This window comes from Micromonospora sp. NPDC005174 (assembly GCF_040608495.1).
Taxonomy (GTDB): domain Bacteria; phylum Actinomycetota; class Actinomycetes; order Mycobacteriales; family Micromonosporaceae; genus Micromonospora.
The window spans coordinates 1-57,053 of record NZ_JBEXIJ010000037.1 but is presented as its reverse complement, the minus strand read 5'-3'; the positions used below and the strand labels follow the sequence as shown (position 1 = coordinate 57,053).

The window sequence follows — 57,053 nt, the reverse complement described above, 5'->3', positions numbered from 1 at the left end:
ACGCGAGGGCGTCGCGCGGGCCATGGATGCCGGGGAACGCCGGCAACAAAGTGTTGTGGGTGTTCAGGTAGCGGTCGCCGAAGGCGGCGAGGAAATGCGGACCGACGAGCTTGAGGAAACCGGCGGAGATCACCAGGTCCGGTTGGTGCTTGGCGACGTGCGCGGTGAGCGCGCGGTCCCAGGCCTCCCGGCTGTCGTGGTCACGGACCCGCTCGACGAACGTCGGCACCCCGGCAGCCTCGGCCCGGTCCAGGCCCGCGATGTCGTCGCGGTCCGCGCCGACCGCCACCACCTGGGCGCCGTACGCGGGGTCGGCAGCGGCGTCCAGCAGGGCCTGGAGGTTGCTCCCGGAGCCGGAGATGAGGACGACGATGCGGGCGGCGGACGCGGGCTCGGTCACCGCAACACCCTATCGGGCAGGTCAGGAAGGCCCTTCGGCCGGGCGGCGCGCCGAATCCGTGACAGTGCTGGCGAGCATCGACCCGGTACGCTGCCGGTCGCCCGGGCTGGACACCGTGCCGGTCCGTACACCCCTGTCAGCGATCCGGCACGCCGACCGTGCCGTTGGAATGAGGAGCACCCCCATGCACCCCGGCGCCCACCCCCAGCAGCAGCCGCCGATCAACAACAACATGACGATGTCGATCGTCGCCATCTTCCTGTTCTGGCCCCTCGCCATCCCGGCGATCATCAACGCGTCGAAGGTCAACCCGCTCCTGCAGCAGGGTGACTATGCCGGTGCCCAGGCCGCCGCGGCGGAGTCGCGCAAGTGGTCGAAGTGGGCCCTCATCGTCGGCATCGCGTGGCTTGTCATCGTGCTGCTGTGCTGTGCATTGGGTGGTCTGGGCGCGATCATGAGTGGGAACAGCAGCAGCAACTGACGGAACCAGTCCAAGGAGTTCTCTCGAATGCAGCCCGGTAATCCCGGTCAGGACCCGTACGGCCAGCAGCCCAACGACCCGACCGCACCCCAGCCGCCGCACGACCCGTACGCCCCGCCGCCGGCCGCCCCGTACGGCCAGCAGCCCACCTCGGGCCAGCCGTACGGCCAGCAGCCGCAGGACCCGTACGGCGCACCCCAGGCCCCGTACGGGCAGCAGCCGCAGGCGCCGTACGGCCAGCAGCAGCCCTACGGCGCTCCGACGTACCCGAACGCCGGGTACCCGCAGGCCCAGGGGCAGAACAACACCCTCGGCCTGGTGTCGATGATCCTCGGCATCGCGTCGATCCCGCTGGTCTGCTGCCTCTACCTGGGCATCCCGGTGGGCATCGCGGGCGTGGTGACCGGTTACCTCGCCAAGCAGAAGGTCGCCCAGGGCCAGGCCAGCAACGCCGGTCAGGCCAAGGCCGGTCTGATCTGCGGCGCGGTCGGCGTCGGCCTGGGCATCCTGCTGTTCATCGTGGGCATCATCGGAAACGTGAACCTGCCGACCGAGCCCTGATCGGCAACCCACCCTGTCGGGGCGCTCCGGATTCCTCCGGGGCGCCCCGCCCCGTCCGCACCCCCGCCCCGCCCCTGCCCCCCTGCCCCCCTGCCCGCGCTTCCGGGCGGTTGATCATGAAGTTATCGCCCCTCGCCACGGCGTGTCGTGACAACAACTTCATGATCAACCAGGGCGGGGGTGGGGTGGGGTGGGGGGTTAGGGGGTGGGGCGTGGTGGGGGTGGTGCTCCGGGGGTGCGGGCCAGCACGCGGGTTGCGGCGGCACCAAGTAGCGCGCCGACCGCGACGACGCCGGTCGCCACCGCGCCAACCTGCCAGGCCACCGGCCCGAGCTGGGCCAGCCGGCCCCCGCCGAGCGGCCCGCCGGAGGCCGCGGCGGCGACGCCGAGCAGCACGCCGGCCACCGGGCCCGCCAGCGCCGCCGGCACCAACAACTCCGCCCAGCGCCGGGGGGCGCGCTCCGGCCCGGCGACGCGGGCCAGCCGGCGGGCGAGCAGCCAGCCGGCGACCATCCCGGCCAGCACCGGCACCGCGAGCAGCAGGGCACCGAGGCCGTCCACCGGGCCACGCGGCAGGCCGGCGAGCAGGGGTACGGCCGGCAGCGCGCCGACGGACACCTCACTGGTACGCACAGCCGTGTCGACGCCGACCGCGAAACCCGGCCCGAGCAGATAACTGGTCGACCAGACGGCCGCGTTCGGCGCGTACGCCATGCTGACCAGGGTTATCCCGGCCTGCCCGGCCACCCCCGTCCGGTACGCGCCGATCATGTCCGCCGCGTCGCCACCGCCGGTGGCCACGGCCAGGCCGGCCGCGCCGGCGCCCGCGCCGAGCAGCAGGAGCGCGGCCACCAGACCGGTGCGTACGCCGTCGCGCAGCGGGCCGGGTATCCGGGTGACGAGCAGTCGGGTGACGGCGGTGATCCGGATCGCGCCGACCAGCGCGCCGAGCGTGCCGAAGATCGCGAACGTGACCGCCGCGCGCACCGGGGACACCTGTGGCCCGTACGCGCGGATCAGCACGGCGGCGAGGGCGCCGAGCAGCGCGTACGCCAGACCGACCGATCCGGCCGCGACGAGCGCTCGGCGCGGTGAACGGCTGTCGCGGGCGCCGATCGCGCGGCTCACGTGCACACCGGCCCGGGTCAGTCGCCAGAGCGCGAGCACGGTCAACGCCAGCGGGGCGAGCCCGAACGAGCCGGCTTCGGTGTGCAGCGGCACGCCGTGCCCCACCAGCCAACCGGCCAGCGCGGTACGCAGGGTGCCGCCCAGCGTGGTCGAGTCCGCACCGAGCTGGACCAGGCCGAGAACGATCGCCACCGGCAGGTAGGAGGTGAGCGCGGCCCCGCCGGCGGCCACCCCGGCGGCGACGGGCAACGGCGCCCGTCCACGCGGCGACGCACCGGGGCGGGGCGCGGGCACCCGTCGGCGCGGCGCGGCGCGGTCGACCGGCCGGTCGTCGGCGCGTACGCCGCCGGTACGGCTGGGACGGTCAGGGGTGACGGGGGACATCCGCTCTACTCTGGCACGTCGCGCGGACGGTGGCAGTCCGATAACCCGCCCCGGAGGGCGGCGAGTTGGGCGAACCGGGTTCCGGACGCCCCGGTCGGGTCTAGCCTCGGCCCAGAGGGGGGTGGCCGTCGCAACCCTCGGGTCACACCCACCGGTCGCGACCCGGGGCCGTCCGCCGCCCATGACCGCCCGGAGGCATTCGTGACGACCGCATACCCGCCGCCCCCACCACCGCCTGCCAGGGGCCGGGACCGCACCACGCTCTGGGGCGTGCTGGGCATCGTCCTCGGCCTGATCTGTTGCGGCATCCTCGGCATCATCTTCGGCTACCTGTCACTGCGCGACGCGCGGCGCAACGGTCAGTCGCCGGTTCTCGGCTACCTCGCCATCGCGTTCGGCGTGATCAACATCATCGGTGGGTCGATCCTGCGCCTCACCGGCAACTACCCCTTCTGGAACAACGACTGAGCCGAGCGACCGTACGACGAAGGCCGACCGTACGACGAAGGGGCCGACCGGTTCCGGTCGACCCCTTCGCTGTTGCCCTGCCGGCTCAGTTGCCGGACATGATCTCCCGCATCAGCTTCGCGGTCTCGGTCGGCGTCTTGCCGACCTTGACGCCGACGGCTTCGAGCGCCGCCTGCTTCGCCTCGGCGGTGCCGGCCGAGCCGGAGATGATCGCGCCCGCGTGGCCCATGGTCTTGCCGGGGGGCGCGGTGAAGCCGGCGATGTAGCCCACCACCGGCTTGGTGACGTTGGCCTTGATGAACTCGGCGGCCCGCTCCTCGGCGTCGCCGCCGATCTCACCGATCATCACGATGGCGTCGGTCTCCGGGTCGGCCTCGAACGCCTTGAGGGCGTCGATGTGCGTGGTACCGATGATCGGGTCGCCACCGATGCCGACGCAGGTGGAGAAGCCGATGTCGCGCAGCTCGTACATCATCTGGTAGGTCAGCGTGCCGCTCTTGCTGACCAGGCCGATCCGGCCGGAGCCGGTGATGTCGGCCGGGATGATGCCGGCGTTGGAGGCGCCCGGCGAGGCGATGCCCGGGCAGTTCGGCCCGATGATGCGGGTCTGCTCGCCCTGCGCGAGGTTGTACGCCCAGAACGCGGCCGTGTCGTGCACCGGCACGCCCTCGGTGATCACCACGGCCAGCGGAATCGCGGCGTCGATCGCCTCGACCACGGCGGCCTTGGTGAACTGCGGCGGTACGAAGATGACGGTGACGTCGGCCCCGGTCTCGGCCATGGCGTCCGCCACGGACGCGAAGACCGGCAGCTCGGTGCCGTCGAAGTCGACCTTCTGGCCCGCCTTGCGCGGGTTGACGCCGCCCACCACGTTGGTGCCGGCGGCGAGCATCCGCCGGGTGTGCTTGGAGCCCTCGGAGCCGGTCATCCCCTGGACGATGACCTTCGAGTCCTTGGTCAGCCAGATAGCCATGATCAGACCCCCGCAGCTGCCAGCTCGGCGGCCCGCTCGGCCGCACCGTCCATGGTGTCCACCCGCTGTACGAGCGGGTTGTTCGCGCCGTCCAGGATCGCCCGGCCGGCCTCGGCGTTGTTGCCGTCGAGACGGACGACGAGCGGCTTGGTGACCTGCTCGCCGCGCTGCTCGAGCAGGGCCAGCGCCTGGATGATGCCGTTGGCGACCTCGTCGCAGGCGGTGATGCCGCCGAAGACGTTGACGAAGACGCTCTTCACGGCCGGGTCGGAGAGCACGATCTCCAGCCCGTTCGCCATCACCGCGGCGCTCGCGCCGCCGCCGATGTCGAGGAAGTTGGCCGGCTTGACGTTGCCGTGCCGCTCACCGGCGTACGCGACGACGTCGAGGGTCGACATGACCAGACCCGCGCCGTTGCCGATGATGCCGACCTCGCCGTCGAGCTTGACGTAGTTGAGGTCCTTGGCCTTGGCCGCCTGCTCCAGCGGGTCCACCGAGCCCTGGTCGACCAGGGCCTCGTGGTCCGGGTGCCGGAACGCGGCGTTCTCGTCCAGGGTGATCTTGGCGTCGAGCAGCAGCAGCCGCCCGTCGCCGTTCTTGGCGAGCGGGTTCACCTCGACCAGGGTGGCGTCCTCGGCGACGAACGCCTGCCACAGGCCGACGGCCACCTCGACGACCTGGTCGGCGACCTCGGCCGGGAAGCCGGCCGCGGTGACGATCTCCCGGGCCTTGGCCTCGTCGACACCGGTGTTCGCGTCGATCGGCGCCTTCACCACGCGGTCCGGGGTCTCGGCGGCGACCTGCTCGATGTCCATACCGCCGGCCACGCTGGCGATGCAGAGGAAGGTGCGGTTCGCCCGGTCGAGCAGGTACGAGAAGTAGTACTCCTCGGCCACGTCCGCCGTCACGGTGATCATGACCTTGTGGACGGTGTGGCCCTTGATGTCCATGCCGAGGATGTCGGTGGCCCGTGCCACCGCCTCATCCGGGCCCTCGGCAAGCTTCACGCCACCGGCCTTACCTCGGCCGCCGACCTTCACCTGCGCCTTGACGACCACTCGACCGCCGAGGCGTTCGGCGATCGCGCGGGCCTCTTCCGGGGTCGTGGCGACGCCGCCGGCAAGCACGGGCAAGCCGTGCCGCTCGAACAGGTCCCGCCCCTGGTACTCGTACAGGTCCACGATTGCGCGTCCCGTCCCGTCTCCGCGGCGCGCCGTCGCGCCGCCACCAGCGTTCAGAAAACAGTTTGACGCCTGTCATCTGTTGAAACAGGCCATTGGCGGCAGCCTAGCGAGGTGGGCACCGCCGGCAACCGAGCGGGTGCGCGGTGTGCGGTAATGCACAACTCCGTGTCGAGCGGGGCGGATTCCGGCCGCGTCGCGCGCGCCGTCAATCGTCCGGAGGATGTTGCCGGGGGTCCGTAACCCGCCCGTCGGGGCGTCGTTGAGTCAGGTGTCGGCGCGCTGAGCAGCGCAAAGACGGGATACGGCCGATGCCCTGTCGGTCGAGGGGTGGCGGCGGGGCATCGTGCATAGAGGGGCCGGACGTGTGAGGGGTGCGTCCGGCCCCTCCCCCGTGCCCAGATTCCGGCGCTCCCGGGCACGACTGCCGTCCGGAGCGGCCGCCCTCAGGCGACCGGCTGCGCCACGTTCTCGCGGACCCACTCGACGATCGCCTGGGTGGTGGCGCCCGGCGTGAAGATCTTCGCGACGCCCAGCTTCGCCAACTCCGGGATGTCGTCGTTCGGGATGATGCCGCCACCGAAGACGACGATGTCCCTGGCGTCGCGCTCGCCGAGCAGCTCCAGCACCCGGCGGAAGAGCGTCATGTGCGCGCCGGAGAGCACGGAGAGACCGACAGCGTCGGCGTCCTCCTGGATGGCCGTCTCCACGATCTGCTCGGGCGTCTGGTGCAGGCCGGTGTAGACGACCTCCATCCCGGCGTCCCGCAGGGCGCGGGCGACGACCTTCGCGCCGCGGTCGTGGCCGTCCAGACCTGGCTTCGCGACGACGACCCGAATTCGAGAGCTCATCAGCGCACACCTTTCACCGGCTCCACGGCCTTCACCTGAACGAACGGTAACCCGCCCGAGCGGGGTCGGGAAATCCGGGCCGGAAACACGTACGACATCCCGGCGGTCACGGACGCGACCCATGGCAGCCACCACCGGGCCGGCCGTGTCGTCAAGCCGGACGAGTCCGCCGGATCGGTCACGCTCGGCGACGAACGGGTGGTTACGGGGGCACCGTTCGACGGCGGAATGCATGACAATCACGGACGCAAACGGACAGATCGACACGCCAATTCGGCGGTCTGGCTTGTGACTCGCCTGGTGGTTGGCTAACGTGTCCACGGTTGTCATCAGGTCCATGGACGGGTGACGACGCGGTCGGCAGACGTTCAACTGAGCTTCACGGACGCTTACCGGCCGCCTCGGAACCCCGACAACGGAGGGTGTGCGTGCGCCAGCGCCTGTCGTCTGAGCCCGATCGATATCGCGGTCGCCGCCGCGTCCCCACGCCCCCGCGTAGCCGCTACGCGGCAGTCGTCACCACCGCCTTCGTCGGCGCAGGCATCGTCGCGCTGGGCGCCTCGGCCCTGCCGGACGCCAAGGACGTCAGCCCCTCGGTACTCGACGAGCTCAAGCAGGCGTCGATCACGAGCCAGGACGCCGCGGCCCGTGCCGACAACGCCGACCGCGCCTCCCGGGACAGCCGCACGAAGGACGCGGCCGAGCCCGAGGTCTGGATGCTGCCGCTGCAGGGCTACGACTTCAACTCCCCGTACGGAATGCGGTGGGGCAAGCTGCACACCGGTGTCGACCTGGTCGTCCCCGAGGGCACGCCGTACGTGGCGGTCCACGACGGCCTGGTCACCAAGGCCGGCTGGTTCGGCGGCTACGGCTACACGGTGATCGTGCAGCACGCCGACGGCAGCGAGGCCATCTACGGCCACTCCTCCGCGGTCAGCGTCAAGGAGGGCCAGCAGGTCAAGGCGGGCGACCAACTCGGCCTCGTGGGCCAGACCGGTCACGCGTACGGCACGCACCTGCACCTCGAGCTGCATGTCAAGGGCGCGCCGATCGACCCCGTTCCGTACCTGCAGGAGCGCGGAGTGGACATCAAGCTGCAAGTAGAGGCAATCTACAGCGAGGTAGCCGCGTCCTGACGCTGCGTACTGACCGTTGGCCGCCCGGATCTGTCGATCCGGGCGGTTTTGCTTGCGCCGACCCCCGGCGATGTCTCCTGGGTCACAGCAGCGACTGTGGCCCAGCACACAGGCCGACATGATCGCTTTTGCGGGCAGAACGGTCCAGACAGGTGCGTAACGGTCCGGATTGCCCGGAGCTGGCGAGCGGGTCGTCCGGTCCCGGCGGTCACCCCGAGAGGCCCGGCACCAGTATTTCGAGGTCAAGTGCCCCTCGACTGTGAAGGCCCGCCGTGCAGGAAGACAGCCCCGTCCAGAACGAGAACACCCCCGACACCACCGACGAGCAGCCTCGGCGCGCCCGCCGGCGGAACCGCCTCATCGTGCTCGGCGCGGCCGGTCTGGTCGCCCTCGGGCTGGGCGGCGTCGCCGTCGCCACCACCGGACCCGACCGGCCCGCGCCCACCACCGTCTCGCTCGACGCGCAGTCCCGGGCCGAGGCCGCCAGTCGGGCCGACCGCTCGGCCCGCGAGTCGAGCCCGCCGGCCTCCCCGTCCGCCAGCCCGACCGTAAGCCCGTCGACGCCCAGCGCCAGCCCGTCGCCGACGAAGACCGCCACCGCCAAGCCAAAACCGAAGCCGAAGCCGAAGAAGACCGTCAAGCCGACGGCCGCCTGGGTCGACCCGATGCCGGGCGCGTCGGTCACCTCCTGCTTCGGCCAGCGCTGGGGCACCCTGCACGCCGGTATCGACCTGGCCCTGCCCTCCGGCACTCCGATCCGCGCCGCGGCGGCCGGTACGGTCACCCAGGCCGGCGACGCCGCCGACGGGTACGGGAACTCCGTCTTCATCGACCACGGCAACGGCTACCTGACCCACTACGCCCACCAGAGCCGCATCGCGGTCACCGTCGGGCAGAAGGTCAAGGCGGGCCAGGTGATCGGGTACGAGGGCGCGACGGGCGACGTCACAGGCCCGCACCTGCACTTCGAGGTGCACCAGGGCATGTGGAACCAGATCGACCCCGCCCCGTTCATGCGTACCCGAGGCGTAGACCTGGGCTGCTAACCCCCACCCCACCCCCACCCGCGCCGATCTTGCACTTTCTGCGGCGACATAAAGGGCAGGAGCCCCCATGTCGACAACCGAAAGTGCAAGATCGACGCGGTCGGTGGGGTGGGGTGGGGTGGGGTGGGTTAGAGCTTGTCTACTGGGGCGTGGCGTAGCACCAGCCACATGGTCTGGTCGCCGAAGTCGATCTGTGCGCGGGCACCCGGGCCGTGGCCCTCGACGGCGAGCACCCGGCCCAGGCCGTAGCGCTGGTGGTTGACCCGATCGCCGGCCGCGACCTTCGGCCCCTGCGGCAACTCGCTGGCCGTGGTCAGGCGACTGCCGTCCACGCCGAGCCGCTGGGCGAGCTGGGCCGCCTTCGGCGTACCCCCGGTGAAGGTGCCGCGCCCGCCGGGCGCGCGGTCCGCGCGGCCACCGACGCCGCCTCCCCCGCCGGCCCACGAGGTGTACGACCCCTCGGTGCGCTCCCAGCGCACCAGCTCCGGCGGCAGCTCCTCCAGGAAGCGCGACGGCGGGTTGTAGGACGGCTGCCCCCACGCGGAGCGGGTGACCGCCCGGGACAGGTAGAGGCGCTGCCGGGCACGGGTGATCCCCACGTACGCCAGTCGGCGCTCCTCCTCCAACTCGCGGGTGTCGCCGAGCGAGCGCAGGTGCGGGAAGACGCCGTCCTCGAGCCCGGTCAGGAAGACCACCGGGAATTCCAGGCCCTTGGCGGTGTGCAATGTCATCAGGGTGACGACACCCTGGTGGTCGGGGTCGTCGGAGGGGATCTGGTCGGCGTCGGCCACCAGCGCGACCTGCTCCAGGAACCCGGCCAGGGTGGCCCGGTCCCCGTCCTCGCCCAGGGCCTCGATCCGCTCGGTGTATTCCCGGGCAACGCTGACCAGCTCCTGGAGGTTGTCGACCCGACCGGCGTCCTGCGGGTCGAGGCTCTCCTCCAGCTCGGTGAGGTAGCCCGAGCGGGTCAGCAGGGCCTCCAGCACCTCCTCCGGGGTGCCGGTCTCGGCCAGTTCCCGCGCGCCGTCGAGCAGCGCCACGAAGTCGCCGATGCCGTTCGCCGCCCGGGTGGAGATGCCGGGCGCCTCCCGGGCCCGGCGCAGCGCCGCGCCGAAGGAGATCCGGTCGCGGCTGGACAGCGCCTCGACGCAGGCCTCCGCGCGGTCGCCGATCCCCCGGCGCGGGGTGTTCAGCACCCGCCGCAGGCTCACGGTGTCGTCGTCGTTGACCACCGAGCGCAGGTACGCCAGAGCGTCGCGGACCTCCTTGCGCTCGTAGAAGCGCACCCCGCCGACCACCTTGTACGGCAGGCCGGCGCGGATGAACACCTCCTCGAAGACGCGGGACTGGGCGTTGGTGCGGTAGAACACCGCGACGTCACCGGGTCGGGTCTCGTCGGCGTCGACCAGCCGGTCGATCTCCCGGCCCACCCAGTCCGCCTCGGAGTGCTCGGTGTCCGCCACGTAGCCGACGATCCGCTCGCCGTCGCCGGCCTCGCTCCACAGCCGCTTCGGCTTGCGGGAGGTGTTACGGTCGATCACCGCGTTGGCCGCGTTGAGGATGGTCTGCGTGGAGCGGTAGTTCTGTTCCAGCAGGATCGTCCGCGCGTCGGTGAAGTCCCGCTCGAACTCCAGGATGTTGCGGATCGTCGCGCCCCGGAACGCGTAGATCGACTGGTCGGCGTCACCGACCACGCACAGCTCGGCCGGGTCCAGCCCGTCGGTGCCGGAGACCAGCTCCTTGATCAGGACGTACTGGGCGTGGTTGGTGTCCTGGTACTCGTCCACCAGCACGTGCCGGAACCGCCGCCGGTAGCTCTCCGCCACGTGCGGGTGGGACTGGAGCAGGTGCACCGTCGTCATGATCAGGTCATCGAAGTCCAGCGCGTGCGCCTCGCGCAGCCGGCGCTGGTAGAGCGTGTACGCCTCGGCGAGCGCCCGCTCGTTCGGCCCACTGGCCCGCGCGGCGAACTGCTCCGGGTCGACCAGCTCGTTCTTGAGGTTGGAGACCTGGGCGGCCAGCCCACGGGCCGGGTAGCGCTTCGGGTCGAGATCCAGCTCACGGGTGACCAACTGCATCAGCCGGCGCGAGTCGTCCGCGTCGTAGATCGAGAACGTCGACTTGAGGCCGGCGTGCTCGTGCTCGGCGCGCAGGATGCGGACGCACGCCGAGTGGAACGTCGACACCCACATCAGGCGGGCTCGCGGGCCGACCAGCGCGGCCACGCGCTCCTTCATCTCGCCGGCCGCCTTGTTGGTGAACGTGATGGCGATGATCTCGCCGGGGTGGACGTCCCGTGCGGCGAGCAGGTACGCGATCCGGTGGGTGAGCACCCGGGTCTTGCCGGATCCCGCGCCGGCGACGATCAGCAACGGGGAGCCGGCGTGGCTGACCGCGTCGCGCTGCGGCCCGTTCAACCCGTCGAGGAGCTGCCGCGGATCGAGGCGCGCGAAGGCCGACCCGGGGCGGTTCGGACGGGCCGGCGCGGACTCCGGCGCGGGCGGGGACGCGGGGATGTCGAAGAGAGGATGCATCGCCCGACAAGTCTATGCCGCCAGTAGGACACTTCCCGACCGGTGCTGACCCGCCCGTCGCGTCGCCTGCGACCGGGACACGACTCGAGGATCAGCGGCGAATCCTTGCGGAGCGGAGACCGACGTGGGCATACTCGACGGCGTGATCGCTGCGCGCTACTACTTTTACTACGGCACCGGGAGTCCGGCTGCCGTAGGTCGCGCCTGATCGATCAGACCTGCGAAAAGCCCCGGGCTCCTGGAGTCCGGGGCTTTTTCGTCCCGGGTTGCGGGCAGGGGGCACCACAGCGCGAGAGGTACCCGATGATGACAGACGTGGTGGAGCAGAACGGTGGCCCGGCGCAGCCGGACCCGACACAGCCCTCGGCCGACGGCGGCGTGTCGGGGGCGGCGCCTCCGGTGGAAACCGGCGACCCGACCGATGCGCGCACCGGCACCGTGGAGCCGAACGCCGCCGCCCGGATCGTGCAGATCAGGGAGCGGATCGACGAGATCGACCACGCGTTGATCACGCTCTGGCAGGAGCGGGCCGCGCTGTCGCGGGAGGTCGGCGCGACGCGGATGGCCTCTGGCGGCACACGCCTGGTGCTCTCCCGGGAGCGGGACATCCTGGAACGATTCCGGCTCGCCCTCGGCGCCGACGGCACCCAACTGGCGCTCCTGCTGCTGCGAGCGGGCCGCGGCCCGCTCTGAGGGAACTTCCGGTGGGCCACCGGCACTTCCGGGGCCCACCGGCCACGCCAGCGGGCGACAGGACGCCACCAGGCGGCGTCGGTCCGCTCAGCCGGCCCGGACAGACAGAACCGCCTGCCGTCGTCGTGGTGACGTCGGCAGGCGGTTCCGGTGACTCACGCCTCGTGGGTGGCGACGATCTCGCGTCGCTCCGCGAAGTGGCAGGCGCTCGGGTGATCCGAGTCGCGCCGGATCTCCAGCAGCGGGACCTGCTGGGCGCAGACCTCCTGCGCCTTCCAGCAGCGGGTCCGGAACCGGCAGCCCGAGGGCGGGCTGATCGGCGACGGCACGTCACCCGTGAGCCGGATGATCGTCTTGTTGTTCCGCTGGGTCGGGTCCGGCACCGGCACCGCCGAGAGCAGCGCCTGGGTGTACGGGTGGGTCGGCCGCTCGTAGATCTCGTCCTCGGTGCCGATCTCGACGATCTTGCCGAGGTACATCACCGCTACGCGGTCCGACAGGTGGCGGACCACCGACAGGTCGTGGGCGATGAAGACGTACGACAGGCCCAGCTCACCCTGCAGCTTCTCCAGCAGGTTCATCACCTGGGCCTGGATGGAGACGTCCAGCGCCGAGACGGGCTCGTCACAGACGATCACCTCGGGCCGCAGCGCGAGCGCCCGGGCGATGCCGATGCGCTGACGCTGACCGCCGGAGAACTGGTGCGGGTACCGGTTGATGTGCTCCGGGTTCAGCCCGACCAGGTCGAGCAGCTCGCGGACCTTGGCCCGACGGCTGCCCCGGGGCGCCACCTCCGAGTGGATGTCGAACGGCTCACCGATCAGGTCGCCGACCGTCATCCGCGGGTTCAGCGACGTGTACGGGTCCTGCATGACCAGCTGGATCTGCCGACGCAGCCGACGCAGCGCCCCACCGGAGAGCTTGGAGATGTCCTGGCCCTTGTAGACCACGCTGCCGGCGGTCGGCTTCTCCAGGTTCATGAGAACCCGGGCGAGGGTCGACTTGCCGCAGCCGGACTCGCCGACGACACCGAGCGTCTCGCCGGCCCGCAGACCGAACGAGACCCCGTCGACCGCCTTGACCTGACCGACGGTCTTCTTGAACACCACACCCTGGGTGACGGGGTAGTGCTTGACCAGGTCGCGGACCTCGAGGATGTTCTCAGACACGGTTCACCAGCTCCTCGGCGAAGTGGCAGGCGCTGGCCCGGGCGTGGCCCACCTGAAGCAGCGGGGGGACCTTCTCCCGGCACACCGGCTGAGCCATGGGGCAGCGCGGGTTGAACGGGCAGCCCGGCGGGATGTTCATCAGGTTCGGCGGGAGGCCCTTGATCGTCCGGAGCTGCTGCCCCTTCTCGTCGAGCCGCGGGATCGAGTCGATCAGACCCATCGTGTACGGGTGCGCCGGCTTGGCGTACAGGTCGTACACGTCGGCTTCCTCGACGATGCGGCCCGCGTACATGACGGCGATCCGGTCCGCGACGTCGGCGACCACACCGAGGTCGTGGGTGATCAGGATCATGCCCATCTGCCGCTCACGCTGGAGCTCCGCGAGCAGGTCCATGATCTGGGCCTGCACGGTCACGTCGAGCGCGGTCGTCGGCTCGTCGGCGATCAGCACCTCGGGGTCGAGCGCCAGCGACATCGCGATCATCGCGCGCTGCCGCATACCGCCGGAGAACTGGTGCGGATAGTTGTTGAACCGGCTCTTGGCGTTCGGGATCTTGACCTGGTCGAGCATCTCGATCGCGCGCTTCTTGGCGTCCGCGCGACCCATGCCCCGCCGAACCCGGAACTGTTCGGCGATCTGGAACCCCACGGTGAAGACGGGGTTCAGGGCGGAGAGGGCGTCCTGGAAGATCATCGCGATGCCCTCGCCGCGGATGCGGCGGCGCTCTTCGGCGGACATACGGAGCATGTCCTTGCCGTGGAAGCGGACCTGGCCACCGCTGACGAAGCCGGGGGGCGTGTCGAGGATGCCCATGATGGTCTGCGCCGTGACGCTCTTGCCGGAGCCGGACTCGCCGAGCACGGCGAGGGTCTCCCCCGCGTCGACGTGGTACGTGACCCCGTTGATGACCTTTGCGACGCCGTCCCGGGTACGGAACTCCACCCGCAGGTCGTCGACCTCGAGCAGCCGGCCGGAGGGACGCCCGGACCCGCCGGATCCCGGCGCGGACTGCTCGGACACGAGAATGTCGGACACTGGATCTCCCCTAGCGGAGTTTCGGATCGAGGGCCTCGCGAACCGCCTCACCGAGCATCACGAAGCTCAGCACTGCGGCGACGAGGAAGGCTGCGGGGAAGAACACCAGCCCCGGCGCGACCCGGATGAAATCCTTGCCCTCGCTGATCATGATGCCCCAGGACACCACCGGCGACTTCAGGCCGACACCCAGGAACGACAGGGTGGCCTCGGCGCCGATGAACGAGCCGACCATGATCGTGCCGTAGACCAGCAGCGGGGCCAGGCAGTTCGGCAGCAGGTGCTTGAGGATGATCCGACCGCTGCCGGCACCCAGCGCGCGGGCCGCGACGATGTAGTCGGCCTCTCTGGTGGCGAGCACCGAGGAGCGCATCAACCGCATCACGACCGGCCAGCTCAGCACGATCAGCGAGACGGTCACCAGGCCCATGATCTCGGCCTTGCTGTTGGTGCTGCCCGAGCCGTTGAACGTGGTGAGGATGACGATCGCGCCGAGCACGAACGGAACCCCGAAGAACACGTCGGCGATCCGGCTGAGCAGGGTGTCGACCCAGCCACCGAGGTAGCCGGCGATGATGCCCATGGTGCCGCCGACGAGCAGGGTGCCGAGCACGGAGAGCACGGCGACCACGACGGAGGCGCGTGCGCCGTAGATGACCCGGGCGTAGACGTCCCGACCCTGCAGGTCGTACCCGAACCAGGCGTCCCCGGACGCCTTGTTGAGGCTGCGCGAGAGCGATCCGTTGACCGCGTCGCCCGGGGCGAACAGCGACGGGAACGCCGCCATCAACAGGAAGATGACGATGAACGTGGCCGAGATCCAGAACAGGGGCTTGCGGCGCAGGTCGCGCCAGGCGTCGCCGAGCAGGCCACGCGGCTTCTCGTTGCCCTGCGGGCCGGGGGCGGCGGGGGTGTCGGTCACCTGCGGGGACGGGGTGCTGACGATCGATGCGGTGCTTGGGTCACTCATAACGGATCCTCGGGTCCAGGGCGGCGTAGAGCAGATCGACCAACAGGTTCATCACCAGATAGACGACCACCAGTACGACCACGATGCCAACCACGGTAGCGCTTTCCTTGGTGACGATCGCGCGGTAGACCTCGCGGCCGATTCCGTTGATGCCGAAGATTCCCTCGGTGACGATCGCGCCGCCCATCAGGGCGCCAAGGTCGGTGCCGAGCAGGGTGACCACCGGAATGAGCGAGTTACGCAGCAGGTGCACACCGACGACCCGGCGCATCGGGAGGCCCTTGGCGATGGCCGTGCGCACGTAGTCGGCACGGCGGTTCTCCGCGATGCTCGTGCGGGCCACCCGGGCGATGTACGCCACCGACGCGCTACCGAGCACGAAGCCCGGGACGATCAGTTCGGACAACCGCATCTCGGACGAGACGGTCGGCTTGACGATGTGCCACTGCACACCCAGCAGCCACTGCAGCACGAAGCCGACGACGAACACCGGCAGCGCGAGCAGGAAGAGAGTGGAGACCAGGACCAGGTTGTCCAGGAAACCGTTGCGGCGCAGACCGGTCAGGATGCCGGCGCCGAGGCCGATGACGGCCTCGATGGCGAGCGCGACCAGGGCCAGCTTCAGCGTGTTCGGGTACGCCGTGGCGATGATGTCGCCGATGTCGCGCTGCGAGAATGTCTGCCCGAAGTCGCCCTGGAGGAGGTTCTTCATGTAGTTGCCGTACTGCACGAAGACGTTCTGGTCCAGGTGGTACTTCTCGGTCATGTACGCGACGTACTGATCTGGGCACCGGCGCTCGCCGCACTTGCCGGCGAACGGGTCGCCCGGGACGGACCAGACGAGCCAGTAGATCAGGAAGGTCGAGCCGATGAAGACGGGCACGAGTTGGAGCAGCCGTCTCAACAGATAACGGCCCATGGGGTGGTCCTCCAGACAGGGGGCGCGTCGGACGGCCGACACGGTGGTGACAACGTGGCGAGTGGAGTGTTGTAGCACCCACTCGCGGAACGGCCCCGGGTCGGGCTCACCGGATGTGGCGAGCCCGACCCGGGGTCAGACCGTACGGATCAGAGCTCGACCGAGGTGATGTCGAGTTCGCCGACGTTGTTCAGCTCGAGCTTCTTGATCTTCTCCGAGTGGCCGGACTGCTGGCCGTAGAAGTAGATCGGGATGCTCGGGACGTCCTGGTCGACAACCTCGACGGCCTTGGCGAACGCCTCGTGCGAGGCCTCCAGGCTCGGCGCGGCGCTGGCCTGCTTGGCCAGGGTGTCGACCTGCGGGTTGCTGTAGAGGCCGTCGTTGGAGGAGCCACCCTTGACGTAGAGCGGGTTGACCCAGTTCTCGACGTCCGGGTAGTCCTGCTGCCAGGCGGCACGGTACGGGCCGGTCATCTTGTGGGCGTTGATGTTCTGCCGGAAGACCGCGAAGGTCGGGATGCCCTCGGCGCGAGCGTTGATGCCGAGGTTGGTCTTGACCTGCTGCGCAACGGCGTCCATCCAGTCCTTGTGGCTGGAGTCGGCGTTGTAGTAGAAGACCATCTCACCGGTGAAGCCGCCGGCCTCGGTCAGCAGCTGCTTGGCCGTGGTCGGGTCGAACTTGCAGGCGGTGCAGTTGCCCGGCTTGGCGCCCGGGGTCAGCGGGTTCGCCCAGCTGTCGGCCGGCTTGCGGGTACCGAAGAAGATCTTGTCCGAGATCTCCTGCCGGTTGATCGACAGCGACACCGCGCGACGCAGCTTGGCGTTCTGGAAGCGCTTGTCGTAGATCGGGAACGCGATGAACGCGGTCGACGGGGTGACCGTGTTCAGGCCCCGGTCGCCGAGGTCCGTCTTCCACTTGTCACCGGCGAGCGCCGAGGTGGGGACAACCTCCATGAAGTCGAGGTTGTTGGCCAGCAGGTCGGCGTACGCGGCCGTCTCGTCCTGGTACAGCTTGACGTCGACGTCCTTGATCTTCATCTTGTCACGCAGGGCGTAGTCGTCGAACCGCGTGAGCTTGATGAGGACGTTGTCCTGCCACGAGACGAACTTCACCGGGCCGTTGCCGATCGGCTTCTTGCCGAACTCCTCGGGCTTCATGGTGAAGAACGCGTCCGGCAGCGGCATGAAGGCGCTGTAGCCGAGCTTGGTCGGGAAGACCGCGGTCGGGGCGGCGAGGGTGACCTCGAAGGTCTGGTCGTCGACGACCTTCAGGCCGGAGAGCTCCTTGGCCGTCGGGGTCGGGGCCTTCTGCGGGCCGTCCGCGCCGTCCGGGTCCTCGGTGTAGGTCTTGTCGAAGCCCGCGATGTCCGCGAAGAAGGAGCCGTTCTGCGCGCCGTTCGGCGAGTACGCGGCCCAGTTCCAGGCGTCGACGAAGTTCTTCGCCTTCACCTCGGTACCGTCGTGGAACTTGGTACCCTTCTTGATCTTGATCGTGAAGACCTTGGAGTCCTTGGTGTCGATGGACTCGGCCAGCGCGTTGCGCGGGGCCCCACCGTCATTCGGGTACTCGACCAGGCCGGTGAACAGCCAGTCGATGACCTTGCCACCGCCGGTCTCCGTGGTGTTCGACGGAACCAGCGGGTTCTCCGGCTGGACGCCGTGGATGACGATGGCGCCATCCTTGCTGGCGGCAGCGTCGCCGTCACCGTCACCGCTCGAGCAACCGCTCGCGACAAGCGCGGCAGCCGCGCTGAGCGCGATCGCGCTCGTCGCCCGCTTCGAGACTCTCATTCCGAGGGGCCTCCTCTTTCTAACCTGGTTCCGTCGTGGGTTTCACGCACGTTTGGGGGTGACACCGCCCGGCTACCCCGGGGCAGAGGTCGCCGGGACCACAGGGAAGTTGGGGACACCCCTGATGTTCCGATCCGCCGGGCTCCCCACCCGACGGGGCACGACCCTACGCAGGCGTCGCGACCACGAACCCGCCGGGAAACAGCGGAGATCATGGTCGTCGGCCGTACGGAGTGCCACACACCAAGGGTGAGGTGCTGCCACTGTGACACCCACTGGCCTCTTCCGTGAAGGTGCCGTTATCAAGCCGTTAGTTGCCCGCCATGATGTCGATACTTGAAAAATGATCATAAAACGGTCGCGCGGAGACTCGACACCTCGGCGTACATGACCTGCTGGGAGACCTGAGCAGCGCTCAGATCCGGTTTCTGCGCGCCACCCCAAGACCAAGATCGCCCGTCCCGTAGCCGGTCGTGCGCTCACCGTTCTTTGCCCGTCCGGACGATGTCCGCGTCCGCTGCACGGGCACCAGCACCGGCTGGGTGGACGAGGGTGTCGCGGACGGCTCTCTGATCATCGTGGTGCCGCGACGACATCGGCCCCGGCACCGCGCGAGCGGTACCGGGGCCGATGGTGTGGCGGGGATGGATCAGGCGGTGAAGCGGACCTTGCGGCGACGCACCACCAGGACGGTCACCGCGCCCGCGGCGAGCAGCAGCAGACCGGCGGTCGCCGCCGCCGCGATCGGCGAACCGGTCAGCGGCAGACCGCCACCGTTGCTCGCCGGCGAAGTGGACGGGGCCGGGCTGGCCGGCTGCGCCGACTCCGACGGGGTGGCTTCCGGGGTGGACGGCGACGGCGACGCGCTCGGGGTCGCCGACGGGGTGGCCGGCGGGGTGGCCGGCGGCGTCGTGGGGACGGCGGTGAAGCTGGCCGAGACCCGCGTGGTGATGGTGGCGCCGGTGCTGCCACCGAGGATCAGCTTCTGCGCCTTCTTGGCACCGGTGAACAGGAACACCCGGCCGAAGGAGACCGAGTCCTGGGCGGTCAGGGTCACGTCGACCGTGCCGGCGGCCTCGGCGGCCAGCCAGAACTGCCCGCCGTTGGTGGTCGTGGTGACCGGCTTGCCCTCGGCGTCGACGGCGGTGCCGCCGGTGGTGGCGACGGTGATGACGCCCGCCGGGCCCCGCACCGTGAACGGGCCGGCCTTGCCGCCGACCGTCGCGGTGGCGCTGGCCGGGCTGACGGACAGCTCGGCACGCGGCTCCGGCTGGTCGGTGGCGTTGTTGACGAGGTAGTCACGAACCTTCGTGATCACCTCGTACTGGTTGGGGGGCTGCAGGCCCTTCTCCCAGGCGCCCAGCTCGATGCCGTCGCTGAAGTGCCAGATCGCGGTCTGGGTGCCGAAGTAGAGCAGGTTGTCGAGCTGCTTCTTGCCGATCTTGGTGGTCACGCCCGCGGCGGCGAGGAGCTTGGTGGAGTCGGCGTTCGGGTAGCCGTGGGTGAGCACCCACTGCACCTTGCCGAGGTTCTTCACCTCGGACTCGTCCCAGGTGCCCTCCTCGTACTTGCCGTCGAGCTTCACGCTCGTGCGGTAGTCGATGCAGAACGCCGGCACCAGCTTGCCGTCGATCTTCAGGGCGAGCGCAGCCGTGGGGCGCGTCGTGCCGTCGAGCTTCAGGACGACCTCGCTGCCGTCGACCATCTTGGCCACACCGGTGGCCGGAGCGGCGGCGGCGGCACCCGCCACGCCGAGCGCCAGGGCGCCGCCGGCGACGGCCGCCAGGGCGACCCGCGCCCAGTGTCGTCCTCGTTGTCCGAACATCAGAAGTGGTACCTCTTCCCCATGGGTGACCCGCCATCGCGGGCACGCTCGTGAGCCGCCGTCTCCGCGGGATGCGAGACCCACGCGCGGAAACGGGACCGGGGCAGTATGGAACCACGGTTGATCTTTTGTCAGCCCCGCCCCGTAACATCCGTGGCATCTGCCCGAAATGCCGGCACAGAGGAATTGATCACACGAGCCGGCGGTCCGCCGCCCAGCGGGAGAGTTCGTACCGGTTGGACATCTGGAGCTTGCGCAGCACGTTCGACACGTGCGTCTCCACCGTCTTGATGGAGATGAACAGCTCCTTGGCGATCTCCTTGTACGCGTACCCCCGGGCGAGCAGGCGCAACACCTCCCGCTCACGGTTGGTGAGCTGGTCCAGCTCCGGGTCGGCCACCGGCGCGTCCGGTCGGGCCGCGAACGCGTCCAGCACGAACCCGGCCAGCCGAGGGCTGAACACGGCGTCGCCGTCGGCGACCCGACGGATCGCCGCGGCCAACTCGTCGGGAGAGATGGTCTTGGTGACGTACCCCCGGGCGCCGGCCCGGATCAGCCCGATCACGTCCTCGGCCGCGTCGGAGACGCTCAGGGCCAGGAACTTGACCTGCGGATGAGTGCGCCGCATCGCCTCCAGCACCGCGCGGCCACCGCCGTCGGGCATGTGGACGTCGAGCAGCACCACGTCCGGCCCGGTGACGGCGATCCGGGTGACCGCCTCGGCCACGGTGCTCGCCTCGCCCACCACCTCGACGTGGGCGCCCAGCTCGGCACGTACCCCGGCCCGGAACATCGCGTGGTCGTCCACGAGGAAGACCCGCAGGCGTTCGGGGCGGCTGGCCGCCTGGTCGGGCTGTTCCGTCGGCTGCTCGGCCATGGTCATTTGTTCCTCTCCGCCGCGGACGAGTCCCGGGAGATCGGCAGGATCAACCGGACCTCGGTCCCCTCCCCCGGGCCGGACCGGATTTCGGCCCGTCCGCCGTGCCGCTTCATCCGTCCGATGATCGAACCGCGTACGCCGTGCCGGTGGTCCTCCACCGTATCCGGGTCGAAGCCCTTCCCTCGGTCCCGGACGAACACGCTGACCTGATCGGGCTCCACCTCGGCGTAGAGCGACACGGTCTGCACACCGGCGTGCCGTGCCGCATTCACCAGCGCCTCCCGCGCCGCGGCGACCAGCGCGCCGACCTTCTCGTCGGTCTCGCGGTCCCCCACCACCACCGCCTCCACCGTGATCGCGAAGGTGTCCTCGACCTCGGCGGCGGCCTGCTCGAGGGCTGCGGCGAAACGTTCGTTCGGCGAGGCCGTGGGCTTGTAGAGCCAGTTGCGCAACGAGCGCTCCTGCCCCCGCGCCAACCGCTGCACCGTCTTGACGTCGCCGGCGTTGCGCTGGATCAGCGCCAGTGTGTGCAGCACCTGGTCGTGCACCATCGCGGCCAGTTCGGCCCGCTCCTGTTCCCGGATGCGGCCCTCGCGCTCCGCGCGGAGCTGGTTGTACGTCCGCCAGAGCACCGGTGCCGCGACCACTCCGACCCCGGCCAACCCGACCAGCGCGAAGATCACCCCGTTGATCACCGCGTCGAAGTTCTGTGCCGGCGAGTAGACCGCCGCGACACCGATGATGCCGACCGCGACCAGCACCCCGCCCCCGATGAACCGGAGTACGAAGGCCCGCCGGTCGCTCTCCTCGACGACCGCCCCGAGCCACGGGACCGGCATCGCCTCGCCCCAGCGCCGCCGCCGCTCGGGCGCCGACTGGTGCCAGATCACGCCCGCGCCGACCGCGATGATGGCCACCAGCCAGCCGGCGGTGCCCGCCGCGCCCACCGAGTCGAAGACCATCACCTGGATCAGCAGGACACCGAGCCCGATCCCGACGAACGGCAGGAGCTGGGCCACATCCCGCCGGGGCGGCACGGCGGTGTCACCGGGCCGCAGCGGCACCACCGCCCAGAACGCCGCGTACAGCAGCAGTCCGAGCCCACTCAGCCCGAGCAGCACCATGAACGCGACTCGCACGCGCAGCACCGAGATGCCGAGGTGGTCGGCGATGCCGGCGGCGACGCCGGCGGCCATCCGATGCTCGGGGGCCCGGTACAGGCGCGGAGGTGGGGTCACGATGCTGATCGCAGGCTCCCTGGTCACGGTGGTGGGCTGGGCGCGGGGCGGTACATCCGATCGTCACACGCTGCGGCGTCCGACGACCACGGGGACGCCCCCGACATTCCGGCCCCCCGGATCTCAGGGTGGCGTCAGGGTCGGGTCCTGAGGTCGTTCGGGCGAGGTGGGCAGCAGGATCGAGACATGACCGAGGAAGCTGCCCCGCCGCCCCGCCCCGGGTCGGCACAGCCGGGCGGTTCAGTACCGCCCGCACCGCCCACGACGCCCGCCGGCTGGACCGAGCCCACCACGTTCGGCCCGCCGACCGCGCCGCCGCCGGGCGCCACGTCCGGCGCGTACGAGCCGCCGAGCGCGGGCTACGCGCCCGGTGCCGGCTTCGCCGCCGGCACGGGCTACGCACCAGGCGGGGGTACGACCGGCACGGGCCACGGCCCCGGCGCGGGTACGCCTCCGGGGCCCGGCGCGCCGCTGGGCGGTGCCGGCTTCACCTCGCGGTACGGGCTGGTCCGGCCCCGCGACGGCCGTTACCTGGCCGGGGTCTGCGCGGCGATCGGGCGGGCCACCAACACCGATCCGGTGCTGTGGCGGGTGCTCCTCGCGGTGCTCGGGTTCTTCGGCGGTATCGGCATCCTGGTGTACGTCGCCGCCTGGCTGATCATCCCGAACGAGGGCGACACGGCGTCCCCGGTGGAGTCGATGCTGGGGCGGGGCCGCTCCAGCATGTCCCCGGTGACCGTGATCATCCTGGGCATCCTCGTGGCCGCGAGCTTCGGCTACATCGTCACCGACGCCTTCCGGGCGGTGCTGCTCGGCGCGGCCATCCTGATCGGCGGCGCGTTGCTGCTCAACCGGGACAACCGTGGGCCACAGCCCCCGGGCGGGCCGGTGCCGCCCTCCCCGGCTGGCACGCCACCCGGCCCGGTCCCCCCGGTCGCCTGGCCGGCTCCGACGTACGGCACGGTTCCACCCGCCGGTCCGCTGGCGACCGCGCCGCTGTCGGGTGGCGCGCCGTCGTACAGCGGCCCGCCGGAGAGCGCGTACGCGTCAGTCCAGGGCGGCCAGCCGGCCACCATGGCGCAACCGACCGTCGGCGCGGAGCCGGTGTCCCAGCCGGCGATGGTGTTCGGGGCAGGCCCGGTGTCCGCACAGCCGGCCGGCGTCACGACCGGACCGCAGGGCACCGGCTGGCCGGCGCCCGAGCAGGGCTGGCCGGGCAGCGGCGCGCCCACCCTCGCTACGCCCACCAGCGGCTGGCCTTCGGCACCGGTGACCGCCGTGCCAGCGGCCGGCCCTGTCAGCCAGCCGGGGACGACGACACCGGGCGGGTACCGCCCTCCGTTCGCGCCACACGGCCCGTACGCCACGCCAGCGCCGCCCGCGTACCCCCCGCCCAAGCCACCGAAGCCGCCGAAGCGGCCCCGGGAGCGTTCGCCGCTCGGCGCGGTGACCTTCTCGCTGATCTTCCTGGCGCTCGGCGTGGTCGCCCTGCTCGACCTGCTGGACGTCTTCGACGTCAGCGCCTCGGCGTACTTCGCGGCCGCGCTGGCCACCATCGGGCTGGGGCTGCTGGTCGGCACCTGGTTCGGCCGTGCACGCTGGTTGATCGCGCTGGGCCTGGTGACGGCCGCCGCACTGGGCACGGCGACGGTTGCCGAGTCCTACGACCGGATCAGGGGCGTCGACGGCGCGGTCACCTGGGCGCCCACCGACTACCGCGACCTCGCCGACCGGTACGAGAACAGCTTCGGTGACGCCGTCCTCGACCTGCGGGGCATCGACTTCACGAAGCGGGACACCCAGGTGACAGTGGCGATCAACTTCGGTCAGGCAACTGTCGTCGTACCGCCCAACGTGGACGTCACCACGGTGGCCGACGTCAACGCCGGCGACGCCACTGTCTTCGGCAACCGCTCCGGCGGGATCGACGGCAAGCTGCGGGAGTCCACCGACCTGGGCGCGGACGGCCCCGGCGGCGGAAAGCTGCGCCTGTACATCCACGTCAATGCCGGCAACCTGGAGGTGACCCGGTGAAGGCTCACCGTACGGACCTGCTCTCGTTCGCATTCGGGCTGCTGTTCCTGGCCCTGTCGGCCTGGTGGCTGCTCGCTCAACTGCTCGGGCTCGCGCTGCCGCCGGTCGGCTGGTTCCTGGCCGGCGCGCTGATCCTGATCGGAGTGTTCGGTCTGGTCGGCGCGTTGCGTTCGGGCCGCTCAGGCCGCCCGGAGCCGAACGAGATCGCCGAGCCGGGTACGACGGACGCCGCCACGGTCACGCACGAGCCGGTCAGCGTCACACCCGAGCCCGGCACGGCCGAGCGCGGCACGCCGCAGACCGCCGCATTCGAGCCGGTCACGTTCGAGCCGGCCACGTTCGAACCCACGCCCGACGCGACGCCCACGGCCGAGCTGCGGACCCCGGAGCCGCCCACGGCGGACGTGGTACACCCCGCCTGGCTGGCTCACGCCCCGGCAGAGCCGGAGACCCCGCCGGACACGGCCGAGCCCGCCGAGCCGGCCCAGGTCGACCACCCGGTCACCCAGGCCGACGCGAAGCGGGCAACCGGTCCGGCGGTCGGCGACGCTCCGGCCGGTGACGACGATCCGACGGTCGGCGGGCATCCGGCCAGTGACGACGCTCCGGGGGTCGGCGACGAGCGGACGGGGCGGCGCGAGAGTTCCTGAGCCGGCTGTCGGCCCGCGTCGCCCTCGGCGAGGGTTCGGCGGTGCGGTCGGCGCGGGCAGGCGCATATGCTGGCTGGTGGAGATCTCGCCTCCGCCGGCCGGCCCGTTCCGCCATGGCGCCCCCGCCGCGATTCCCGTCTCTACCCCGTCAGGAGCCCGCCCGTCATGACGCAGTCCCCCGCCGTGCGTACCACCGGCCGGTCCGGTCCGGTCCGCATCGGCGAGCGCGCCGCCCGTACGCTCGTCGCCGAGCTGGCCCGGATGAACGACCCGAAGGTCGCCCTGCTGGTCGGCGCCAGCCCGGAGTCCGCGGTGCTGGCCGCGGCGATCGAGGCGTTGCTCCCCGGCGACCGGCTCACCGTGACACCCGCCGAGTCCTCCACCGCCGCCGCGCTCCGCGAGCACGTCACCGCCCAGGGCCGGTGGGTCGCCGACCGGGTACGCGTGGTCGACTCGCTCGGCGACGCCGAGGCCGCCGCGGTGGTCATCGCCGGCGAGGCGTTCACCGGCACCGCCGAGGAGGCCCGTAGCGGCATTCAAGGCCTGTCGAAGTACCTCACCGACGGCGCGGTGCTGAGCGTCGCCACCACCGCCACGCCGGGCCGGACCACCGGCGCTGCCGGCGAGCTGGCCCGCCAGGACGCCCTGTACGGCGTCGGCGGGGACCTGGTGCTGCGCAACTCGCCGCCGGTACGGGTCTACCGGTTGCGGTTCACGCCGGCCAGCCCGGCTGCGGCCGACCGGCTGGCCCCGGCGTACCGGCCGTCGAGCGTGCCCCTGACCAGAGGCATGCACATCGACTCGAACGGTGTGGCTGCGGCCGGCATCACGTTGGGTCTGGCGGCGCTGGCCCGGGTGGCGCGTCCGTCGTCCAAGCTGTGGCTGCTGCCGGCGCTGGCGGCCGGCCCCGTCGCCGCGTTCTTCCGTGATCCTCAGCGGGACGTGCCGGAGGACCCGAACGCCGTGGTGGCCAGCGCGGACGGAAAGGTCCTGTCGGTGCAGCGGCTGTACGACGAGCGCTTCGGCGACGGCGAATGGCTGCGCGTGGCGGTCTTCCTGTCGGTGCTGGACGTGCACGTCAACCGTGCTCCGGTCGCCGGCAAGGTGGTCGACTACTTCGTCGCCGACGGTGGCTTCGTCAACGCCATGAAGCCGGACGCCGAGCACAACGTCGCCGCGTACACCGTTCTGGACACCAGCCGCGGCACGGTGGTGGTCGCGCAGCGGACCGGCCTGATCGCCCGCCGCATCGTGCAGCGCGCGCCGATCGGTGCGCTGCTGGCCAGGGGCGAGCGTTTCGGGCTCATCCGGTTCGGCTCGCGGACCGACGTCTACCTGCCGGCCGACGCCGCGGAGCCGCTGGTGGGGCCGGGCGACAAGGTGATCGGCGGTTCCACGGTCATCGCCCGCTGGCGCTGAGACCGGGATGCGAAAACGGGGCGCCGCTGTCCGCGGCGCCCCGTTTCGTGTGTCTGATCAGGCGGTACGACGCTGGCGCAGCCAGAGCACCGGCCCGCTCACCAGGTAGCCGACCACGATCAGGGCGAACGTGAGCCGGATGTCGACGAGCGCGCCGACCACCGGGGCGAGCCAGAGCCACGGCGGCAGCTTCACCAGGCGCGCCAGCTTGGCGTACGGGAAGCTGGACACCATCGCGAAGGCGAGCAGTGCCACACCGGCCACCAGCACGAGACCGGGCACGGGCAGGCCGATCGCCACGGTGAGGGCGAGCACGGCGGCGGCCATGGTGGTCGGGACGCCGCAGAAGAAGCGACCGTCCTTCGGCGAGACGTTGAAGCGGGCCAGCCGGATCGCCGCACACGCCGCGACCAGTGCACACGCCACCGCAGCCGCGGCCGTCGACACGGAGCCGGCGAGCGAGGCGTAGACCACCACGGGTGCGGCGAGACCGAACGAGCACATGTCGGCCAGCGAGTCCATCTGGGCGCCGAACGGGCTGGCGACGCCCAGTCGACGCGCCAACGCACCGTCGAGCCCGTCGAAGATGACGCAGGCGATCAGGCAGAGGGCGGCGATGCGCACCTCACCCTGCATCGCGAGGAAGATCGCCAGCATGCCGAGCATCAGGCTCGACAGGGTGCAGGCGTTGACGACGGCGAACTTCATCCGGCGGGCCATCGTGCGCTCGCCGGGGAGCAGGGGGATCGATCCGGCGGTGGCCTCGTCGGTGTGCGCCATCGGCAGCGCCGGGCTGACCGGCATGACCGCCTCGAGCTCGGCGCGAGTGACAGCCCCCGGCCGGCTGAGCCGGTCCAGGCCGTAGCGACGGCGCTGGCGGTCGGCGTACCGGTGCTCGGTCAGTGTCAGGTCGGTGGCCCGAGGGTCACCGTCACGGCGACCCACCCGGACCAGCAGCACCTGGCGGGCGAACGTGCTGCTGCGGCGCAACCGGCCCGCCCAGCGACGCCCTGCGGGGCGCGGACTGTCAGTCGTACGACGCCGGCGCCATGGGGCTCTCGGCACGTTTCCTCCATCACCGGATCGGCTTACCGCCGTAGGGCGGGTGTCCGGCTGTCTCGTGCCGGACCGTGCGTGGCCCGGCAGCCGTTTTGCGGAGTACACCATCGCATAGGGGAACATGGCTTGGCGATAGCTGCCGGCGGTACTTATCTGGTGCAAACCGCGCGAACCGCCTTGTTATTCCCATCCCGGGCTTCATCGCCCGTTTCCTCCACCATTCCCGTCTCTGACTCTACCGGAGGGTAGCCAACTCGGCTCGCTGAGCCGAGTGCTATGAACCCAGCTGTCCGATTGCCGAGGCAGCGATACCGGTCAGCGGCAGGTCAGCGGTATCGGCGGCGGTGAACCAGCCGGCCCGCGCGGTCGAGCCACCGGCGGACTCCGTCACCACCGCGTCGGTGGGTACGTCCACCAGCACCCGATAGATCACCCGGACGCCGTGCCAGTCCAGCGGACGACCCTCCGGGCCGAGCGCGGCCGGGTTGTGCAGGTTGTCCACGCCGAGCAACTCCACCACGCGGCCCACCTGACCACCCTCCTCGACGAGTTCCCGGAGCAGCCCGACGGTCGGCTGCTCGCCGTGGTCGGTGCCGCCGCCGGGCAGGTGCCACTTGCCGGCCCCGGGGTAGCCGTCGGCGATCTGGGTCAGCAGGATCCGCCCCGCCGGGTCGGTGACCAGCCCGTACGCCCCGAAGCGCAACCGCCGGTCCGGATGCGACGCCGGGAGTGGCTCGACGGACGGATACGCGTCGGCCGGGAGTGGGACGACCGGCAGGCCGAGCAGTTCGGCGCTGAACGGCGTCAACGGCAGCTCGGTGGCGGCCTCGGGGCTGACCCAGCGACCCTCGACCGTGCCCCCGCCGGTGACCTCGGGCACATCGCCGCGCACGGTCATCTCGAAGAGCAACCGGTCGGTGTGCATCGACACACCGTCACCCGCGTCGGCGTCCACGTCCGCGACGACGGATCGCAACCGGTCCACCGAGACGGTCAGCCCGGTCTGCTCGGAGACCGTACGTACCACGGCCCGCTCAGGGTGCTCCGCATGCGCGACGAGCCCTCCAGGCAGCGACCAGACCCGCTCACCACCACCCCGAACGACCAAGAACCGCCCCAGCTGCTCGAAGAACCCATAAACAGCAACCCGCCGCACCAAAACCCCCACACCCACTCCCCCGCTCCCCCGCCGCCCGGCCCGCCGGCCCGCCCCGCCGGCCCAGCCCGCCGGCCCAGCCCGGTGATCATGAAGTTATTGCCGTCCATCTCGGCGTGTCCTGACAATAACTTCATGATCACCGCGGTGCAGGGGGGATGCGGTGGAGGGGGGAGAGGGGGGAGAGGGGGGAGAGGGGGGAGGGAGGGGGGTCAGGTTAGTTGGGCTGCTTGGACTGCTTCTGCTGTCACCTCGGTGAGGTGGTCTGTGGGGAGGGCGCCCAGTTCTTCGCGGGCGAACCAGCGGGCCTCGCAGGTGGAGCCACCCACGTCGGCGATGGTCAGCGGGTTGGGCTGGTCGACCACCACCCGGTAGAAGGCGCGTACGCCGTGCCAGTCGATGGGGTAACCCTCCGGGCCCAGCGAGGCGGCGTCACGGTGGCTCGCGACACCCAGCAGCTCGACGAGGCGGCCCGCCTGGCCGGTCTCCTCGACCAGTTCCCGGATGAGCGCCGCGCCGGGCTGCTCGCCGTAGTCGGTGCCGCCGCCGGGCAGGTGCCAGCAGCCGGCGCCCGGGTAGCCGTCGGAGATCCGGGTGAGCAGCACCCGGCCGGCCGGGTCGGTGCACACCGCGTACGCGGCGAAGCGCTGGGCGCGGTGCAGCCCGTCCGGGCCGGGGACCGCGTAGAAGGAGGGGAACTCGGGAGCCTCGTCGGGCACCACGTCGGCCGAGGAGGCGGGCAGACCGAGGGCGCGCGCGGTGAACGAGCGCAGCGGCAACTGCCGCGCCTCGTCCAGGGTGTACCAGCGAGCGAGGTCGGTGGGGCGCTCGCCGGCCCGGTCGGCGAGGGTGCCGCCGCGCACCGTCACGCGGTAGATCAGCCGGTCGGTGTGGATGGTGATGCCGCGCTCGGGCAGGGCCCGCATGTCGGCGAGCACGTCCGCCAGGCCGCGGACGGCGACCGAGAGCCCCGTCTCGGCAGCGGTCTCGCGGACGACTGTGTGGTTGGGGTCCTCGCCGTGGTCGACCGCCCCGCCGGGCAGGGACCACGTGCCGGGGGTGCCGGAGCGCTCCGATGCGCGGACCAGCAACACTCGGCCGTCTGAATCAGCACAAACTGCGTATGCCGCGATCCTGCGAAGCGGCTCCAGCATGGTGGTCACGGGTCCAAATTCTCCCCGGGCCGCGTTACCGGAACGGAAAAGAGTCGGATTCCTGACTCCCGGCTTCCCGCTCAGGGATCGATCAGGGTAGGCATCCGGGCGGTCACCGAGGGCAGAGCGGGCCCCGGCGCGGACCGTGGAGACATGACACCTACCGCCGCTTCCCACGCCCCGTACAAGCAGCTCCGGCGACCCATCACCGACCGTATGGTGGCGGGGGTCGCCAGCGGCCTCGGCCGCTACTTCGACGTCGATCCCACACTGGTCCGCGTGACCTTCGCCGTCACCGGCCTGCTCACCGGCGGACTCGCCCTGCTCGCGTACCCGATCATGTGGTTCCTGATGCCCGAGGAGCCCACCGGCGCGCCCGCCTGGCCGCACCCGGCGGGCGCCGCGCCCACCGCCGGGTCCGCGCCCGGCGGTCCACAGCCGGGGTACGCCCCGACGCCGCCCTACCCGCCGACGACCCCGCCGGCGGCGTGAGGACGGCTCACTCCCACTCGATGGTGCCCGGCGGCTTGCTGGTCACGTCCAGCACCACCCGGTTGACCTCGGCGACCTCGTTGGTGATCCGGGTGGAGATCCGCGCAACCACCTCGTAGGGCAACCGCGACCAGTCGGCGGTCATCGCGTCCTCGCTGGAGACCGGACGCAGCACCACGGGATGCCCGTAGCTGCGCCCGTCACCCTGCACGCCGACGCTGCGCACGTCGGCGAGCAGCACCACGGGGAACTGCCAGACGCCCCGGTCCAGGCCGGCGGCCGTCAGCTCCTCGCGGGCGATCAGGTCGGCCTGACGCAGCAGGTCGAGGCGGTCCCGGTCGACGGCGCCGATGATCCGGATGGCCAGACCGGGACCGGGGAACGGGTGCCGCCAGACCATCGCCTCGGGCAGGCCGAGCTGGAGGCCGAGCGCGCGGACCTCGTCCTTGAAGAGCGTGCGCAGCGGCTCGACGAGCGCGAACTTCAGGTCCTCCGGCAGGCCGCCGACGTTGTGGTGGCTCTTGATGTTGGCGGTGCCGGTGCCGCCGCCGGACTCGACCACGTCCGGGTAGAGGGTGCCCTGGACGAGGAACTCCACGTCACCGTGCGAGGCGATCTCGCGGGCGGCGGCCTCGAAGACCCGGATGAACTCCCGACCGATGATCTTGCGCTTCTGCTCGGGATCGGTCACCCCGGCCAGCGCGCCGAGGAACCGCTCCGCCGCGTCGACCACCTTCAGCTTGATGCCCGTGGCGGCGACGTAGTCCTTCTCGACCTGCTCGGCCTCACCGGCGCGCAGCAGGCCGTGGTCGACGAAGACGCAGGTGAGCTGGTCACCGACCGCACGGTGCACCAGCGCGGCGGCGACCGCCGAGTCCACCCCGCCGGAGAGGCCGCAGATGACCTCCTTGTCGCCGACCTGCGCCCGGATCAGGGCGACCTGCTCGTCGATGATGTTCTCGGGCGTCCAGGTCGGCTCGATGCCGGCGATGTCGTAGAGGAAGCGGGTCAGCATCTCCTGGCCGTGCGCGGTGTGCCCGACCTCCGGGTGGAACTGGACGCCGGCCCGACGGCCGGCCACGTCCTCGAAGGCCGCCACGGGAGCGCCCGCCGACTCGGCGGTCACCGTGAAGCCCTCGGGCGCCTCGGTGACGCAGTCACCGTGGCTCATCCAGACCGGCAGGTCCGCCGGCAGGTCACGCAGCAGCACGCCCGGCTCGGTGAGGCGGGGACGCAGCGGCGTGCCGCCGTACTCGCGGTTGCCCGTCCGCGCGACGGTGCCACCGAGCGCCTGGGCCATCGCCTGGAAGCCGTAGCAGATGCCGAAGACCGGCACGTCGGACGTGAACAGGCCGGCGTCGATCTGCGGGGCGTCCGGCGCGTACACGCTGGCCGGACCGCCGGAGAGGATGATCGCGGCCGGGTTCTTCGCCAGCATCTCGGCGACCGGCATCGAGTGCGGCACGATCTCGGAGTAGACCTTCGCCTCGCGGACCCGGCGCGCGATGAGCTGGGCGTACTGGGCTCCGAAGTCCACCACGAGGACAGGGCGAGGCAGGCTCATGTGCACAAAGCCTACCGACAGTCACCCCCGACCCGAGCCGCGCCCCACGCACTCGGCGCGGCGGCGGCACCGTTGGTGGTATGCCCTGATATGTCCGGCAGGGCGTCGCCGGCGTTCCGCATCTCGATACGGTGCGCGACGATCCCCAAGCAAATCGGACGGAGGCGTGCCGATGACCGAGGTGACCGTCCGGGACTTCCGCCCCACGGACGGCGAGGCGCTGTCGGCCCTGGTCGTCCGCTGCCTGCGGGAGGTGAACAGCCGCGACTACCCGGCCGAGCTGATCGACCGGATGTGCGACCACTTCACCGCCGACCGGTTCCGCGAACTCAGTGCCGAGCGGCGGATCTACGTCGCCGAACACCACGGACGCCCGGTCGGCACGGTGTCCCGCGACGGCAACAAGGTCTACACCATGTTCGTCGACCCGGACGCGCACGGCCGCGGCATCGGCCGCCGGTTGATGCGGCACGTCGAGGAACTGGCCCGGGCCGAGGGGCACACGTTCATGGAGACGGGCGCCAGCCACACCGGGCACGGGTTCTACCACCGGATCGGTTACACCGACGTGCGGGTCAGCGACACCGTCTTCGGCGTCAACCACATCCTCCGCCGGCCCCTGTCAGGGGCGTAGCGCGGCCGGGGCGTCCGCGGGTACCGCCGGCTTGTCCGGGGGTACGGGGGCTACCCGGCGGTACGGGGTGCCCAGGGATGGGCGGGGGTCCTGGGCACCCTTGTTGGGCCAGAAGGACATCGCCCGTTCGGCCTGTGCGGTGATCGTCAGGGACGGGTTCACGCCCAGGTTCGCCGACACGGCCGCGCCGTCGACCACGTGCAGCCCCGGATGGCCGTACACCCGGTGCCAGGGGTCGACCACGCCGTCGGCCGGAGTGGCGCCGATCACCGCCCCGCCCAGGATGTGCGCGGTGACCGGGATGTCGAACGGCTCGGTGAGCGAGCCGCCGGGCGTACCGCCGATCTCCTCGGCGAGCAGCCGGGTGGCGGTGTTGCCGGCCGGGATCCACGTCGGGCTCGGCATGCCGTGACCCGGCCCGGCGACCAACCGCCGACCCCACAGGCCGCGCCGCCAGCGGGTGGTCAGCGAGTTGTCCACCGACTGCATCACCAGGGCGATCACCGTCCGCTCCGACCAGCCACGCACCGACAGCATCCGGGCGGCCAGCCGCGGCTGCCGGACGATGCTGCCCAGCCACCGCCGGACCCGGTGCGGACCCCCGTCGACAAGCAACGACTGGAGCAGACCCATCGCGTTGGAGCCGCGGCCGTAGCGGACCGGCTCGATGTGGGTCTGCGGGTCGGGGTGGAACGAGCTGGTGATCGCCACGCCCTCGGTGAAGTCGGTCCGCTGCTGCCGGGCCCGCTGCCGGGGCATCGACGCGCCGAGGATCGCCTCCGAGTTGGTCCGGGTCAGCGCGCCCAGCCGATCCGACAGGCGCGGCAGCGCACCGGTGGCCTTCATCTCGTGCAGCAGCCGCTGGGTGCCCAGCGCGCCGGCCGCGAAGACCACCTGGTCGGCGTGGATCACCTGCCGCCGTCGGCGCAACCACGCGCCGGTGCGCTCGGTGTGCACCTCGTATCCACCGCCGGTGGCCGGACGGACGGCCGTCACCGTGGTCAGCGGGTGCACGGTGGCACCCAGCCGCTCGGCGAGCCAGAGGTAGTTCTTGGCCAACGTGTTCTTGGCCCCGTGTCGGCACCCGGTCATGCACGAGCCACAGTGCAGGCAACCGGTGCGCTCCGGGCCGACACCGCCGAAGTAGGGGTCGGCGACGCGCTGGCCCGGACGGCCGATGTGCACACCGACCGGGGTGGCGCGGAAGGTGTGCCCCACCCCCATCCGGTCGGCCACCGCCCGCATGGCGCGGTCCGCGCCCGTCTGGATCGGGTACGTGGTGACGCCGAGCATCCGTTTCGCCTGGTCGTAGTGGCGGGCCAACTCGTCACGCCAGTCGGTGACGTCGCGCCACTGCGGATCGGTGTAGAAGGCGTCCAGCGGCTCGTAGAGGGTGTTCGCGTAGACCAGCGACCCGCCGCCCACTCCGGCCCCGGAGAGCACCAGCACGCCGCCGGACCGGCCGGCGGTCCCGCGGAGCAGGGTGAGCCGCTGGATGCCGTAGCAGCCCAACTTCGGTGCCCAGAGGAACCGGCGCAGGCGCCACGAGGTCTGCGGGAACTCGTCGTCGGCGAAACGGCGGCCGGCCTCGACGACACCGACCGAGTAGCCCTTCTCCGCGAGCCGCAGCGCGGTGACACCACCGCCGAAGCCGGACCCGATGACGACCACGTCGTACCGCATGGACGCATCATTACCCGCCAGTAGCGCTCGCGCCAGCGCCCGTTTTCGCGCGATCATGCACCGGCCGACCGACCCGGCGCCTCCCGGCCGCAACCTGGAGCACCCGTCGGAGCGTTGTTCCGGATACGGGTGGAAGGAAGCACACGATGATTCTGGGGTCGATGGAGCCGCGCCGACGCTGGCTGCTGCTCGGGTTGGCGGCACTCGCCGTCGTCGCGTTGATCGTGGGTGGAGCGACGGTGATCACGCGGCTGAGCGGCGACGACAAGCCCGCCGGCACCCCGCTGGCCGGCTCGCCGAGCCCGTCGTCGGCCGCCCCGGCCACCCCCAGCCCGAGCGGCCCGCCCCCGGGCGCGAACATCAAGGGCCCGTTGACACTGCTGCTGGTCGGCGTGGACACCCGGGTCAGCGTGCCGGGCTGGGAGCCGCACTCCGACGCCGTCCTGGTGCTGCACGTGCCGAAGGGGCTGGATCGGGCGTACCTCTTCTCCCTGCCCCGCGACCTGCTGGTGGACATCCCGGCGTTTTCCAAGGCCGGCTACAAGGGCGGCAAGACCAAGCTCACCCACTCGATGAGCTTCGGCAGCCGGGTGCCCGGCAAGCCCAAGCAGCCGAGCACCGCCCAGGGGTACGAGCTGCTGCGCAGCACGGTGAGCGGGTACACCGGGCTGCGGATCGACGCGGGCGCGGTGCTCACCTTCGGCGGGTTCGACAAGCTGGTGAACGCCCTCGGCGGGGTGGACATCTACGTCGACCAGCGGGTGGCGTCCCTGCACCGCAAGCCGGACGGCAAGTACCGGGACAGCGCGCCCGGCGGCTACACCGGGCCGCAGAAGGTCTACGAGAAGGGCGAGCAGCACCTCAACGGGTGGCAGGCGCTGGACTACGCCCGGCAGCGCTACATCACCGGCGGCGACTACGCCCGCCAGCGCCACCAGCAGCAGCTCGTCAAAGCCCTGACCCGCAAGATCCTCGACGAGGGCCTGGCCCGACAGCCCGAGCGCGTCGACCAGGTGGTCGCCGCCCTGGGCGACACCCTGGTGTACGTGGGTGGTGACCGGATCGTCGACCTGGCGTACGCCCTCAGCGGGGTGCCGGAGAACCAGTTCACCCTGGTCGGCCTGCCCGGTTCCGGCGTCGGCAAGGGCAGCGCCTACCGCGGCGAACAGCTCACCGGCGAGGGGCGGGCCTTCATCACCGAACTCCGCGCCGGCCGCGCGGAGGCGTATCTGAAGGCCCACCCCAACCTGGTGGTCAAGAAGTAACCCGGCTCAGAGCTTCTTGGGTTGGGCGGGCTTCTTGGTGCCGTACAGCCACGCGTCGAAGAGGGCGTCGAGCTGCTTGCCGGAGATGCGCTCGGCGAGGGCCACGAACTCGGCCGTGGTGGCGGTGCCGTTGCGCTTCTCCGCCGCCCAGGTCTTGACGATCTCGAAGAACGCCTTGTCGCCGACGGCCACCCGCAGCGCGTGCAGGGTCATCCCGCCACGCTGGTAGACCGACTCGCTGAACAGGTCCTTCACGCCCGGCTTGCCGGGCGGGGTCTTCCACACCGTGGGGGGCACCTGCTGGTACCGGACGTCGAACGCCTGCTTGGCGGTGTACTCCTTGGTGTGCTCCGCCCAGAGCCACTCCGCGTACGTCGCGAAGCCCTCGTTGAGCCAGATGTCCTCCCACTTGGCCAACGCCACGCTGTCGCCGAACCACTGGTGGGCAAGCTCGTGGGCGACCACCTCGGTGTTCTCGCCCCGCCGGAAGAAGCCGGCCGAGTAGACCGGGCGGCTCTGCGTCTCCAGTGCGTACCCGATCCGGCTGTCCGAGACCACCACGCCGCCGTACGCGTCGAACGGATACGGCCCGAACACGGTCTCCAGGTAGTCGGCCACCGTGACGGTCTTCGCGATCGACGCGTCGGACGCGCCCTTGGCCACCTTGGTGGTGACCGCGCTGTAGACCGGCTTGCCCTTGTGCTGACCGGTGGTGATCCGGAACTTGCCGATCACCACGTTGCTCAGGTAGCTGGCCATCGGCGACTTCTCCGACCACTTCCAGGTGGTCCAGCCGTCAGTGGTGCTGTTGCCGGCCGGCACGCCGTTGCTGACGGCGGTGACGCCCTGCGGGACGGTGATCTCGAACTCGTACGCGGCCTTGTCCGACGGGTGGTCGTTGACCGGGAACCAGGTGCTCGCCGACTCGGGCTGGCCCAACGCGATCGCGCCGTCGGCGGTGTGCAGGAACCCGCCATCGCCCAGCAGCTCGTTCTTCAGCGGCTTCGGCACCCCCTCGTACGCGATGTCGACCACGAAACCGTTGCCCGTGATGAGCCCGGCCGCCGGCTTGATCACCAGCTCGTTCTTGTCCCGGGTGTAGGTGGCCGGGGTGGCGTCCACGGTGACCGTCTTGACGGTCAGGCCGGCCAGGTCGAGGTTGAACGTCGACAGGTCCGCCGTCGCGGTGGCCTGGACGGTGGTCGTACCCGTCAACCGGTCCTTCGCCGGGTCGTAGCGCACCTTCACGGTGTACTGCCCGACGTCGTACCCGCCGTTGCCGTAGCTCGGGAAGTACGTGTCGCCGACCCCGGCGGCTCCGGCGGTGAAGGCCCGCGACGGCGTCGGGGACGCGCTCGGCGACGGCGCCGCCGCCTCCGGTGTGGACGAGTCGCATCCGGACAGCACGAGCGCCCCGGTCACCAACAGACCGGCGCCCACGCGCAGCCGGTGTCGCCTACCCCGCATCACGAACCTCCCCGTAAGCCCGGCGTGGATGGCCTCGCCACCCCCGCGCGACCGGCGCTCCTGCCCGATCGCAGGCGGCAGCCTATCGATTGATGATCACGGGGTCGTCACGGCAGTGTGGGTGCGGCGCCGCCGACCAGCCACGCGTCGAGCAGGGGTCGGAGCGGCCGGTCGGCCACCCGTTCGGCGAGCGCCACGAAGTCCGAGGTGGTGGCGTTTCCGGCGCTCCGCTCGGACGTCCAGGTGCGCAGGATGCGGAAGAAGGTGTCGTCGCCGACGGTCCGGCGCAGCGCGTGCACGGCCAGCGCGCCACGCTTGTAGACGGCGGTGCCGAACATCCGCTCCCGTCCCGGCTCGATCGACGGCTGCGACCAGTCGGTCGACGCGTACTGCGACTCGAAGTTGCGCTGCGCGGTGCGACCGCCGTCGTGCTCCTCCCACAGCCACTCGGCGTAACTGGCGAAGCCCTCGTTGAGCCAGATGTCGCCCCACCGGTACAGGGACACGCTGTCGCCGAACCACTGGTGAGCCAGCTCGTGTGCCACCACGGACGGGTTGGGGTGGTCGCCCGAGAAGAAGGCCGGCCCGTAGACCGGCCGGGACTGCGTCTCCAACGCATAGCCGATCCGCTCGTCGGCGACGACGATCCCACCGTACGAGTCGAACGGGTACGGGCCGAAGCGGCTGGCCAGGAAGTCGACGATCTCGCCGGTACGGGCCACCGAGCTGGCCGCGCCACCGGTCGCCGGCAGACTCGCCGCGACCGCGGTGACCATCGGACGTCCGCCGTGGACGCCGGTGACCACCCGGTAGTTCCCGATCACGAGGGTGCTCAGGTAGCTGGCCATCGGGGTGCGCTCCGACCAGCGCCAGGTCGTCCACCCGTCGGCGCTGCTCTGCGGACCGGGCACCCCGTTGCTCAACGCGGACACTCCGTCCGGGACGGTCACCGCGATGTCGTAGCTCGCCTTGTCGGACGGGTGGTCGTTGACCGGGAACCAGGTGGCAGCCGAGTCGGGTTGACCGAGAGCGATGGCCCCGTCGGCGGTGTGCAGGAAACCGCCGCTGCCCAACTCGCCGTCGGCGACGGAGGTGGGCACGCCCGCGTAGTCGACCCGCACGGTGAACGACCGTCCCCGTGCAAGCCCGTCGCGCGGGGTCACCACCAACTCGCCGTCCTTGCGGCGGTGCTCGGCGCGCTTGTCGGCGACGGTGACCGCGCCGACGTTCAGGCCGACCAGGTCCAGGTTGAAGCGGGACAGATCCTGGGTGGCCGTCGCCGTGATGGTGGCCCGACCGGTGAGCCGGTCGGTCGTCGGGTCGTAGCGGACGTCCAGCCCGTAGTGCGTGACGTCGTAGCCGCCGTTGCCACGGCCCGGCACGTACGGGTCGCCGGCGTCCGCGGCACCTGGTCGGAAACCGTCGTCGTCGTGGCCCGTGCAGGCGGTCCCGGTCAGCGCGACGGCGCAGCCCAGCGCCGTGAGGGCGGCGGTCAGCCGACGGCGGTGCGGCCTGGGTCCGCTCCGGACCATGCACGACTCCTTCTACGCCATCCCCTGGTCAGGAACGAGCGTAGCCAGCCAGCCGTCGTCCGATGGCCGTATCGGGGCGACCGCCTCGCGGCAGGCGACGAGAGGCCGGCCCCGCAGGATCGCGGGGCCGGCCTTCCAGCGTCACCTCGTCAGCGGTCGAGGACCAGGCCGACCTTCTGGAACTCCTTGAGGTCGCGGTAGCCGCACTTGGCCATCGCCCGACGCAACCCACCGAACAGGTTGAGCTGACCGTCGGCCTCGTCCGCCGGGCCGAAGAGCAGCTGCTCCATCGAGCCGAGCGGCTCACCGGACACCTCGAAGGCGCCCCGGGGCAGCGACGGGTGGCTGGCCGCCGAGTGCCACCAGGCGCCACCGGCGGGCGCCTCGTCGCACAGCGACAACGGCTCCCCGAGCATCACCGCGTCCGCGCCGCAGCCGAGGGCCTTGGCGATGTCACCGGAGGTCTGGATGTCGCCGTCGGCGATCAGGTGCACGTACCGGCCACCGGTCTCGTCGAGGTAGTCCCGGCGGGCCGCAGCGGCGTCCGCGATGGCGGTGGCCATCGGCACGCGGATGCCCAGCACCGACTCGGTCGTCGACCAGTCGTCGCCGCCGATGCCCACGATCACGCCGGCCGCGCCGGTACGCATCAGGTGCAGCGCCGTCTTGTAGTCCGTGCAGCCGCCGACGATCACCGGCAGGTCGAGGTCGGCGATGAACTCCTTGAGGTTCAGCGGCTCGTCGGTCGTCGACACGTGCTCGGCCGAGACGATGGTGCCCTGGATGACCAGGATGTCGACCCCGGCGTCCAGGATCACCGGCGCCAGCGCGAGGGTGTGCTGCGGGGAAACCCGCACCGCCACCGTGCCGCCACCGGCGCGCAGCTCGCGGACCCGCTCGGCGATCAGATCGGGGCGGATCGGCTCCGCGTACACCTCCTGGAGCCGCTTGGTGGCGCGGGCTTCCTCGTCGAGGCCGGCCAACTCGTCGAGCACCTTCGTCGGGTTCTCGTAACGGGTCCACAGCCCTTCGACGTTCAGCACCCCGAGACCGCCAAGCTGGCCGAGTCGGACCGCCGAGGACGGGCTCATCGTGGCGTCCGAGGGGTGCCCGACACAGGGGATGCCGAACGGGTACGCGTCGAGCTGCCACGCGGTCGAGACGTCGTCGACGTCCCGGGTCCGGCGGCTCGGCACGATGGCGATGTCGTCCAGGTGGTAGCCGCGCTGCGCGGTCTTGCCCAGCCCGATCTCGACCACGTCACGCATGGGGGACTCCAGATTGTTGGGGGATGGTCAGCGGGAGTGGTAGTTGGGCGCCTCGACGGTCATCTGGATGTCGTGCGGGTGGCTCTCCTTGAGCCCGGCCGCGGTGATCCGGATCAGCTGGCCACGCCGGTGCAGCTCGGGGATGCTCTCCGCGCCGACGTACCCCATGGCGGCCCGCAGCCCGCCGATGAGCTGGTGGGCGACCGCGGACAGCGGGCCCCGGTAGGGCACCTGGCCCTCGACGCCCTCGGGGACCAGCTTGTCCTCGGCGAGCACGTCCTGCTGGAAGTACCGGTCCTTCGAGTACGACTTGGCCTGCCCCCGCGACTGCATCGCGCCGAGCGAGCCCATCCCGCGGTACGCCTTGTACTGCTTGCCGTTGATGAAGATCAGCTCGCCGGGGCTCTCCTCGCAGCCGGCCAGCAGGCTGCCGAGCATCACGGTGTCCGCGCCGGCGACAAGCGCCTTCGCGATGTCGCCCGAGTACTGGATGCCACCGTCGCCGATCACCGGTACGCCGGCCGGGCGGGCGGCACGGGCCGCCTCCATGATCGCGGTGATCTGCGGGACACCGACGCCGGCGACGATCCGGGTCGTGCAGATCGCGCCCGGGCCCACACCCACCTTGATGCCGTCGGCACCGGCCTCGACCAGCGCGTTCGCGCCGGCGTACGTGGCCACGTTGCCGCCCACGATGTCGATCGTGACGTCCTTCTTGAGCCGGCGGACCATGTCCAGCACGGCCCGCTGGTGCCCGTGCGCCGTGTCCACGATCAGCACGTCGACGCCCGCGTCGACGAGCGTGCGCGCCCGCTTGTACGAGTCCTCGCCGACACCCACGGCGGCGGCCACCCGCAGCCGGCCCGCGTCGTCCTTGGTGGCGTTCGGGTACTGCTCGCTCTTGGTGAAGTCCTTCACGGTGATCAGCCCGCGCAGACGGTTGGCGGCGTCCACGATCGGCAGCTTCTCGACCTTGTGCCGGCGCAGCAGCTCCAGCGCCTCGTCCTTGCTCACCCCGACCTGGGCGGTGACCAGCGGCGTCCGGGTCATGATGTCGCGGACCGGGGTGTCCGGCTCGGAGACGAAGCGCATGTCGCGGTTGGTCACGATGCCGACCAACTGGCCGTTGCCGTCCACCACCGGGACGCCCGAGATCCGGTACCGCCCGCACAGCTCGTCGACGTCGCGCAGCGTGTCGTCCGGGCTGGCGGTCACCGGGTTGGTGATCATGCCGGACTCGGAGCGCTTGACCAGGTCGACCTGGAGGGCCTGGTCATCCACGGAGAGGTTGCGGTGCAGCACGCCGATGCCACCCTGGCGGGCCATGGCGATCGCCATCCGCGCCTCGGTGACCGTGTCCATGGCGCTGGACAGCAGCGGGACGGTCAGCTCGACGTTGCGGGTGAGCTTCGTCCGGGTGTTGACCCGACTGGGCACGACGTCCGACTCGCCCGGCTGGAGCAGCACGTCGTCGAAGGTGAGCCCGAGCGGAACGACCCGGGCCGAGCCGGCGGGCAGCTCGGGCAGGTGGCCGCCCAGGTCGGCGCGCTCGACGCCGGCCGGAAGATCAGTGCTGGGCGAATTTTCCACGATTGCTCCCCTGAGCTGCTCGGATGGGCTTCAGCGAGGTGGCACGGGCGGGCACCGGAACACGCCACGGCGCCGGCACGTCGTCCCATCGTACCCAGTGACCTGCGCGACCTGGATCGGCGGCGGCCGCCTCGGCGCGGTGCCGGGGGGCGGACGTCCGCGCCGCGTTGGGTCTACGGTGAGGGGGTGCACGACGAGCCCATCGACCCGTTCAACGGCGACCCGGCCGACCCGACCGCGGGCCTGGACGATCCGGGTGACGACGCGACGCCGGATCCACTGACCGACGTCGAGCGGCAGGACGTGCTGGAGGACCTCGCCGATCTGGAGATCTACCAGGCCCTGCTGGCGCCCATCGGCGTACGCGGGCTGGTCATCGAATGCGAGGACTGCCGGGAACCGCACTACTTCGACTGGGACCTGCTGCGGGGCAACCTGCGGCACCTGCTCAACTCGGGGCGGCCCCGGGTGCACGAGCCGGCGTACGACCCGGACCCGGACCACTACGTGACCTGGGACTACGCCCGTGGATACGCCGACGGGGTGCACGACACCCTGACCGAGGGCACCGAGGACGAACCGGGCGCCACCACCGCCGAGTGAGGTCCCGCCTTCCACCGTCCGGGCGCGTGCGGACCGCTCACGATCGTGCTGAGACAAGGAAGTAGTGGCCTGCCGGTACGGCGAGACCACTACTTCCAGGTTCGAGCACGATCACGTTGTGGCGAATTGCGGTGCGGCGTCAGGAGACCAGGCCAGCTCGGAAACCGGCGGCGACGGCGTGGGCGCGATCCCGGGCCCCGAGCTTGCGGAACAGCCGTCGCGCGTGGGTCTTGACGGTGTCCTCCGACACGAACAGTTCCCGACCGATCTCCGCGTTGCTCTTGCCCTCGGCCATGCCGAGCAGCACCTGGAGTTCCCGTTCGGTGAGCCCGACCGCCGCCCGGTTCGCACGGGCGCCAGGGCCGGGCCGGATCGCGTCGGACTGACCGGTGGCGGACCCGTCGGCCGCCGGCTCGACCTCGTCGTCGCCGCGCTGCACGGGCACCGACGCCACGTTGGGCGGCCCGTCGCCGGTCGCGGCCGTCCAGCCGGGCTCGGCGGAACCGCGTACCGACGGCGCGGAGCGGCCCGAACCACCGACCGCCGCCGCGTCCCGGGCCGGGTCGGTGACCCGCTGCCGGGAGGCCCGGCCGGGCGCGGTCAGCAGGAGCAGGGCCTTGGCCACGGCGCTGGTCAGATCGTGGTCGGCGTTCTGGATCAATCCCCGGGCGCCGGCGCTGATGGTGGCGGCCGCCGCCTCGGACTCCTCGGCGCCGAGCAGCAGGACCGCGGCCTGCGGCGCGCGGGCCAGCACCCGCCGGACGAAGCCCGCGCTGTCCGGCCGGGTGAGGGCCGTGTCAGCGAGGACCACGTCGGCCGGCCGCTCGGCGAGTCGCAACATCACCTCGGGATCGGAGACGGCGGTACGAATGATCGCGGACAAGCCCAGCCGTGCGGCAGCAGAAGTGAGGTGCTGGGCCGCAAGCGGTGTCCGAACGCACACAAGAACGGTACGCACTGTGGTGGTCTCCTCTCCGCACACGAGCAGACCATGACGGGGTCGGCTGGGGAGGAGGTTCCGGGCAATCATCTGAACTTTTCCGACAGATGGGGCAAAAGCCGCAAGTTGCCACGCGTTTTCGATCACAGATGTGTGAGCCGGCAACGACCCGGGTACCGGGGGGCCAGGCCGGGAACGGTGCGCCTGCGCGGCCCGCCGCCCGGAAGCCGGCCACAAGCATTCTCGCGGTGCCGCGCGGGAGGAGGGGTGCTGATGTCGAACGTACGTAGACTGCCCGGACCCATCGTCGACCTCTGGGACTGGCAGCGGCTCGGCGCCTGCCGAGGCCGGGACAGCGCTCAGTTCTTTCACCCGGACGGAGAGCGTGGGTCCTCACGGCTGCGGCGGGAGTCCTCCGCCAAGGCGGTCTGCCGCGCCTGCCCGGTCCGCGCCGAGTGCGCGGCCCACGCCCTGGCCGTCCGCGAGCCGTACGGCGTGTGGGGCGGCTTCAGCGAGTCGGAGCGGCTGCGGCTGCTCGCCGTCGGCTGGGAGGACCTGGCGGACCGCCGGCAGATCCGCGTCGACGTGGCACGCCTGGAGGCCCGCCTGGGCCGCCCGCACAAGTCGACGGTCCCGGCCCAGCGCAACGTGGCCTGACCCGACACACCCGACTCGGCCGTCTCTTCTCGCCCCACGCCCCCTTTTTCCCACGCCCGTTTCGCCCCATGCCCGTTTCGCCCCATGCCCTCCGTCGATGTCGACGGAGGGCATGGATGTTCCGGTGGTCCTTTGCTCTGCTTCAGCGGAGGCAACACGGAGGCAGCACCCGGTGTTCGCAATCCGGACGCGTGTGTTCGGACGCCGGGTGTTGCCTGGATTGAAGCAGAGCAAAGGGCGATGAAACCCTCCCCTGGCCGCCGCAGGATCAGCGGACGTTCACCGGGACCGTGTGCCAGCCTGTTGCGCCGTCGGGGGCGACGCTCTGGGTGCGCTCGGTCTGGGTTTCGCCTGTCGCGTCCGTTGCCCGGACCTGGAGCCGGTGCTCGCCCGGGGTGGCATCCCAGCGCCAGGACCACTGGACCCAGGTGTCCACGGACACCGTCGGGGCCAGCGCCGCCTCCTGCCAGGGGCCGTCGTCGACGCGTACCTCGACCCGGCTGATCCCCCGGTGTTGCGCCCAGGCCACGCCGGCCACCGTCACCGGACCGGCGGTCAGCCGGTTGCGCCGCCGTGGCGCGTCGATCCTCGACTGGGTCTTGATCGGCCCCTGGGCGGACCATCCGCGCGGCACCCAGTACGCGTCGAAGTCCGCGAAGCGTGTCAGCTCCAACTCGGTCACCCACTTGCAGGCCGACACGTAGCCGTAGAGACCGGGCACCACCATCCGCACCGGGAAGCCGTGCTCGACCGGCAGCGGCTCGCCGTTCATGCCGATCGCCAGCAGCGCGTCCCGGCCGTCGCGGAGTGCGGCGGTGGGTGTGCCACAGGTCCAACCGTCGACCGACCGGCCGACGACCTGGTCGGCGTCCTCGTCCGGCTGGGCCTCGTCCAGCAGCTCCCGCAGTGGTACGCCGAGCCAGCGCGCATTGCCGATGAGGTCCCCACCGACCTCGTTGGAGACGCAGGCCAGCGTGACGTACCTCTCGACCAATGGCCGGGCCAGCAGGTCCGCGTAGCTGTAGGTGCGCTCGGTGCCCACCCGGCCGTGGATGCGCAGCCGCCAGGTGTCCGGGTTCACCTGCGGCACCACCAGTGCGGTGTCGATCCGGTAGAACCCGGAGTTCGGGCTGACGTACGGCGCGAGTTGGGCCAGGGACAGGTCCGCGCCCGCTGGTACGGCCGGCGCGGGGACGGCCGGGGCGGGCAGCCGGATCGCGTCCCGGGCAGCCGAGACGCCCCGCCGCCCGGCCAACCAGCGCCCGCCGAAACCAGCCACGGCTGCCGTCCCCAGCAGCACTCCCGTGCCGGTCAGGAACCGTCGACGCGACTCCGGATCGACACCCTCGACCGGCGCGGCCGGCGACACCGGGGACTCGTCGGGCCTGGCCGGCGACAACGGCGCAGGTGAGGTCCAGGGCCACGGTTCCAGCTCGAAGGGGCCGGCGATGAACAGCCAGAGCACCAGGGCGCCGAGGCCGCCGCCGACAAGTGACGGCAGCGCGTCGAAGACGTCCGCGCCGGAACGGGACAGCGCGGCGGCCACACCGACGACGCCGAACGCCGCGATACCGGCGAGGCCCAGGGCGAGCCGGCGGACCGCCAGCATCCCGAGCAGCGCGGCGAACGCGCCCAGCAGCAGGGCCGTTCCGGTCAGCAGGGCAATTTTGTCGGCGGTGCCGAAGACGTCGATGGCGAACTGCTTGAGCGGTTCGGGAACGGCGTCGACGACCACCCCGCCGACCGCGACCAGTGGGGCCGACCGAGGACCGGTCAGCACCGCCACCGGTTCCGCGACCCCGATCGCGACGGCGGCGGCGGTGACTCCGGCCAGCGCGGCGTACCGCCGCGACGTGGTGCTCATCGGCCCAGTGTGCGCGATCATTCCGGCGGGCCGCCAACGACGTCAGCGGTTGGTAATGATCGCGCAGACGAACCGGGGCACACCGCCGTACGGCGGTGTGCCCCGGAACAGGTGTCGCTACGGGTCAGAAGCCCGGGCCGTGCTGGTGGCCGTGGCCGTGCCCGCCGGCGGCGGCCGGCTCGGCCTGCTCCGGCTTCTCCACCACGAGGCTCTCCGTGGTGAGCAGCAGACCGGCGATCGAGGCGGCGTTGGTGACCGCGTTGCGGGTCACCTTCACCGGGTCGATGATGCCGGCCTTGACCAGGTCGACGTACTCGCCCTTGGCGGCGTCGAGGCCGTTGCCCCACTTGAGGTCGGCGACCTTCTGGGTCACGACGTAGCCGTCGTGACCGGCGTTCTGGGCGATCCAGCGCAGTGGCTCGACGAGCGCCTTGCGCACTACCGAGACGCCGATCTTCTCGTCACCGGTGAAGCCCAGGTCGTCGTCGAGGACCGAGAGGATCTGCACCAGGGCGGCGCCGCCGCCGGGCACAGTGCCCTCCTCGACCGCTGCCTTGGTCGCCGCGATGGCGTCCTCGATGCGGTGCTTGCGCTCCTTCATCTCGACCTCGGTGGCCGCGCCGGCCTTGATGACGGCGATGCCACCGGAGAGCTTCGCCAGCCGCTCGGCCAGCTTCTCCCGGTCCCAGTCGGAGTCGGAGGCCTCGATCTCCTTGCGGATCTGGGAGACCCGGTCGGCGACGTCGGCCTTCTGGCCACCGCCGTCGACGATCGTGGTGTTCTCCTTGTCGACCACGACGCGCCGGGCGGTGCCGAGCACCTCCAGGCCGACCTGGTCGAGCTTGTAGCCCAGCTCCGGGGCGACCAGCTCGGCGCCCGTGGAGATCGCGATGTCCTGGAGCATCGCCTTGCGCCGGTCACCGAAGCCCGGGGCCTTGACCGCGCAGACCTTGAGGGTCTTGCGCAGCGAGTTGACCACCAGGGTGGAGAGCGCCTGGCCGTCCACGTCCTCGGCGATGATCAGCAGGGGCTTGCTGTTCTGCAGGATCTTCTCCAGCAGCGGCAGCAGCTCTTCGATCGCCGAGATCTTCTGGGTGGTGACCAGGATGTACGCGTCCTCAAGGACGGACTCCTGACCCTCCAGGTCGGTGACGAAGTTCGGCGAGATGAAGCCCTTGTCGAACTGGAGACCCTCGGTCACGTCCAGTTCGGTGGTGAGCATCGAGCCCTCCTCGACGGTGATGACACCGTCGCGGCCGACCCGCTCCATCGCCTCGGCGATCAGATCGCCGATCGTGGCGTCCTGCGCGGAGATCGTCGCCACGTTCGCGATCGACTCCTTGCTGGTGACCTCGGCGGCACGGCCGAGCAGCGCCTCGGAGACCTTGGCGGCCGCCGCGTCGATGCCCCGCTTGAGGCCGGCCGGGTTGGTCCCGGCGGTCACGTTGCGCAGACCCTCGCGAACCATCGCCTGGGCCAGCACGGTCGCGGTGGTGGTCCCGTCGCCGGCGACGTCGTTGGTCTTGGTCGCCACCTCCTTGACCAGCTGCGCGCCGAGGTTCTCGTACGGGTTGGTGAGCTCGATCTCCTTGGCGATGGTCACACCATCGTTGGTGATCGTCGGCGCACCGAATTTCTTGTCCAGGACGACGTTGCGCCCGCGCGGGCCGAGGGTGACCTTGACCACATCCGCGAGGGCGTTGACACCGTGCTCCAGCAGGTGCCGGGCGTCGTCCGAGAAGCTGAGGATCTTCGCCATGTATGTCCCTTCGAAGTGCCACTGCCCCGGCCCGGCGAGCCGGACCGGGGCAGTGGCACTGATCGGTTGCTTACTTCTCGATGACCGCGAGGACGTCGCGGGCGGAGAGCACCAGGTACTCCTCGCCGGCGTACTTGACCTCGGTGCCGCCGTACTTCGAGTAAAGGACGGTGTCGCCGACCTGCACGTCAACCGGAACCCGGTTGCCGTTGTCGTCGACGCGCCCCGGGCCCACAGCGAGGACAGTGCCCTCCTGCGGCTTCTCCTTGGCGGTGTCGGGGATCACGATGCCCGACGCCGTGGTGGTCTCAGCCTCGTTCGCCTGGACCACGATGCGGTCCTCGAGCGGCTTGATAGCAACCTTGGTCGCGGTAGTCACGGGCATACCCTCCTGGGGTACTACTGGTTCCGTTGCTGGTCGGCGGGGCCGACCAGCGTCAATCTGCCTCATGCCACCGGGCGGGACCGTCGTCGCGGGTGCCGGTCCGCCTGGCGTGCGCGCCCGGGTCGCGAGACCCGGAAGCTGGCACCCTCAGGGTGAGAGTGCTAATCGCAGGTTATTCCGTGGCTAGCACTCCGTCAAGGAGAGTGCCAGCGCGTCGCGCCCCGCCAGCGGTATTTTTACCCCGGCCGGGAGAATGGGTAGGTGGATCTCGATCAGCTGGCGGCACTACGTACCCCCGAGGGGTCGGCCGCCCTCGCGGCGGCGGCCGAACTGGCCGGCGGCGATCCACTGACCGCGGCGTCGGCGCTGCGCGCGACCGGGGTGCCGCCCACGCTGGCGGCGGCTGCACTCACCCAGGCCGAGCTTCGGCACCGTGCGGTGGGCAAGTTCGGCCCGGCCGCCGCCGGGATGTTCCTCACCCGCCCCGGCCTGGAACAGGCCACCCGCCGGGTGGTCGCCGACCGCCGCGCCGCCCGGCTGCGCGCGGCCGGCGTGCGGACCCTGGCCGATCTCGGGTGCGGCCTCGGCGCCGACGCCCTGGCCGCCGCCCGCGCCGGCATCCGGGTGTACGGGGTGGAGGCCGACCCGGTGACCGCCGAAATGGCCGCCGCCAACGCCGCAGCCGCGGGGGTGGCCGACCTGTTCACGGTCGAGTGCGGCGACGCGACCGCGTTCGACGTGTCGCGGGTGGATGGCGTCTTCTGCGACCCGGCCCGACGCGCCACCGGCACCGGCCGACGGATCTTCGATCCGCGCGCCTACTCGCCGCCGTGGGACTTCGTGACGGGGCTGGCCGAGCGGGTGCCGCGCACTGTGGTGAAGGTCGCGCCGGGCCTGGACCACGCGCTCATCCCGGCCGGCGCGGAGGCGGAGTGGGTCGGCGTCGACGGCGACCTGGTCGAGGCCGCCCTCTGGTGCGGCGAACTGGCCGAGGTGCCCCGCCGCGCCAGCGTGTACCGGCAGGAGATCCACCAGCTCACCGGCTCGGGCGACACGGAGGCCCCGGTCGGGCCGCCGCGCCGCTACCTGTACGACCCGGACCCGGCGGTGGTCCGTGCGCACCTCGTCGCCGAACTGGCCGACGAACTGGACGCCACCCTGGCCGACCCGAGCATCGCCTACCTGTACGCCGACCACCCCACCCGCACCCCGTACGCGCGCTGCCTGGAGATCACCGACGTGCTGCCCTTCTCGCTCAAGCGACTGCGGGCGTTGCTGCGGGAGCGCCGGGTGGGCCGGGTGGAGATCCTCAAACGAGGCTCGGCACTCACCCCGGAGCAACTGCGGCGGGATCTGCGGCTGGCCGGCGACCAGGCGGCGAGCCTGGTGCTCACCCGCATCGCCGGAGCGCCGACAGTGCTGATCGGCCGCCCTGTCGTCTAGGTTCGCCGCGCTCGCGGCACCGTTGCAGGCCCGCTGACCTGTCGTTACATCGCTCTTTTCGTGGGATGTTCGGCGAGTAACAGTCGCGTTGCTGAATTGTTATCGCTTCCAACCAACTTGGGACCTGCGCGGTCTTGTGGTGCCAGTGTGACGCGGAATACGTTGCCGGACACAACAAAACAACACCTCCCCCACCTCCGAAAGGACCCTGCACATGCGTAAGGGGATCCTCACCATCGCCGCCGTGGGCCTGCTCGCGACCGGCGGTTTGACCGCGTGCGGCGACGACGACTCCGGCTCCGACGCCGGCGGCTCCGCCAAGACCCCGAAGATCGGCGTGATCCTCCCGGACAGCAAGTCCTCGGCCCGCTGGGAGACCGCGGACCGTCGGTTCCTGGAGGAGGCGTTCAAGGCCGCTGGTGTCAAGTACGACATCCAGAACGCCCAGAACGACAAGACCGCCTTCCAGACCATTGCCGACCAGATGATCACCAGCGGCGTCACCGCTCTGATGATCGTCAACCTGGACTCCGGCACCGGCAAGGCCGTCCTCGACAAGGCCAAGTCGCAGGGCGTCGCCACCATCGACTACGACCGGCTCACCCTGGGCGGCTCGGCCCAGTACTACGTCAGCTTCGACAACGAGGTCGTCGGCAAGCTCCAGGGCGAGGGCCTGTCGAAGTGCCTGACTGAGAAGAACGCCAAGAACCCCGTCGTGGCGTACCTGAACGGCTCCCCCACCGACAACAACGCCACCCTGTTCAAGAACGGGTACGACTCGGTGCTCAAGCCGAAGTTCGATTCCAAGGAATACGTCAAGGGCCCCGAGGACGCCGTGCCGGCGTGGGACAACGCCCAGGCCGCGACGATCTTCGAGCAGCAGCTCACCAAGGCCAACGGCAAGATCGACGGTGTGCTGGCCGCCAACGATGGCCTCGGCAACGCCGCCATCTCGATCCTGAAGAAGAACAAGCTCAACGGCAAGGTGCCGGTGACCGGTCAGGACGCCAGCACCGAGGGCCTGCAGAACATCCTCGCCGGTGACCAGTGCATGACCGTCTACAAGGCCGTCCGCGAAGAGGCGAAGGCCGCGTCCGACCTGGCCATCGCGCTCGCCAAGGGCGAGAAGAAGGACACCGGCCAGACGGTGAAGGACCCGGAGGGCAACCGCGACGTCCCATCGGTGCTGCTCACCCCGAAGGCCATCTACAAGGACACCATCAAGGACGTCATCGCCGACGGCTACGTGACCAAGGAAGAGGTCTGCACCGCGGCGTACGCCAAGGCCTGCGCCGGCGCCGGCATCAGCTGACCGACGCCGCAGTACCCGCCGGGACGACCATCGCCGCCCGGCACGGGAGCACCCTCCCGTGCCGGGCGGCGCCCGCCGGACGGGCCCCGCCCCTCCCTTAAGAAGGAGACCCCGTGTCCGCGACTCCCCTGCTGGAACTCCGCGGGATCGACAAGAGCTTCGGTCCCGTCCAGGTGCTCCGCGACGTCGCCCTGAGCGTCCACCCGGGCGAAGTGACCGCACTTGTCGGCGACAACGGCGCCGGCAAGTCGACCCTGGTGAAGTGCATCAGCGGCATCTATTCCACCGACGCCGGTGAGGTCCTGTTCAACGGCGAACAGGTGCACATCGGCAGTCCCCGCGACGCCGCCACGCTCGGCATCGAGGTCGTCTACCAGGACCTCGCGCTCTGCGACAACCTGGACATCGTGCAGAACATGTTCCTCGGCCGGGAGAAGCACAGCGGCATCGTCCTGGACGAGCCGACAATGGAACAGCTCGCCGCCGAGACCCTGGCGGGGCTCTCCATCCGCACCGTCACCTCGCTTCGCCAGCACGTCGCCAGCCTCTCCGGCGGTCAGCGCCAGACCGTGGCCATCGCCAAGGCGGTGCTCTGGAACAGCAAGCTCGTCATCCTGGACGAGCCGACCGCCGCCCTGGGCGTGGCACAGACCGCCCAGGTCCTCGAACTCGTCCGCCGCCTCGCCGACAACGGCCTGGCAGTGGTGCTCATCTCGCACAACATGAACGACGTCTTCGCCGTCTCCGACCGGATCGCCGCGCTGTACCTCGGCCAGATGGTCGCCCAGGTGAAGACCACCGACATCACCCACGCCCAGGTGGTCGAGCTGATCACCGCAGGGCGCTCGGGCGGGCTCGGTCTCGCCACCGACCCGGGCAGCAACGGCGACGGCCCGCAGCCGGCCGACTCGATTTCAGGAGGCGTCCGATGACCACCACCGCCGTGCGGAAGGACGGCCCCGCGGCCGTCACACCGCCGCCGACCGTCGGGAGCCACGTCCGCAACTACGTGAGCCGGGTACGCGGTGGCGACGTCGGCGCGCTACCGGCCGTGCTCGGCCTGATCGTGCTCTGCACCGTCTTCGCCATCATGCGGCCGACGTCGTTCCTGTCGGCGGGCAACTTCGCGAACCTCTTCACCCAGGGCGCGGCGGTCACGCTGATCGCGATGGGCCTGGTCTTCGTGCTGCTGCTCGGCGAGATCGACCTCTCCGCCGGCTTCGCCAGCGGTGTCTGCGCGGCGGTACTGGCCAACGTGGTCACCGTGCTCGGCTACCCCTGGTGGGTCGCCGTCCTCGCCGCGATCGCCACCGGTCTGGTCATCGGCACCACCATCGGCCTGCTCGTCGCGAAGATCGGCATTCCGTCCTTCGTGGTCACCCTCGCCGGATTCCTGGCCTTCCAAGGCATCGTGCTGATGCTGGTCAAGGATGGCACCAACGTCTCCGTCCGCGACGAGGTGCTCATCGCCATCGCCAACCGCAACCTCACCCCCGCGCTGGGCTGGGCGCTGACCGCCCTCGCGGTCGTCGGCTACGCGGCGGTGCAACTGCTCCGACACCGCAACCGGGTGGCCCGCGGCCTCATCACCGACCCGCTCGCGGTGGTGGCGCTGCGGATCGTCGGACTCGCCATCATCCTCGGAGCAGCGGTGTACGTGCTCAACCTGGAGCGCAGCCGCAACGTCCTGATCAGCTCGCTCAAAGGTGTGCCGATCGTGGTGCCTATCATCGCGGTGCTGCTTGTCGTCTGGACCTTCGTACTACAGCGCACCAGTTACGGCCGGCACATCTACGCCGTGGGCGGCAACCGGGAAGCGGCCCGCCGCGCCGGCATCGGCGTCGACCGGATCCGGATCTCGGTCTTCATGATCTGCTCGTCGATGGCAGCCGTCGGAGGCATCGTGGCGGCCAGCCGGGCCAACTCGGTCGACCCGAACACCGGGGGCAGTAACGTACTGCTCTACGCGGTCGGCGCGGCAGTCATCGGCGGCACGAGCCTCTTCGGCGGCAAGGGCCGTGTCCTCGACGCCATCCTCGGCGGCGCGGTGGTCGCGGTCATCGAGAATGGAATGGGCCTGATGGAGTACAGCGCGGGCGTCAAGTACGCGGTTACCGGCGTCGTGCTGCTGCTCGCCGCCAGCGTCGACGCGCTCTCCCGTCGTCGCGCGGCAGCAACCGGCACCCGCTGACCGCGCGGGAGGTAGCACCAGTATGCGCCCGGCACCGAGCCAGGAGGAGGTCCGGAGGCAAAACCTCGGGGCCCTGCTGCGGTACGTGCACGTCCACGGCCCGACCACCCGGGCTGAGCTCACCACCGCGCTGGGGTTGAACCGGAGCACCATCGGCGCGCTCACCGCCGACCTGGCCGGCGTCGGGCTGGTCAGCGAGGGAACGCCGAAGGAGACCGGCCGGGCCGGACGACCGTCCATTGTCGTCCGGCCCGAGTCGGCCCGGGTGTACGTGTACGCGTACTCCGTCGAGGTGGACCGGCTCCGCGCCGTCCGGGTCGGCCTGGGCGGCGCGGTGCTCGACCGCCGCGAGCTGGACCGCCCTCGCGGTCTGCTCGCCGCGGAGGCCGCGCCGCTGCTGGCCGGCGCGGTCAAGGAGATGCAGCAGACGGTGCCCGGCGACGCGATCTGCGTCGGCACCGGCGTCGCCGTCTGCGGCATGGTCCGTCGGGAGGACGGCCTGGTCCGGCTCGGCCCCACCACCGGCTGGGTGGACGAGCCGATCGGCGCGGCGCTCGTCGCCGAGATGGGCCTCGACGTACCGGTCACGGTCGGCAACGTGGCGGACGTGGCGGCGTTCGCCGAGCACATCAGGGGCGTCGCGGCGGACTGTGACAACGTCATCTATCTGTACGGCGACGTCGGTGTCGGCGCGGGGATCATCGCCGGAGGGCGCCGGCTCACCGGACACGGCGGGTACGGCGGCGAGGTCGGCCACATGAAGGTGGTCCGCGACGGCAGGCCCTGCGAATGTGGCGCCCGCGGCTGCTGGGAGACCGAGATCGGCGAGCACGGTCTGCTGCGCGCGGCCGGACGGTCCGACGCACGGGGACGCGACGCCCTGCTCGCGGTCTTCGACGCCGCCGACCGAGGGGACGCCCGCGCTCAGACCGCGGTACGCCAGGCCGGCGACTGGCTCGGCTTCGGGGTGGCCAACCTGGTCAACGTCTTCAATCCCGAGATGGTCATCTTCGGTGGCACCATGCGCGACCTCTACCTCGCGGCGGCGGCCCAGATCCGCAGCCGGCTCAACTCCAACGCCCTCGGCGCCTGCCTGGAACACGTCCGGCTGCGTACCCCGCAACTCGGTGCCGACGCGCCACTGATCGGTGCCGCCGAACTAGCCTTCGAACGGCTCCTCGCCGACCCCCTCGACGTGGGTTGAGCCGCGTACCCTGTCCGGCGTGGACGTCGAGCTACGCGCCTCCGACGACGACCGCCACCGTGTGGTCGCCGATCTGCACCGGCACACGACGGCGGGCCGCCTCACCCTGGACGAGTTCTCCGAGCGGGTCGGCGCGGTGTGGACCTCCCGCACTCTCGGCGACCTCGCCGTCCTGACGCGGGACCTGCCGGCACTGCCCGACCCCGCGGCCGCGGCGACGGACGACGGTGGGCTCGGGCACGGACGCCGGGAGCTGCTGGTCCTCTTCGCCGTCGCCGCGCTCACCCTGCTGCTGCTCGGCGGCTTCCTCGCTGTCACCCGCTGATCCGCGTCGCCGCTGCCCCCGCGCGCCGTGAGGTCCGCAGATCGCGGCCCGCGCCGATGAACTGATCGGACGATCAGTCCGTACCAGTGGGCGGACGGGCAGCCGGCAGGATGCGGCTGCCCGGTCCAGACGCGTTTCGGTCCGGACCGAGGAGGCACCGCAGACATGGCACCGCTCAGATTGGCCCGCCGCCGGCCGGGCAACCGGACGCACCGAGCGGCGATGTTGCTCATCGCGATCGTCGCGGGGATCGGTGTCCTGCCCGGCGTGGCCATCGCCGCCCCCGCCGGGGGGCAACAGCTCAACGCCGCCGACATGACGCTGCTCAACGGTGTGCGGTTGGCCGGGCTGTGGGAGATGCCGGCCGGCCAGATGGCCGCCGAAAAGGGACAGTCGGCGAAGGTACGGGAGATCGGGGCCGGCATCGCCGGCGAGCACCAGAAGCTCGACCAGCTCGTCGTGGACGCCGCCAACAAGCTCGGCGCGTCCATTCCCACCGAGCCGACCGCCGAGCAGAAGGGCTGGCTGGCCGAGATGCAGAAGGCCTCCGGCGCCCGGTTCGACCAGATCTTCGTCACCCGACTCCGGGTGGCCCACGGCAAGATCTTCCCGGTGATCGGCGCGGTGCGGGCCAGCACCCGCGACGCGACAGTCCGCAAGCTCTGCGAGGAGGCCAACGCCTTCGTGCAGCACCACATGCAGATGCTGGAGTCCACCGGACTGGTCCGCTGGCCCGAACTGCCGCCGGCCGCGCTGCCCGCCCCCGGCAAGGACGGTCTGCTGGCCGCTGCCTCGGCGAACACCGGCCCGCAGGTCGGGGTCAGCAGCACCGTCGTCTGGCTGGTCTTCCTCGCCGCGCTCGGCACCGGCGGGATCGCCACCTATCGGATGCTGCGCCGCAGCTGACCAACGGTCGAGGTGGCCCCCGTCAGCGGTCGACCTGGGTGAAGTCCCAGGAGTGCGGGGCGCGGGCCACCAGCAGGGCGGGCGGTTCCGGCAGCGGACGCGGGTTGCTGCGCCACTTGGAGATGACCACCACCCGGTGGTCGGTGGACGAGAAGACCTCGCTGGACACGTGTAGCGGGTCGTGCTCCAGCTCGGGCAGGGCTGTGTCGCACACCCAGGTGATCAGGTCGGCGACGCCGTACGCCTCGGCGCGCGCCTCCCACATCCGCACGATCATCTTCGGTGTCCCCGTCACACGCTGACCGTGGTCAACGGCAGCGCCGAGTCGGCCGGCAGGTCCAGCCGGCTCGGCGCGACACCGGCGGCGACCAGGTGCGATCCGAGCGCGGCCACCATCGCCCCGTTGTCGGTGCAGAGCTTCGGCCGCGGCACCCGTACCCGGATGCCGTACTTCTCGGCCCGTTCCTCGGCCAGCGCCCGCAGCCGGGAGTTCGCCGCCACTCCCCCGCCGATCACCAACGTGTCGATGCCCTGCGCCCGGCAGGCGGCGATCGCCTTGTTGGTCAGCACGTCGCAGACCGCCTCCTGGAAGGACGCGGCCACGTCGGCCACCGGCACCGGCTCACCGTCGCGCTGCCGCGCCTCCACCCAACGGGCCACCGCCGTCTTCAACCCGGAGAACGAGAAGTCGTACCGGTGGGCGGCCAGGTCCTTCGCGGCGGTCAGGCCCCGCGGGAAGGCGATCGAGGCAGCGTCACCGGCCCGGGCCTCCCGGTCGATCGGCGGGCCGCCGGGGAACGGCAACCCGAGCAGGCGGGCGACCTTGTCGAACGCCTCGCCGGCCGCGTCGTCGATGGTGGCGCCGAGCGGGGTGACGCCCCGGGCCAGGTCGTCGACCAGCAGCAGGGACGAGTGCCCGCCGGACACCAGCAGCGCGATGGCGGGCTCCGGGAGCGGACCGTGTTCCAGGGTGTCCACCGCCACGTGCGCGGCGAGGTGGTTGACGCCGTACACCGGCTTCTCGGCGGCGAGCGCGTACCCCTTGGCGGCGGCGACTCCGACGAGCAGCGCGCCGGCCAGACCGGGCCCGGAGGTGACCGCGATGGCGTCGATGTCGGCCAGCGTGACGCCGGCGTCGGTCAGCGCCCGCTGCATGGTCGGCACGATGGCCTCGAGGTGGGCCCGGCTGGCCACCTCGGGCACCACGCCCCCGAATCGGGCGTGCTCCTCGACGCTTGACGCGAGCGCGTCGGCCAGCAGGGTGTGTCCGCGTACGATGCCGACGCCGGTCTCGTCGCACGAGGTCTCGATGCCCAGAATCAGCGGTTCGTCAGCCATGGTCGTGTGGTCCGTCCCCGGTCGGCTCGGCGTCGCGCCGCATGACCAGCGCGTCGGTGTTGCTCGGTTGGTAGTAGCCGCGACGCACCCCGATCGGCTCGAACCCGTACGTCGCGTAGAGCCGCTGGGCGGCGGCGTTGTCCACGGCCACCTCCAGCAGGGTGCTGCGGGCGCCCCGACGGTCCGCCTCGGCGAGCAGCTCCTCCAACAACACGCGGCCGATGCCACGCCGCTGGACGTCCCGCCGGACGGCGATGACCTGCACCCACACCTCGTCCGGAGGGGCGCCGGCCAGCCCTGCGTACCCGAGCACCGTCCCGTCGGTGTCGACCGCGATCCGGTAGTGGTGCCTGTTGGCCAGTTCGTTCCAGAACATGGCGGGCGACCACTGCCCGGCGCCGAACAGGTCCGCCTCGATCGGCATCGCCTGCTCGACGTGCCACCAGCGGAACCGTTCCAGCCGTACCGGCGTCACGGCAGGACCGGTTTGCGGGCGGTGGCCGCCACGGCGTCGGGACGGCGCAGGTAAAGCGGGGTGAGTCCTTCACCGGGCGCGCCGGCACGGATTCGTTCGGCGGCGAGCAGCGCCAGCACGGTGGCATCCGGGTAACGCGGCTCGACCCGCACCGGCAGGTCCAGAGCTTCGGCGTACCGGTGTGCTCCGTCGCCGACCGCGACCGTCGCTCCCAGCTCCCGGGCCCGCGCGGCGGCCACCGCAGGCGCGGACACCTCGGGTCCGACGATCCGCTGACCGGCGCCGTCGTAGACAGCCCAGTACAACTCCTTGCGGCGGGCGTCGCTGGCGGCCAGCACCGGCTCGCCGGCGGCCGCCGGGTACCCGATCGCATCGAGCGAACAGACGCCGTACGTCGGCACGCCGAGCACCTGCCCCATCGCGGCGGCGGTGACCAGGCCGACCCGCAGCCCGGTGAACGGTCCTGGGCCGAGCCCGGCGACGATCGCGCCCAGGTCACGCGGGCGCGCGCCGGCGTCGGCGAGGACCGCGTCGATCTGAGGCGCGAGCAGTTCACCGTGCGCGCGGGCATCGACCGTGCACCGGTGGGCCCGGGACGTCACGCCGTCCGCCGAGATCTCCACCAGCGCTGCGGTCACCGCGGGGGTCGAGCTGTCCACCACGAGTACGAGCACGGTTAGCCAGCCTAGCGGCCCCGCCACCGCCCAGGTTCACGCCCCGCCCCCGTGACCGCGGGGTCGGCCGCGGACCGCCGCCGCGGACCCTCGACCATTGGCTGCACCCATACTCGCGGTCGGTGGGCGCGTACCCCGCCGGAGCCGGCACCGCCAGCGGGGCCCAGCGGGTGACCGCCGCTGCGGATCCTCGTGCCGCACCGTCCCCGACGCGCCCGGGCCACCAGCGGCGGGGCGGGGCCGACAACTCCGGTGAGCGTGATGCCTCTCAGTCATCTAGATGACTGAGAGACCGGCAGGTAGCCCTCCGGCGGCACCACCACGCCCTGCTCGCCCTGGATCGGCTC

Annotated in this window: 51 protein-coding genes and 1 pseudogene (1 of these 52 running past the window's edge); 21 read left to right on the top strand and 31 right to left on the bottom strand. The window is 71.2% G+C overall.

Annotation, left to right across the window (positions count from 1 at the left end; translation table 11 throughout):
• Nucleotides 1-400, bottom strand: the 5' portion of a protein-coding gene (purN, locus tag ABZU91_RS28780) for a phosphoribosylglycinamide formyltransferase (RefSeq protein WP_355247047.1). It extends 221 nt beyond the left edge of the window; only the first 400 of its 621 coding nucleotides appear in the window; it begins with the start codon at nt 398-400; the stop codon falls past the left edge of the window.
• Between the two features lie 184 nt (nt 401-584).
• Here purN and ABZU91_RS28775 point away from each other — a divergent pair, with 184 nt between their 5' ends.
• Nucleotides 585-881 carry a CD225/dispanin family protein gene (locus ABZU91_RS28775; RefSeq protein ID WP_355247045.1) on the top strand — a complete coding sequence of 99 codons (297 nt, stop codon included), beginning with the start codon at nt 585-587 and terminating at the stop codon, nt 879-881.
• A gap of 27 nt (nt 882-908) precedes the next feature.
• Nucleotides 909-1,442: a DUF4190 domain-containing protein gene (locus tag ABZU91_RS28770; RefSeq protein WP_355247042.1), complete on the top strand. Its 534-nt coding sequence runs from the start codon at nt 909-911 to the stop codon at nt 1,440-1,442.
• A 198-nt stretch (nt 1,443-1,640) separates the two neighbouring features.
• Here the strand turns inward: ABZU91_RS28770 and ABZU91_RS28765 are convergent, their stop codons facing one another.
• Nucleotides 1,641-2,954: a DUF6350 family protein gene (locus ABZU91_RS28765; protein WP_355247039.1), complete on the bottom strand. Its 1,314-nt coding sequence runs from the start codon at nt 2,952-2,954 to the stop codon at nt 1,641-1,643.
• Nucleotides 2,955-3,155: 201 nt separating this feature from the next.
• Here ABZU91_RS28765 and ABZU91_RS28760 point away from each other — a divergent pair, with 201 nt between their 5' ends.
• A complete protein-coding gene (locus ABZU91_RS28760; RefSeq protein ID WP_355247036.1) occupies nt 3,156-3,422 on the top strand; it encodes a DUF4190 domain-containing protein in 267 nt (88 codons plus the stop codon).
• A gap of 85 nt (nt 3,423-3,507) precedes the next feature.
• Here the strand turns inward: ABZU91_RS28760 and sucD are convergent, their stop codons facing one another.
• The 3 genes from sucD to ABZU91_RS28745 form a co-directional block, all read right to left on the bottom strand.
• Entirely contained in the window at nt 3,508-4,395 is an 888-nt protein-coding gene (gene sucD, locus ABZU91_RS28755; RefSeq protein WP_355247033.1) for a succinate--CoA ligase subunit alpha, read from the bottom strand.
• 2 nt (nt 4,396-4,397) lie between these two features.
• Complete coding sequence (sucC, locus tag ABZU91_RS28750) at nt 4,398-5,576, bottom strand: ADP-forming succinate--CoA ligase subunit beta (RefSeq protein WP_355247031.1); 1,179 nt, start codon at nt 5,574-5,576, stop codon at nt 4,398-4,400.
• 446 nt (nt 5,577-6,022) lie between these two features.
• Nucleotides 6,023-6,427: a cobalamin B12-binding domain-containing protein gene (locus tag ABZU91_RS28745; RefSeq protein ID WP_355247028.1), complete on the bottom strand. Its 405-nt coding sequence runs from the start codon at nt 6,425-6,427 to the stop codon at nt 6,023-6,025.
• A gap of 428 nt (nt 6,428-6,855) precedes the next feature.
• Here ABZU91_RS28745 and ABZU91_RS28740 point away from each other — a divergent pair, with 428 nt between their 5' ends.
• Nucleotides 6,856-7,563, top strand: coding sequence for a M23 family metallopeptidase (locus ABZU91_RS28740; protein ID WP_355247025.1), 708 nt, complete (start codon nt 6,856-6,858; stop codon nt 7,561-7,563).
• 272 nt (nt 7,564-7,835) lie between these two features.
• Nucleotides 7,836-8,609 carry a M23 family metallopeptidase gene (locus ABZU91_RS28735; protein WP_355247023.1) on the top strand — a complete coding sequence of 258 codons (774 nt, stop codon included), beginning with the start codon at nt 7,836-7,838 and terminating at the stop codon, nt 8,607-8,609.
• A 128-nt stretch (nt 8,610-8,737) separates the two neighbouring features.
• Here the strand turns inward: ABZU91_RS28735 and pcrA are convergent, their stop codons facing one another.
• The gene (gene pcrA / locus ABZU91_RS28730) at nt 8,738-11,143 is read right to left on the bottom strand and encodes a DNA helicase PcrA (protein ID WP_355247020.1); all 2,406 of its coding nucleotides are present in this window, start codon (nt 11,141-11,143) and stop codon (nt 8,738-8,740) included.
• Between the two features lie 303 nt (nt 11,144-11,446).
• Between pcrA and ABZU91_RS28725 the strand changes: the two genes are divergently transcribed.
• On the top strand, nt 11,447-11,836 hold the full coding sequence (locus tag ABZU91_RS28725; RefSeq protein WP_355247017.1) for a chorismate mutase: 390 nt from the start codon (nt 11,447-11,449) through the stop codon (nt 11,834-11,836).
• Between the two features lie 155 nt (nt 11,837-11,991).
• On the opposite strand, the gene ABZU91_RS28720 is transcribed toward ABZU91_RS28725, so the two are convergent.
• From ABZU91_RS28720 to ABZU91_RS28685, 8 genes are all read right to left on the bottom strand, one after another.
• Complete coding sequence (locus ABZU91_RS28720; protein ID WP_355247014.1) at nt 11,992-13,005, bottom strand: dipeptide ABC transporter ATP-binding protein; 1,014 nt, start codon at nt 13,003-13,005, stop codon at nt 11,992-11,994.
• Nucleotides 12,998-14,026: an ABC transporter ATP-binding protein gene (locus ABZU91_RS28715; protein ID WP_355247077.1), complete on the bottom strand. Its 1,029-nt coding sequence runs from the start codon at nt 14,024-14,026 to the stop codon at nt 12,998-13,000. The genes ABZU91_RS28720 and ABZU91_RS28715 overlap by 8 nt, the downstream gene beginning before the upstream one ends.
• Nucleotides 14,027-14,051: 25 nt before the next feature.
• Entirely contained in the window at nt 14,052-15,011 is a 960-nt protein-coding gene (locus ABZU91_RS28710) for an ABC transporter permease (protein WP_355247012.1), read from the bottom strand.
• Nucleotides 15,004-15,930, bottom strand: a complete 927-nt coding sequence (locus ABZU91_RS28705; RefSeq protein WP_355247009.1) for an ABC transporter permease — start codon at nt 15,928-15,930, stop codon at nt 15,004-15,006. The genes ABZU91_RS28710 and ABZU91_RS28705 overlap by 8 nt, the downstream gene beginning before the upstream one ends.
• Nucleotides 15,931-16,079: 149 nt before the next feature.
• Nucleotides 16,080-17,720, bottom strand: coding sequence for an ABC transporter substrate-binding protein (locus tag ABZU91_RS28700; protein ID WP_355247006.1), 1,641 nt, complete (start codon nt 17,718-17,720; stop codon nt 16,080-16,082).
• A gap of 649 nt (nt 17,721-18,369) precedes the next feature.
• Entirely contained in the window at nt 18,370-19,545 is a 1,176-nt protein-coding gene (locus ABZU91_RS28695) for a thioester domain-containing protein (RefSeq protein WP_355247003.1), read from the bottom strand.
• A gap of 190 nt (nt 19,546-19,735) precedes the next feature.
• Nucleotides 19,736-20,422: a response regulator transcription factor gene (locus ABZU91_RS28690; RefSeq protein WP_355247000.1), complete on the bottom strand. Its 687-nt coding sequence runs from the start codon at nt 20,420-20,422 to the stop codon at nt 19,736-19,738.
• 2 nt (nt 20,423-20,424) lie between these two features.
• The gene (locus ABZU91_RS28685) at nt 20,425-21,690 is read right to left on the bottom strand and encodes a PspC domain-containing protein (RefSeq protein WP_355246997.1); all 1,266 of its coding nucleotides are present in this window, start codon (nt 21,688-21,690) and stop codon (nt 20,425-20,427) included.
• A 159-nt stretch (nt 21,691-21,849) separates the two neighbouring features.
• Here ABZU91_RS28685 and ABZU91_RS28680 point away from each other — a divergent pair, with 159 nt between their 5' ends.
• The 3 genes and pseudogenes from ABZU91_RS28680 to ABZU91_RS28670 all read left to right on the top strand — a co-directional run bounded on the left by ABZU91_RS28680 (nt 21,850) and on the right by ABZU91_RS28670 (nt 25,766).
• Entirely contained in the window at nt 21,850-23,697 is a 1,848-nt protein-coding gene (locus ABZU91_RS28680; RefSeq protein WP_355246994.1) for a PspC domain-containing protein, read from the top strand.
• A pseudogene (locus ABZU91_RS28675) lies at nt 23,694-23,888 on the top strand (hypothetical protein); the annotation flags it as partial. The gene ABZU91_RS28680 and the pseudogene ABZU91_RS28675, both read left to right, overlap by 4 nt.
• Before the next feature lie 624 nt (nt 23,889-24,512).
• Entirely contained in the window at nt 24,513-25,766 is a 1,254-nt protein-coding gene (locus ABZU91_RS28670) for a phosphatidylserine decarboxylase (protein WP_355246992.1), read from the top strand.
• A 57-nt stretch (nt 25,767-25,823) separates the two neighbouring features.
• On the opposite strand, the gene ABZU91_RS28665 is transcribed toward ABZU91_RS28670, so the two are convergent.
• The 3 genes from ABZU91_RS28665 to ABZU91_RS28655 form a co-directional block, all read right to left on the bottom strand.
• Nucleotides 25,824-26,756: a CDP-alcohol phosphatidyltransferase family protein gene (locus ABZU91_RS28665; RefSeq protein WP_355247074.1), complete on the bottom strand. Its 933-nt coding sequence runs from the start codon at nt 26,754-26,756 to the stop codon at nt 25,824-25,826.
• 343 nt (nt 26,757-27,099) lie between these two features.
• Nucleotides 27,100-27,945 (bottom strand): NUDIX domain-containing protein, encoded by an 846-nt coding sequence (locus ABZU91_RS28660; protein WP_355247071.1) that lies wholly within the window; start codon nt 27,943-27,945, stop codon nt 27,100-27,102.
• 248 nt (nt 27,946-28,193) lie between these two features.
• Nucleotides 28,194-29,144, bottom strand: a complete 951-nt coding sequence (locus tag ABZU91_RS28655) for an NUDIX domain-containing protein (protein ID WP_355246989.1) — start codon at nt 29,142-29,144, stop codon at nt 28,194-28,196.
• 144 nt (nt 29,145-29,288) lie between these two features.
• Here ABZU91_RS28655 and ABZU91_RS28650 point away from each other — a divergent pair, with 144 nt between their 5' ends.
• The gene (locus ABZU91_RS28650; RefSeq protein ID WP_355246987.1) at nt 29,289-29,627 is read left to right on the top strand and encodes a PspC domain-containing protein; all 339 of its coding nucleotides are present in this window, start codon (nt 29,289-29,291) and stop codon (nt 29,625-29,627) included.
• Nucleotides 29,628-29,634: 7 nt separating this feature from the next.
• On the opposite strand, the gene guaA is transcribed toward ABZU91_RS28650, so the two are convergent.
• A complete protein-coding gene (gene guaA / locus ABZU91_RS28645; RefSeq protein WP_355246984.1) occupies nt 29,635-31,191 on the bottom strand; it encodes a glutamine-hydrolyzing GMP synthase in 1,557 nt (518 codons plus the stop codon).
• A gap of 172 nt (nt 31,192-31,363) precedes the next feature.
• Here guaA and ABZU91_RS28640 point away from each other — a divergent pair, with 172 nt between their 5' ends.
• Nucleotides 31,364-31,825: a GNAT family N-acetyltransferase gene (locus tag ABZU91_RS28640; protein WP_355246981.1), complete on the top strand. Its 462-nt coding sequence runs from the start codon at nt 31,364-31,366 to the stop codon at nt 31,823-31,825.
• Here the strand turns inward: ABZU91_RS28640 and ABZU91_RS28635 are convergent.
• The gene (locus ABZU91_RS28635; protein ID WP_355246978.1) at nt 31,814-33,508 is read right to left on the bottom strand and encodes a GMC family oxidoreductase; all 1,695 of its coding nucleotides are present in this window, start codon (nt 33,506-33,508) and stop codon (nt 31,814-31,816) included. The genes ABZU91_RS28640 and ABZU91_RS28635 overlap by 12 nt on opposite strands.
• A 146-nt stretch (nt 33,509-33,654) precedes the next feature.
• On the opposite strand from ABZU91_RS28635, the gene ABZU91_RS28630 reads away from it, so the two are divergent.
• The gene (locus ABZU91_RS28630; protein WP_355246976.1) at nt 33,655-34,773 is read left to right on the top strand and encodes an LCP family protein; all 1,119 of its coding nucleotides are present in this window, start codon (nt 33,655-33,657) and stop codon (nt 34,771-34,773) included.
• Between the two features lie 6 nt (nt 34,774-34,779).
• Here the strand turns inward: ABZU91_RS28630 and ABZU91_RS28625 are convergent, their stop codons facing one another.
• The 4 genes from ABZU91_RS28625 to guaB form a co-directional block, all read right to left on the bottom strand.
• The gene (locus tag ABZU91_RS28625) at nt 34,780-36,240 is read right to left on the bottom strand and encodes a M1 family metallopeptidase (protein ID WP_355246973.1); all 1,461 of its coding nucleotides are present in this window, start codon (nt 36,238-36,240) and stop codon (nt 34,780-34,782) included.
• A gap of 107 nt (nt 36,241-36,347) precedes the next feature.
• Nucleotides 36,348-37,772: a M1 family metallopeptidase gene (locus ABZU91_RS28620; protein ID WP_355246971.1), complete on the bottom strand. Its 1,425-nt coding sequence runs from the start codon at nt 37,770-37,772 to the stop codon at nt 36,348-36,350.
• 149 nt (nt 37,773-37,921) lie between these two features.
• Entirely contained in the window at nt 37,922-39,040 is a 1,119-nt protein-coding gene (locus ABZU91_RS28615) for a GuaB3 family IMP dehydrogenase-related protein (RefSeq protein ID WP_355246968.1), read from the bottom strand.
• Nucleotides 39,041-39,067: 27 nt separating this feature from the next.
• Nucleotides 39,068-40,630, bottom strand: coding sequence for an IMP dehydrogenase (gene guaB, locus ABZU91_RS28610; RefSeq protein WP_355246965.1), 1,563 nt, complete (start codon nt 40,628-40,630; stop codon nt 39,068-39,070).
• A gap of 186 nt (nt 40,631-40,816) precedes the next feature.
• Here guaB and ABZU91_RS28605 point away from each other — a divergent pair, with 186 nt between their 5' ends.
• Nucleotides 40,817-41,233, top strand: coding sequence for a DUF5319 domain-containing protein (locus tag ABZU91_RS28605; RefSeq protein WP_355246963.1), 417 nt, complete (start codon nt 40,817-40,819; stop codon nt 41,231-41,233).
• A gap of 139 nt (nt 41,234-41,372) precedes the next feature.
• Here the strand turns inward: ABZU91_RS28605 and ABZU91_RS28600 are convergent, their stop codons facing one another.
• Entirely contained in the window at nt 41,373-42,191 is an 819-nt protein-coding gene (locus tag ABZU91_RS28600; protein WP_355246960.1) for a response regulator transcription factor, read from the bottom strand.
• Nucleotides 42,192-42,446: 255 nt separating this feature from the next.
• Here ABZU91_RS28600 and ABZU91_RS28595 point away from each other — a divergent pair, with 255 nt between their 5' ends.
• On the top strand, nt 42,447-42,830 hold the full coding sequence (locus tag ABZU91_RS28595; protein ID WP_355246957.1) for a WhiB family transcriptional regulator: 384 nt from the start codon (nt 42,447-42,449) through the stop codon (nt 42,828-42,830).
• Between the two features lie 268 nt (nt 42,831-43,098).
• Here ABZU91_RS28595 and ABZU91_RS28590 read toward each other — a convergent pair whose 3' ends face one another.
• From ABZU91_RS28590 to groES, 3 genes are all read right to left on the bottom strand, one after another.
• The gene (locus ABZU91_RS28590) at nt 43,099-44,694 is read right to left on the bottom strand and encodes a molybdopterin-dependent oxidoreductase (protein WP_355246954.1); all 1,596 of its coding nucleotides are present in this window, start codon (nt 44,692-44,694) and stop codon (nt 43,099-43,101) included.
• Between the two features lie 124 nt (nt 44,695-44,818).
• On the bottom strand, nt 44,819-46,453 hold the full coding sequence (gene groL, locus ABZU91_RS28585) for a chaperonin GroEL (RefSeq protein WP_355246951.1): 1,635 nt from the start codon (nt 46,451-46,453) through the stop codon (nt 44,819-44,821).
• A 70-nt stretch (nt 46,454-46,523) separates the two neighbouring features.
• The gene (gene groES / locus ABZU91_RS28580) at nt 46,524-46,838 is read right to left on the bottom strand and encodes a co-chaperone GroES (RefSeq protein ID WP_030330046.1); all 315 of its coding nucleotides are present in this window, start codon (nt 46,836-46,838) and stop codon (nt 46,524-46,526) included.
• 261 nt (nt 46,839-47,099) lie between these two features.
• Here groES and ABZU91_RS28575 point away from each other — a divergent pair, with 261 nt between their 5' ends.
• The 7 genes from ABZU91_RS28575 (at nt 47,100) to ABZU91_RS28545 (ending at nt 54,219) form a co-directional block, all read left to right on the top strand.
• A complete protein-coding gene (locus ABZU91_RS28575; RefSeq protein WP_355246948.1) occupies nt 47,100-48,281 on the top strand; it encodes a methyltransferase domain-containing protein in 1,182 nt (393 codons plus the stop codon).
• Between the two features lie 214 nt (nt 48,282-48,495).
• The gene (locus tag ABZU91_RS28570) at nt 48,496-49,593 is read left to right on the top strand and encodes a substrate-binding domain-containing protein (RefSeq protein WP_355246946.1); all 1,098 of its coding nucleotides are present in this window, start codon (nt 48,496-48,498) and stop codon (nt 49,591-49,593) included.
• A gap of 113 nt (nt 49,594-49,706) precedes the next feature.
• Nucleotides 49,707-50,525 carry an ATP-binding cassette domain-containing protein gene (locus ABZU91_RS28565; RefSeq protein ID WP_355246944.1) on the top strand — a complete coding sequence of 273 codons (819 nt, stop codon included), beginning with the start codon at nt 49,707-49,709 and terminating at the stop codon, nt 50,523-50,525.
• Nucleotides 50,522-51,784: an ABC transporter permease gene (locus ABZU91_RS28560; RefSeq protein ID WP_355246941.1), complete on the top strand. Its 1,263-nt coding sequence runs from the start codon at nt 50,522-50,524 to the stop codon at nt 51,782-51,784. The genes ABZU91_RS28565 and ABZU91_RS28560 overlap by 4 nt, the downstream gene beginning before the upstream one ends.
• A 22-nt stretch (nt 51,785-51,806) precedes the next feature.
• Nucleotides 51,807-52,988, top strand: a complete 1,182-nt coding sequence (locus ABZU91_RS28555; protein ID WP_355246938.1) for an ROK family protein — start codon at nt 51,807-51,809, stop codon at nt 52,986-52,988.
• A gap of 19 nt (nt 52,989-53,007) precedes the next feature.
• Nucleotides 53,008-53,313: a DUF1707 domain-containing protein gene (locus ABZU91_RS28550; RefSeq protein ID WP_355246935.1), complete on the top strand. Its 306-nt coding sequence runs from the start codon at nt 53,008-53,010 to the stop codon at nt 53,311-53,313.
• Nucleotides 53,314-53,478: 165 nt separating this feature from the next.
• Complete coding sequence (locus ABZU91_RS28545; protein WP_355246932.1) at nt 53,479-54,219, top strand: DUF4142 domain-containing protein; 741 nt, start codon at nt 53,479-53,481, stop codon at nt 54,217-54,219.
• 22 nt (nt 54,220-54,241) lie between these two features.
• Here ABZU91_RS28545 and ABZU91_RS28540 read toward each other — a convergent pair whose 3' ends face one another.
• From ABZU91_RS28540 to tsaB, 4 genes are read right to left on the bottom strand one after another with little or no spacing between them, the layout of a single operon-like run.
• Nucleotides 54,242-54,496, bottom strand: coding sequence for a hypothetical protein (locus ABZU91_RS28540; protein ID WP_074314499.1), 255 nt, complete (start codon nt 54,494-54,496; stop codon nt 54,242-54,244).
• Nucleotides 54,497-54,510: 14 nt separating this feature from the next.
• Nucleotides 54,511-55,557 carry a tRNA (adenosine(37)-N6)-threonylcarbamoyltransferase complex transferase subunit TsaD gene (tsaD, locus tag ABZU91_RS28535; RefSeq protein ID WP_355246930.1) on the bottom strand — a complete coding sequence of 349 codons (1,047 nt, stop codon included), beginning with the start codon at nt 55,555-55,557 and terminating at the stop codon, nt 54,511-54,513.
• Nucleotides 55,550-56,032, bottom strand: a complete 483-nt coding sequence (rimI, locus tag ABZU91_RS28530; protein ID WP_355246928.1) for a ribosomal protein S18-alanine N-acetyltransferase — start codon at nt 56,030-56,032, stop codon at nt 55,550-55,552. The genes tsaD and rimI overlap by 8 nt, the downstream gene beginning before the upstream one ends.
• On the bottom strand, nt 56,029-56,706 hold the full coding sequence (gene tsaB / locus ABZU91_RS28525) for a tRNA (adenosine(37)-N6)-threonylcarbamoyltransferase complex dimerization subunit type 1 TsaB (protein ID WP_355246925.1): 678 nt from the start codon (nt 56,704-56,706) through the stop codon (nt 56,029-56,031). Before tsaB ends, rimI begins: the two co-directional genes overlap by 4 nt.
• Nucleotides 56,707-57,053: the final 347 nt, after the last annotated feature.

Coding starts and splice junctions, on each gene's coding strand:
- ABZU91_RS28775 (WP_355247045.1), top strand. CDS start 585: ATGCACCCCGGCGCCCACCCCCAGCAGCAGCCGCCGATCAACAACAAC.
- ABZU91_RS28770 (WP_355247042.1), top strand. CDS start 909: ATGCAGCCCGGTAATCCCGGTCAGGACCCGTACGGCCAGCAGCCCAAC.
- ABZU91_RS28765 (WP_355247039.1), bottom strand. CDS start 2,954: ATGTCCCCCGTCACCCCTGACCGTCCCAGCCGTACCGGCGGCGTACGC.
- sucD (WP_355247033.1), bottom strand. CDS start 4,395: ATGGCTATCTGGCTGACCAAGGACTCGAAGGTCATCGTCCAGGGGATG.
- ABZU91_RS28745 (WP_355247028.1), bottom strand. CDS start 6,427: ATGAGCTCTCGAATTCGGGTCGTCGTCGCGAAGCCAGGTCTGGACGGC.
- pcrA (WP_355247020.1), bottom strand. CDS start 11,143: ATGCATCCTCTCTTCGACATCCCCGCGTCCCCGCCCGCGCCGGAGTCC.
- ABZU91_RS28725 (WP_355247017.1), top strand. CDS start 11,447: ATGATGACAGACGTGGTGGAGCAGAACGGTGGCCCGGCGCAGCCGGAC.
- ABZU91_RS28710 (WP_355247012.1), bottom strand. CDS start 15,011: ATGAGTGACCCAAGCACCGCATCGATCGTCAGCACCCCGTCCCCGCAG.
- ABZU91_RS28705 (WP_355247009.1), bottom strand. CDS start 15,930: ATGGGCCGTTATCTGTTGAGACGGCTGCTCCAACTCGTGCCCGTCTTC.
- ABZU91_RS28700 (WP_355247006.1), bottom strand. CDS start 17,720: ATGAGAGTCTCGAAGCGGGCGACGAGCGCGATCGCGCTCAGCGCGGCT.
- ABZU91_RS28695 (WP_355247003.1), bottom strand. CDS start 19,545: ATGTTCGGACAACGAGGACGACACTGGGCGCGGGTCGCCCTGGCGGCC.
- ABZU91_RS28690 (WP_355247000.1), bottom strand. CDS start 20,422: ATGGCCGAGCAGCCGACGGAACAGCCCGACCAGGCGGCCAGCCGCCCC.
- ABZU91_RS28680 (WP_355246994.1), top strand. CDS start 21,850: ATGACCGAGGAAGCTGCCCCGCCGCCCCGCCCCGGGTCGGCACAGCCG.
- ABZU91_RS28670 (WP_355246992.1), top strand. CDS start 24,513: ATGACGCAGTCCCCCGCCGTGCGTACCACCGGCCGGTCCGGTCCGGTC.
- ABZU91_RS28650 (WP_355246987.1), top strand. CDS start 29,289: ATGACACCTACCGCCGCTTCCCACGCCCCGTACAAGCAGCTCCGGCGA.
- guaA (WP_355246984.1), bottom strand. CDS start 31,191: ATGAGCCTGCCTCGCCCTGTCCTCGTGGTGGACTTCGGAGCCCAGTAC.
- ABZU91_RS28640 (WP_355246981.1), top strand. CDS start 31,364: ATGACCGAGGTGACCGTCCGGGACTTCCGCCCCACGGACGGCGAGGCG.
- ABZU91_RS28635 (WP_355246978.1), bottom strand. CDS start 33,508: ATGCGGTACGACGTGGTCGTCATCGGGTCCGGCTTCGGCGGTGGTGTC.
- ABZU91_RS28630 (WP_355246976.1), top strand. CDS start 33,655: ATGATTCTGGGGTCGATGGAGCCGCGCCGACGCTGGCTGCTGCTCGGG.
- ABZU91_RS28625 (WP_355246973.1), bottom strand. CDS start 36,240: ATGCGGGGTAGGCGACACCGGCTGCGCGTGGGCGCCGGTCTGTTGGTG.
- ABZU91_RS28620 (WP_355246971.1), bottom strand. CDS start 37,772: ATGGTCCGGAGCGGACCCAGGCCGCACCGCCGTCGGCTGACCGCCGCC.
- ABZU91_RS28615 (WP_355246968.1), bottom strand. CDS start 39,040: ATGCGTGACGTGGTCGAGATCGGGCTGGGCAAGACCGCGCAGCGCGGC.
- ABZU91_RS28595 (WP_355246957.1), top strand. CDS start 42,447: ATGTCGAACGTACGTAGACTGCCCGGACCCATCGTCGACCTCTGGGAC.
- ABZU91_RS28590 (WP_355246954.1), bottom strand. CDS start 44,694: ATGAGCACCACGTCGCGGCGGTACGCCGCGCTGGCCGGAGTCACCGCC.
- groL (WP_355246951.1), bottom strand. CDS start 46,453: ATGGCGAAGATCCTCAGCTTCTCGGACGACGCCCGGCACCTGCTGGAG.
- groES (WP_030330046.1), bottom strand. CDS start 46,838: ATGCCCGTGACTACCGCGACCAAGGTTGCTATCAAGCCGCTCGAGGAC.
- ABZU91_RS28570 (WP_355246946.1), top strand. CDS start 48,496: ATGCGTAAGGGGATCCTCACCATCGCCGCCGTGGGCCTGCTCGCGACC.
- ABZU91_RS28560 (WP_355246941.1), top strand. CDS start 50,522: ATGACCACCACCGCCGTGCGGAAGGACGGCCCCGCGGCCGTCACACCG.
- ABZU91_RS28555 (WP_355246938.1), top strand. CDS start 51,807: ATGCGCCCGGCACCGAGCCAGGAGGAGGTCCGGAGGCAAAACCTCGGG.
- ABZU91_RS28545 (WP_355246932.1), top strand. CDS start 53,479: ATGGCACCGCTCAGATTGGCCCGCCGCCGGCCGGGCAACCGGACGCAC.
- ABZU91_RS28540 (WP_074314499.1), bottom strand. CDS start 54,496: ATGATCGTGCGGATGTGGGAGGCGCGCGCCGAGGCGTACGGCGTCGCC.
- tsaD (WP_355246930.1), bottom strand. CDS start 55,557: ATGGCTGACGAACCGCTGATTCTGGGCATCGAGACCTCGTGCGACGAG.